Origin of the sequence: uncultured Arthrobacter sp. (genome assembly GCF_947493765.1) — a bacterium.
Taxonomy (GTDB): domain Bacteria; phylum Actinomycetota; class Actinomycetes; order Actinomycetales; family Micrococcaceae; genus Arthrobacter_D.
On the sequence record NZ_CANLSZ010000001.1, the window covers coordinates 516,198 to 572,350 of the forward strand.

56 protein-coding genes (2 of these 56 cut by a window edge) are annotated in these 56,153 nt (G+C 69.1%); 15 read left to right on the forward strand and 41 right to left on the reverse strand.

The window, feature by feature from the left end:
- Positions 1-449, forward strand: the 3' portion of a protein-coding gene (locus tag Q0747_RS02385) for a hypothetical protein (protein ID WP_298251645.1). 400 nt of this gene lie to the left of the window's left edge; only the last 449 of its 849 coding nucleotides appear in the window; the start codon falls outside the window, past its left edge; it ends in the stop codon at positions 447-449.
- Positions 450-601: 152 nt separating this feature from the next.
- On the opposite strand, the gene Q0747_RS02390 is transcribed toward Q0747_RS02385, so the two are convergent.
- Positions 602-1,216 carry a hypothetical protein gene (locus tag Q0747_RS02390; protein ID WP_298251646.1) on the reverse strand — a complete coding sequence of 205 codons (615 nt, stop codon included), beginning with the start codon at positions 1,214-1,216 and terminating at the stop codon, positions 602-604.
- 295 nt (positions 1,217-1,511) lie between these two features.
- On the opposite strand from Q0747_RS02390, the gene galE reads away from it, so the two are divergent.
- Positions 1,512-2,537 carry a UDP-glucose 4-epimerase GalE gene (gene galE / locus Q0747_RS02395; protein WP_298251647.1) on the forward strand — a complete coding sequence of 342 codons (1,026 nt, stop codon included), beginning with the start codon at positions 1,512-1,514 and terminating at the stop codon, positions 2,535-2,537.
- A gap of 91 nt (positions 2,538-2,628) precedes the next feature.
- On the opposite strand, the gene Q0747_RS02400 is transcribed toward galE, so the two are convergent.
- The 3 genes from Q0747_RS02400 to fdxA all read right to left on the reverse strand — a co-directional run bounded on the left by Q0747_RS02400 (position 2,629) and on the right by fdxA (position 5,542).
- On the reverse strand, positions 2,629-3,912 hold the full coding sequence (locus Q0747_RS02400; RefSeq protein ID WP_298251648.1) for a citrate synthase: 1,284 nt from the start codon (positions 3,910-3,912) through the stop codon (positions 2,629-2,631).
- Between the two features lie 148 nt (positions 3,913-4,060).
- Positions 4,061-5,215 carry a succinyldiaminopimelate transaminase gene (dapC, locus tag Q0747_RS02405; RefSeq protein WP_298251649.1) on the reverse strand — a complete coding sequence of 385 codons (1,155 nt, stop codon included), beginning with the start codon at positions 5,213-5,215 and terminating at the stop codon, positions 4,061-4,063.
- The gene (gene fdxA / locus Q0747_RS02410) at positions 5,216-5,542 is read right to left on the reverse strand and encodes a ferredoxin (protein WP_298251650.1); all 327 of its coding nucleotides are present in this window, start codon (positions 5,540-5,542) and stop codon (positions 5,216-5,218) included.
- A 136-nt stretch (positions 5,543-5,678) separates the two neighbouring features.
- Between fdxA and Q0747_RS02415 the strand changes: the two genes are divergently transcribed.
- Entirely contained in the window at positions 5,679-5,933 is a 255-nt protein-coding gene (locus Q0747_RS02415) for a hypothetical protein (protein ID WP_298251651.1), read from the forward strand.
- Positions 5,934-6,064: 131 nt separating this feature from the next.
- On the forward strand, positions 6,065-6,559 hold the full coding sequence (locus Q0747_RS02420; RefSeq protein ID WP_298251652.1) for a transcriptional regulator: 495 nt from the start codon (positions 6,065-6,067) through the stop codon (positions 6,557-6,559).
- Here the strand turns inward: Q0747_RS02420 and Q0747_RS02425 are convergent.
- From Q0747_RS02425 to Q0747_RS02460, 8 genes are all read right to left on the reverse strand, one after another.
- The gene (locus Q0747_RS02425; RefSeq protein WP_298251653.1) at positions 6,522-7,007 is read right to left on the reverse strand and encodes a hypothetical protein; all 486 of its coding nucleotides are present in this window, start codon (positions 7,005-7,007) and stop codon (positions 6,522-6,524) included. The two genes, Q0747_RS02420 and Q0747_RS02425, sit on opposite strands and share 38 nt — an antisense overlap.
- 14 nt (positions 7,008-7,021) lie before the next feature.
- On the reverse strand, positions 7,022-8,938 hold the full coding sequence (typA, locus tag Q0747_RS02430; protein ID WP_298251654.1) for a translational GTPase TypA: 1,917 nt from the start codon (positions 8,936-8,938) through the stop codon (positions 7,022-7,024).
- 187 nt (positions 8,939-9,125) lie between these two features.
- Complete coding sequence (locus Q0747_RS02435) at positions 9,126-10,817, reverse strand: BCCT family transporter (protein ID WP_298251759.1); 1,692 nt, start codon at positions 10,815-10,817, stop codon at positions 9,126-9,128.
- 463 nt (positions 10,818-11,280) lie between these two features.
- A complete protein-coding gene (locus tag Q0747_RS02440) occupies positions 11,281-12,990 on the reverse strand; it encodes an ABC transporter ATP-binding protein (RefSeq protein ID WP_298251760.1) in 1,710 nt (569 codons plus the stop codon).
- Positions 12,991-13,004: 14 nt separating this feature from the next.
- Positions 13,005-14,012 carry an ABC transporter permease gene (locus Q0747_RS02445; protein WP_298251655.1) on the reverse strand — a complete coding sequence of 336 codons (1,008 nt, stop codon included), beginning with the start codon at positions 14,010-14,012 and terminating at the stop codon, positions 13,005-13,007.
- Positions 14,005-14,931: an ABC transporter permease gene (locus Q0747_RS02450; protein ID WP_298251656.1), complete on the reverse strand. Its 927-nt coding sequence runs from the start codon at positions 14,929-14,931 to the stop codon at positions 14,005-14,007. The genes Q0747_RS02445 and Q0747_RS02450 overlap by 8 nt, the downstream gene beginning before the upstream one ends.
- Before the next feature lie 134 nt (positions 14,932-15,065).
- Positions 15,066-16,709: an ABC transporter substrate-binding protein gene (locus tag Q0747_RS02455; RefSeq protein WP_298251657.1), complete on the reverse strand. Its 1,644-nt coding sequence runs from the start codon at positions 16,707-16,709 to the stop codon at positions 15,066-15,068.
- 336 nt (positions 16,710-17,045) lie between these two features.
- A complete protein-coding gene (locus tag Q0747_RS02460) occupies positions 17,046-18,896 on the reverse strand; it encodes an ABC transporter ATP-binding protein (RefSeq protein ID WP_298251658.1) in 1,851 nt (616 codons plus the stop codon).
- Positions 18,897-18,985: 89 nt separating this feature from the next.
- Here Q0747_RS02460 and Q0747_RS02465 point away from each other — a divergent pair, with 89 nt between their 5' ends.
- A complete protein-coding gene (locus Q0747_RS02465) occupies positions 18,986-19,612 on the forward strand; it encodes a PH domain-containing protein (RefSeq protein WP_298251659.1) in 627 nt (208 codons plus the stop codon).
- A gap of 8 nt (positions 19,613-19,620) precedes the next feature.
- Here the strand turns inward: Q0747_RS02465 and Q0747_RS02470 are convergent, their stop codons facing one another.
- The 3 genes from Q0747_RS02470 to Q0747_RS02480 form a co-directional block, all read right to left on the reverse strand.
- Complete coding sequence (locus tag Q0747_RS02470; protein ID WP_298251660.1) at positions 19,621-20,685, reverse strand: ABC transporter permease; 1,065 nt, start codon at positions 20,683-20,685, stop codon at positions 19,621-19,623.
- Positions 20,682-22,223 (reverse strand): ABC transporter permease, encoded by a 1,542-nt coding sequence (locus tag Q0747_RS02475; protein ID WP_298251661.1) that lies wholly within the window; start codon positions 22,221-22,223, stop codon positions 20,682-20,684. Before Q0747_RS02475 ends, Q0747_RS02470 begins: the two co-directional genes overlap by 4 nt.
- 246 nt (positions 22,224-22,469) lie before the next feature.
- Positions 22,470-24,269 (reverse strand): ABC transporter family substrate-binding protein, encoded by a 1,800-nt coding sequence (locus tag Q0747_RS02480; protein WP_298251662.1) that lies wholly within the window; start codon positions 24,267-24,269, stop codon positions 22,470-22,472.
- Positions 24,270-24,607: 338 nt separating this feature from the next.
- Here Q0747_RS02480 and Q0747_RS02485 point away from each other — a divergent pair, with 338 nt between their 5' ends.
- The gene (locus Q0747_RS02485) at positions 24,608-24,922 is read left to right on the forward strand and encodes a hypothetical protein (protein WP_298251663.1); all 315 of its coding nucleotides are present in this window, start codon (positions 24,608-24,610) and stop codon (positions 24,920-24,922) included.
- A gap of 13 nt (positions 24,923-24,935) precedes the next feature.
- Here Q0747_RS02485 and Q0747_RS02490 read toward each other — a convergent pair whose 3' ends face one another.
- From Q0747_RS02490 to Q0747_RS02505, 4 genes are all read right to left on the reverse strand, one after another.
- Entirely contained in the window at positions 24,936-25,574 is a 639-nt protein-coding gene (locus Q0747_RS02490; protein WP_298251664.1) for a vitamin K epoxide reductase family protein, read from the reverse strand.
- 88 nt (positions 25,575-25,662) lie between these two features.
- Positions 25,663-26,340, reverse strand: coding sequence for a thioredoxin domain-containing protein (locus tag Q0747_RS02495; protein ID WP_298251665.1), 678 nt, complete (start codon positions 26,338-26,340; stop codon positions 25,663-25,665).
- Between the two features lie 78 nt (positions 26,341-26,418).
- Positions 26,419-27,165 carry a cation transporter gene (locus Q0747_RS02500; protein ID WP_298251666.1) on the reverse strand — a complete coding sequence of 249 codons (747 nt, stop codon included), beginning with the start codon at positions 27,163-27,165 and terminating at the stop codon, positions 26,419-26,421.
- The gene (locus Q0747_RS02505) at positions 27,165-27,506 is read right to left on the reverse strand and encodes a helix-turn-helix transcriptional regulator (protein WP_298251667.1); all 342 of its coding nucleotides are present in this window, start codon (positions 27,504-27,506) and stop codon (positions 27,165-27,167) included. Before Q0747_RS02505 ends, Q0747_RS02500 begins: the two co-directional genes overlap by 1 nt.
- A 293-nt stretch (positions 27,507-27,799) precedes the next feature.
- Between Q0747_RS02505 and Q0747_RS02510 the strand changes: the two genes are divergently transcribed.
- Positions 27,800-28,378 carry a superoxide dismutase family protein gene (locus Q0747_RS02510; RefSeq protein WP_298251668.1) on the forward strand — a complete coding sequence of 193 codons (579 nt, stop codon included), beginning with the start codon at positions 27,800-27,802 and terminating at the stop codon, positions 28,376-28,378.
- Here the strand turns inward: Q0747_RS02510 and Q0747_RS02515 are convergent.
- The 7 genes from Q0747_RS02515 to ychF all read right to left on the reverse strand — a co-directional run bounded on the left by Q0747_RS02515 (position 28,375) and on the right by ychF (position 33,489).
- Positions 28,375-28,638, reverse strand: a complete 264-nt coding sequence (locus tag Q0747_RS02515; protein WP_298251669.1) for a hypothetical protein — start codon at positions 28,636-28,638, stop codon at positions 28,375-28,377. The genes Q0747_RS02510 and Q0747_RS02515 overlap by 4 nt on opposite strands.
- Entirely contained in the window at positions 28,635-29,726 is a 1,092-nt protein-coding gene (locus tag Q0747_RS02520; RefSeq protein WP_298251670.1) for a hypothetical protein, read from the reverse strand. The genes Q0747_RS02515 and Q0747_RS02520 overlap by 4 nt, the downstream gene beginning before the upstream one ends.
- 269 nt (positions 29,727-29,995) lie before the next feature.
- Positions 29,996-30,544: a GNAT family N-acetyltransferase gene (locus Q0747_RS02525; RefSeq protein WP_298251671.1), complete on the reverse strand. Its 549-nt coding sequence runs from the start codon at positions 30,542-30,544 to the stop codon at positions 29,996-29,998.
- Between the two features lie 80 nt (positions 30,545-30,624).
- A complete protein-coding gene (locus Q0747_RS02530) occupies positions 30,625-31,035 on the reverse strand; it encodes a type II toxin-antitoxin system VapC family toxin (RefSeq protein ID WP_298251672.1) in 411 nt (136 codons plus the stop codon).
- On the reverse strand, positions 31,032-31,310 hold the full coding sequence (locus Q0747_RS02535; protein ID WP_298251673.1) for a type II toxin-antitoxin system Phd/YefM family antitoxin: 279 nt from the start codon (positions 31,308-31,310) through the stop codon (positions 31,032-31,034). The genes Q0747_RS02530 and Q0747_RS02535 overlap by 4 nt, the downstream gene beginning before the upstream one ends.
- A gap of 114 nt (positions 31,311-31,424) precedes the next feature.
- The gene (locus Q0747_RS02540; protein WP_298251674.1) at positions 31,425-32,237 is read right to left on the reverse strand and encodes an aldo/keto reductase; all 813 of its coding nucleotides are present in this window, start codon (positions 32,235-32,237) and stop codon (positions 31,425-31,427) included.
- A 166-nt stretch (positions 32,238-32,403) separates the two neighbouring features.
- Positions 32,404-33,489, reverse strand: coding sequence for a redox-regulated ATPase YchF (gene ychF / locus Q0747_RS02545; RefSeq protein ID WP_298251675.1), 1,086 nt, complete (start codon positions 33,487-33,489; stop codon positions 32,404-32,406).
- A gap of 96 nt (positions 33,490-33,585) precedes the next feature.
- Here ychF and rmuC point away from each other — a divergent pair, with 96 nt between their 5' ends.
- The gene (gene rmuC, locus Q0747_RS02550) at positions 33,586-34,932 is read left to right on the forward strand and encodes a DNA recombination protein RmuC (protein ID WP_298251676.1); all 1,347 of its coding nucleotides are present in this window, start codon (positions 33,586-33,588) and stop codon (positions 34,930-34,932) included.
- A 185-nt stretch (positions 34,933-35,117) separates the two neighbouring features.
- On the opposite strand, the gene Q0747_RS02555 is transcribed toward rmuC, so the two are convergent.
- Both Q0747_RS02555 and Q0747_RS02560 read right to left on the reverse strand, forming a co-directional pair.
- Entirely contained in the window at positions 35,118-36,215 is a 1,098-nt protein-coding gene (locus Q0747_RS02555) for a 4-hydroxy-3-methylbut-2-enyl diphosphate reductase (RefSeq protein WP_298251677.1), read from the reverse strand.
- Positions 36,216-36,349: 134 nt separating this feature from the next.
- Positions 36,350-37,198: a hypothetical protein gene (locus Q0747_RS02560; protein WP_298251678.1), complete on the reverse strand. Its 849-nt coding sequence runs from the start codon at positions 37,196-37,198 to the stop codon at positions 36,350-36,352.
- 188 nt (positions 37,199-37,386) lie between these two features.
- Between Q0747_RS02560 and xseA the strand changes: the two genes are divergently transcribed.
- Positions 37,387-38,790 (forward strand): exodeoxyribonuclease VII large subunit, encoded by a 1,404-nt coding sequence (xseA, locus tag Q0747_RS02565; RefSeq protein WP_298251679.1) that lies wholly within the window; start codon positions 37,387-37,389, stop codon positions 38,788-38,790.
- Positions 38,777-39,010, forward strand: coding sequence for an exodeoxyribonuclease VII small subunit (locus tag Q0747_RS02570; protein ID WP_298251680.1), 234 nt, complete (start codon positions 38,777-38,779; stop codon positions 39,008-39,010). Before xseA ends, Q0747_RS02570 begins: the two co-directional genes overlap by 14 nt.
- Positions 39,011-39,019: 9 nt before the next feature.
- On the opposite strand, the gene Q0747_RS02575 is transcribed toward Q0747_RS02570, so the two are convergent.
- The 8 genes from Q0747_RS02575 to Q0747_RS02610 form a co-directional block, all read right to left on the reverse strand.
- Positions 39,020-39,859, reverse strand: coding sequence for a formate/nitrite transporter family protein (locus Q0747_RS02575; protein ID WP_298251681.1), 840 nt, complete (start codon positions 39,857-39,859; stop codon positions 39,020-39,022).
- Between the two features lie 45 nt (positions 39,860-39,904).
- Positions 39,905-40,714 (reverse strand): PPK2 family polyphosphate kinase, encoded by an 810-nt coding sequence (locus Q0747_RS02580; RefSeq protein WP_298251761.1) that lies wholly within the window; start codon positions 40,712-40,714, stop codon positions 39,905-39,907.
- Positions 40,715-40,810: 96 nt separating this feature from the next.
- Positions 40,811-42,028 (reverse strand): pyridoxal phosphate-dependent aminotransferase, encoded by a 1,218-nt coding sequence (locus Q0747_RS02585; RefSeq protein WP_298251682.1) that lies wholly within the window; start codon positions 42,026-42,028, stop codon positions 40,811-40,813.
- Positions 42,029-42,124: 96 nt separating this feature from the next.
- Positions 42,125-43,081, reverse strand: a complete 957-nt coding sequence (locus Q0747_RS02590) for an ABC transporter substrate-binding protein (protein WP_298251683.1) — start codon at positions 43,079-43,081, stop codon at positions 42,125-42,127.
- Positions 43,078-43,830, reverse strand: coding sequence for an ABC transporter permease (locus Q0747_RS02595; RefSeq protein ID WP_298251684.1), 753 nt, complete (start codon positions 43,828-43,830; stop codon positions 43,078-43,080). The genes Q0747_RS02590 and Q0747_RS02595 overlap by 4 nt, the downstream gene beginning before the upstream one ends.
- Positions 43,830-44,537 carry an ABC transporter permease gene (locus Q0747_RS02600; protein WP_367277643.1) on the reverse strand — a complete coding sequence of 236 codons (708 nt, stop codon included), beginning with the start codon at positions 44,535-44,537 and terminating at the stop codon, positions 43,830-43,832. Before Q0747_RS02600 ends, Q0747_RS02595 begins: the two co-directional genes overlap by 1 nt.
- 2 nt (positions 44,538-44,539) lie before the next feature.
- Entirely contained in the window at positions 44,540-45,658 is a 1,119-nt protein-coding gene (locus Q0747_RS02605; RefSeq protein WP_298251763.1) for an ABC transporter ATP-binding protein, read from the reverse strand.
- Between the two features lie 282 nt (positions 45,659-45,940).
- Positions 45,941-47,176 carry an MFS transporter gene (locus tag Q0747_RS02610; RefSeq protein WP_298251685.1) on the reverse strand — a complete coding sequence of 412 codons (1,236 nt, stop codon included), beginning with the start codon at positions 47,174-47,176 and terminating at the stop codon, positions 45,941-45,943.
- 165 nt (positions 47,177-47,341) lie between these two features.
- Between Q0747_RS02610 and Q0747_RS02615 the strand changes: the two genes are divergently transcribed.
- Together Q0747_RS02615 and Q0747_RS02620 are read left to right on the forward strand one after the other, a co-directional pair.
- Complete coding sequence (locus Q0747_RS02615; RefSeq protein WP_298251686.1) at positions 47,342-47,845, forward strand: Lrp/AsnC family transcriptional regulator; 504 nt, start codon at positions 47,342-47,344, stop codon at positions 47,843-47,845.
- Positions 47,842-48,744: a metal-dependent hydrolase gene (locus tag Q0747_RS02620; RefSeq protein WP_298251687.1), complete on the forward strand. Its 903-nt coding sequence runs from the start codon at positions 47,842-47,844 to the stop codon at positions 48,742-48,744. Before Q0747_RS02615 ends, Q0747_RS02620 begins: the two co-directional genes overlap by 4 nt.
- Here Q0747_RS02620 and Q0747_RS02625 read toward each other — a convergent pair.
- The 4 genes from Q0747_RS02625 to galU all read right to left on the reverse strand — a co-directional run bounded on the left by Q0747_RS02625 (position 48,741) and on the right by galU (position 52,802).
- A complete protein-coding gene (locus Q0747_RS02625) occupies positions 48,741-50,078 on the reverse strand; it encodes a phosphotransferase (RefSeq protein ID WP_298251688.1) in 1,338 nt (445 codons plus the stop codon). The two genes, Q0747_RS02620 and Q0747_RS02625, sit on opposite strands and share 4 nt — an antisense overlap.
- Before the next feature lie 18 nt (positions 50,079-50,096).
- Entirely contained in the window at positions 50,097-51,179 is a 1,083-nt protein-coding gene (locus tag Q0747_RS02630; RefSeq protein ID WP_298251689.1) for a hypothetical protein, read from the reverse strand.
- Positions 51,180-51,272: 93 nt separating this feature from the next.
- Complete coding sequence (locus tag Q0747_RS02635) at positions 51,273-51,899, reverse strand: GNAT family N-acetyltransferase (RefSeq protein WP_298251690.1); 627 nt, start codon at positions 51,897-51,899, stop codon at positions 51,273-51,275.
- Positions 51,900-51,905: 6 nt separating this feature from the next.
- Positions 51,906-52,802, reverse strand: a complete 897-nt coding sequence (gene galU, locus Q0747_RS02640) for a UTP--glucose-1-phosphate uridylyltransferase GalU (protein WP_298251691.1) — start codon at positions 52,800-52,802, stop codon at positions 51,906-51,908.
- Between the two features lie 56 nt (positions 52,803-52,858).
- Here galU and Q0747_RS02645 point away from each other — a divergent pair, with 56 nt between their 5' ends.
- From Q0747_RS02645 to Q0747_RS02655, 3 genes are all read left to right on the forward strand, one after another.
- Positions 52,859-53,515 carry a 5-formyltetrahydrofolate cyclo-ligase gene (locus Q0747_RS02645; RefSeq protein WP_298251692.1) on the forward strand — a complete coding sequence of 219 codons (657 nt, stop codon included), beginning with the start codon at positions 52,859-52,861 and terminating at the stop codon, positions 53,513-53,515.
- 78 nt (positions 53,516-53,593) lie between these two features.
- Positions 53,594-53,908 carry an FmdB family zinc ribbon protein gene (locus Q0747_RS02650; RefSeq protein WP_298251693.1) on the forward strand — a complete coding sequence of 105 codons (315 nt, stop codon included), beginning with the start codon at positions 53,594-53,596 and terminating at the stop codon, positions 53,906-53,908.
- Between the two features lie 144 nt (positions 53,909-54,052).
- The gene (locus tag Q0747_RS02655) at positions 54,053-54,721 is read left to right on the forward strand and encodes an RcpC/CpaB family pilus assembly protein (RefSeq protein ID WP_298251694.1); all 669 of its coding nucleotides are present in this window, start codon (positions 54,053-54,055) and stop codon (positions 54,719-54,721) included.
- Between the two features lie 27 nt (positions 54,722-54,748).
- On the opposite strand, the gene Q0747_RS02660 is transcribed toward Q0747_RS02655, so the two are convergent.
- Positions 54,749-56,153: the final stretch of a DUF4011 domain-containing protein gene (locus tag Q0747_RS02660; protein WP_367277644.1), read on the reverse strand. The gene runs 2,603 nt beyond the window's last position; 1,405 of the gene's 4,008 nt are visible here — the last part of the coding sequence; its start codon lies beyond the right edge, outside the window — the gene reads right to left on this strand; the stop codon is at positions 54,749-54,751.

Consider the following 56,153-nt stretch of genomic DNA (forward strand, 5'->3'; position numbering starts at 1 on the left):
CCTTCTACGACGCCCTGGTGCAGGTACCCGGATACGAGTCCATGCCCATCACCGAGGCCGCGCAGCGGGTGCAGCGCTCCGCCTACCCGGAGGCCTACGCGGACCACGAGCCGGAGGGGCGCGCCTTCGCATCGGCACTGACCGGGAACTCACCGGCTGCCCTCGACTGCTCGCTCCGCACGCCGGGCGGTACCGGCGACGCCCTCTCGGTGTCCAGCTCCGCGGACGAGGTCTTCGGTCCCCTCGGCGGGACCGCCGACGGACGGCAGCTGGTCCTGGAGGCGGAGCAGACCATGGGCTGGGCCGTGGCCCAGTGGGCCGTGGCGAACGCCTCCGCCCTGCACATCACCTCGGTCAGCTACGCGGACCTGGAGTGGACGCGCACCGGGGAGGGCTGGACCATGACGACCACGGAGCCGGCCACCCTGACCATCGGCGTGGCGGACTGAGTCCCGCTGCGGGTCGGGCCGCCGCAGTCGGGGTACCCCTCGTCAGATCGATCGCCGGACGGCTCGTCGGGTACCCCTCGTCGGCCCGCTGCTCCTCGGAGTCCCCCTCGTCGGCCCGCCTCTCGTCGGGGTACCCCTCCTCGGGTGCCCCGTCAGGCGAGCATCCTGATGACCGGCTCCACATAGCTGCGGAAGGACCTCTCGTCGTCGAACAGCTCCTGTCCCAGCAGGAGCTTGTCGGGCTCCACCCACCAGGCCCGCCGGACGCCGAGCGGGAGCTCCACCAGCTCCAACGTGAACCGGCGCGCCGCACGCCCCAGCTCCAGCTCGCGTTCCTGCAGCATCGCGGCGAGCACGCCCTCCATGCTGTCGGCGCCGCGCGAACCCGCGTGCAGCGCGTAGTCGGCGCACCGTTCCTGCGCCCACTCCATGGCCGCCCCGACGTGGGCCCGCAGCAGGGCCTTGAGCGCCTCCATGCCGTCCAGGGCGTCAAAATCGGGCGGGACCGGAAGCACGGCGTCGACGATCCGGTTGCGGAGCAGTCCGTGCCACCAGGCCTCCCACTCCACCCGGAGTGCGGCGCTCCCGCCCAGCGGCTCCGAGAGGCGATGGTGGTCCGTGACGCGCACTGCCGGGACGGCCGGCGGGAGGGTGGGGTGCCCCGACGCCGTGAGTCCCGCACAATCGCGCAGGTACAGCGCCACCAGGAGCACTTCGGACGTATCGACCGTGAAATAGGCGCTGTAGCCGGCGTCGGAGTACGACATGGGCCTCCTTCGGACCAGTCAGGCTGCTCCAAGGGTAGACCCCGGACGCCCGGCGTTCCAGAGCGGGCCGGGCGTACCGCAACCGGGGACTTCGGCCACCCGACGCGCGTGTCGCAGCAAGACACGCCGCCCGATCGCCGTCCGGGCGCGCGCTGTCCCCGATCCGACACCACCGGCGACGCACCGACACCACGCAGCGACCGTCCGGCAGAGGGCAGGCGACCGTCCGGCAGCAGGCAGGTCACGCCCCGGCGCAGGCGGGCGACGGTGCCGACACCCGACCTAGGATGGAGGGATGAAGATCCTCGTCACCGGTGGCAGCGGCTACATCGGTTCCCACACGGTCCTGACCCTGCTCGAGAACAGCCACGACGTCGTCGTGGTGGACAATCTGCTGAACTCCACGGAGGCCTCCCTCGAGCGCGTGGCGTCGCTGGCGGGTCGCACCCCGGTGTTCCATCGGGCGGATCTGCTGGACGAGACGCGGCTGCGGGCCATCTTCGCCGAGGAGAAGGTGGACGCCGTGATCCACTTCGCGGGACTGAAGGCCGTGGGCGAGTCGGTCGAGAAGCCGCTGTACTACTACCACAACAACGTGGGCGGCACCCTGAACCTGCTGCGGGTCATGGACGACGCCGGAGTGCGCACCCTCGTGTTCAGTTCCTCCGCCACCGTCTACGGCACCTCCGACGAGGTGCCCCTCACGGAGAAGCTCCCCCTGGACGCCGTGAACCCGTACGGACGCACTAAGGAGCAGATCGAGGACATCCTCTCGGATCTCGGCGCGTCCGATCCGCGCTGGAACATCGCCCTCCTGCGCTACTTCAACCCGGTGGGCGCGCACGCGTCGGGCACCATCGGCGAGGACCCCACAGGCGTCCCGAACAACCTGCTGCCCTTCGTGGCCCAGGTGGCCGTCGGCCGGCGGGAGAAGGTGCGGATCTTCGGCAACGACTACCCCACGCCGGACGGCACGGGCGTGCGCGACTACATCCACGTGGTGGATCTCGCCGAGGGACACCTGGCCGCCCTGGACTACCTCGTGGCCCACGGCGGCGTGCACACCTGGAATCTCGGCACCGGGACCGGCTCCTCAGTGCTGGAGGTCCTCGACGCCTTCTCCGCCGCCGCGGGCCGGGACATCCCCTACGAGTTCGCGCCCCGCCGTCCCGGTGACGCCGCCGTCAGCTACGCGGACCCGTCGTCAGCACTCGCCGATCTGGGCTGGTCCGCGGGCCGTAGCCTGGCGCAGATGTGCGAGGACCACTGGCGCTGGCAGAAGGACAACCCGCAGGGCTACGCGTCGTCCGGGAACGACTGACCCCGGGACCCGGCCACAGCGCTCACGACGACGGCGGCCGCCCTCCCCGTGAGGGTGGGCGGCCGCCGTCGGGCAGCACCGGAAGCCGTGCTCAGCGTGCGGGGTAGTGGCGCTCCCCCTCGCCCGTGTACAGCTGGCGCGGGCGGCCGATCTTGGTCTGCGGGTCCTGCATCATCTCGCGCCACTGGGCGATCCAGCCCGGCAGTCGGCCGATGGCGAAGAGCACCGTGAACATCTTCTCCGGGAAGCCCATGGCCTTGTAGATCAGGCCGGTGTAGAAGTCCACGTTCGGGTACAGCTTGCGCTCGATGAAGTAGTCGTCGGCGAGGGCCTTCTCCTCGAGCCGCATGGCGATGTCGAGCAGTTCGTCGTTTCCCCCGAGCCTGCTGAGGATGTCGTGCGCCGTGGCCTTGACGATCTTCGCCCGCGGATCGTAGTTCTTGTACACGCGGTGTCCGAAGCCCATGAGCTTCACGCCGTCTTCCTTGTTCTTGACCTTCTCCATGAAGTCCTCGGGCCTGACGCCCTGGGACTTGATGTCGCGCAGCATGTTCAGCACGGCCTCGTTGGCACCGCCGTGGAGCGGCCCGAAGAGGGCGTTGATCCCGGCGGACACCGATGCGAACATGTTCGCGTTCGAGCTCCCCACCAGGCGCACGGTCGACGTCGAGCAGTTCTGCTCGTGGTCCGCGTGCAGGATCAGCAGCAGGTCCAGGGCCTTGACCATCATCGGGTCCACGTCGTACGGCTCGGCGGGAAGGCCGAAGGAGAGCCGCAGGAAGTTCTCCACCAGGTTCATGGAGTTGTCCGGGTACAGCATGGGCTGACCGATGGACTTCTTGTGCGCGTAGGCCGCGATGACCGGGAGCTTCGCCATGAGGCGGAAGGTGGACAGTTCCACCTGCTCGTCGTCGAAGGGGTCCAGCGAATCCTGGTAGAAGGTGGACAGCGCCGACACGGCCGAGGACAGCACGGGCATGGGATGGGCGTCGCGCGGGAAGCCGCCGAAGAACCCCTTGAGCTCCTCGTGCAGCAGCGTGTGGCGGCGGATCCGGCTGTCGAAGGCGCTCAGTTCCTCGGGCGTGGGCAGATTGCCGTAGATGAGCAGGTAGGACACCTCGAGGAAGCTCGAACCCTTCGCGAGCTCCTCGATGGGGTAGCCGCGGTACCGGAGGATCCCGGCGTCGCCGTCGATGTAGGTGATGGCCGAGGTGGTCGCGGCGGTGTTCATGAAACCCGGGTCGTACGTGACCTGACCCGTCTGCTTCAGGAGCTTCGACACGTCGTAGCCGTTGTTGCCCTCCACCGCCGGCACCAGCGGCAACTCGAGCCGACCACCGTCGTAGTGGAGGGACGCAGCATTCTGCTCTGTCATTGATTCTCCTTCAGGGGCCGGCACGAGGTCAGCACGTCATCGCTCTGCCGGAGCACAGGTGTCACTCCGGGACAAGCATCAGGCCAAACGCTACCGCCAGCCCCCCATGATCGCTAATTCCCCGCGGCCCTCGCGGCCTGCGCCGGGGTCAGGGCGAGGCGCCGGCCAGACGGGCCACGGCGGCCTCGATCCGCTCGTCGGCGCCGGTCAGGGCGAACCGGACGAAGCCCTCGCCGGCGTCCCCGTAGAAGGAGCCGGGTCCGACGAGGATCCCCAGTCCGGCGAGCCACTCGATGGTCTCCCACGTCGGCTTCCCGCTCGTGGCCCAGAGGTACAGCCCGGCGTCGGAGCCGTGGACCGTGAAGCCGGCTCCCCGGAGCGCCGGGAGGAGCCGAGCCCGACGGCGGCGGTAGCGGTCCTTCTGCTCCTCGACGTGCGCGTCGTCCCCGAGCGCCACGCGCATCGCCTCCTGCACGGGGTACGGGACGATCATGCCCGCGTGCTTGCGGGAGTTGACGAGGCTCGCGACGAGCGCCGGATCCCCCGCGGTGAAGGCGGCCCGGTACCCGGCGAGATTGGACTGCTTGCTCAGCGAGTAGACCGCCAGCAGGAGCTCGTGGGAGTCCCCGCAGACCCGCGGGTCCAGGATGCTGGGGACGGCGCTGCCCGACTCCGCCGCATCCCAGCGCCCCCACCCGAGTTCGCCGTAGCACTCGTCGGAGGCGACGACGGCGCCGAGCGCCCGGGCGTCGTCCACGATGCTGCGCAGCTGGTCGGCGTCGAGCACCTCGCCCGTCGGGTTGCCCGGGGAGTTGATCCACACCAGGCGCACCCGGTCACGGATGTCCTGCGGCAGCTCGGCGAGGGAGTCGGATGCCACGGGAGTGGCTCCTGCGAGGTGGGCGCCGATGTCGTAGGTGGGATACGCGATGGCGGGGCGCACGACGACGTCGCCCTCCCCCAGGCCGAGCAGGAGCGGGAGCCAGGCGACGAGCTCCTTGGAGCCCACGGTCGGCAGGATGTCCTGCGGGTCCAGACCGGGCACGCCCCTGCGCCGGGCGAACCAGGCACTGACGGCCTGCCGCAGCGCGAGGGTCCCGTGGGTGGTGGGGTAGCCGTGGGCATCGGCGGCAGCGCCGAGGGCCTCCTGGATCAGCGCGGGCGTCGGATCGACGGGCGTGCCGATCGACAGGTCCACCACGCCGTCCGGGTGCCGTGCCGCGATCTCCTGGAAGGGCGCCATGGAGTCCCATGGGTACCCGGGCAGCTGCAGGCCGAACGGCGTCGGCTCCCGGCCCGCCACCTACGCGGGTTGGTTCTGCGGCGGCAGGACGGCGATGATCGGGTGGTCGAAGCCCGTGTTGCCGACCTTCGCGGCTCCACCGGGTGAACCGAGTTCGTCGAAGAACTCCACATTGGCCTTGTAGTACTCGGCCCACTGCTCCGGGGTGTCGTCCTCGTAGTAGATGGCCTCGACCGGGCACACGGGCTCGCAGGCGCCGCAGTCCACGCACTCGTCGGGGTGGATGTAGAGCGATCGCTCACCCTCGTAGATGCAGTCGACCGGGCATTCCTCGATACAGGCCTTGTCCTTGACATCGACGCACGGCTGCGCGATTACGTAGGTCACTTCCCACGCCTTTCCTTGTGACTGGGTCTGCGGATGCACTCCTCGGTGCGGTCTCCAGCTTAACGCACCGGCGCCGAGCGCTCCTGCCCGCGTCCTCCGGAGCCGGCCGGCGGGGCGCTGCGGCTACCCTTGACGTGTGCAGACACCCGGTGAGTTCCTCGCCACGCTCCCCCTGGGAACCAGGGTGGTCGTCCGGCACCGCATCGGCGGGGGCGTCACGGACTCCCTCGGCGACCTGCTGGCCCTCGGTGCCTCCAGCTGCACGGTGCGTACCCGGCGCGGCGACGACGTCGTCCTGCTCGACGACGTCACCGCGGCGAAGCCCGTGCCGCCCGCCCCGCCACGACGCGCGCCGCGGCGCCGGCCCCCGGGTGACCTAACGGGCGACTGACGAACGAGGCAGGTGACCGACCGGGCGAATGACGGCCGGGGCAGGTGACGGATCGAAGACCTCGGCCCGGACCTCGGACTGCTGCGATTGGGAGACCCAATCGGTCACACCGGCTCCCGTAGAATCGTGGCATGGACGGCGACGAGGAGCTCCAGGCGCGGGCCCGCGCGCTGAGTTCGCCCGTCCGGCTCCGGATCCTGCGCCTCTGTCTCCACCGACCGAGGACGAACAAGGAGATCGCCCAGACGCTCGCGCTCAACCCGGCGACGGCCCTGCACCACGTCCGCACCCTCCTGTCCACGGGCTTCCTCGTGGCCGGTGAGGCCCGCAGCGGCAAGCGCGGCGCGCGGGAGATCCCCTACCGCGCCACCGGGTTGTCCTGGAGCAGCCGGGTGCCCGACTCCGCTCCCGTGCTCGTGGAGACCTTCCTCCAGGAGATCGAGGGACTGCAGCCGGCGGAGATCGAGGTGTGGAGACTGGGCGTCCGGCTCAACCGCGGCCATCGGGCGGAGCTGCTCGGCCGCCTGCAGGCGGTCCTCGACGAGTACGTCCGCCGGGGTCCCGACGAGGACGGCGAGGCCACGTCCATCATGCTGGCGCATCATCCTGACCGGACGGCCGACTGACCGCGGGACGAGGAGCACTCCGGCGCCGTGGGCGCAGCACCACGGAGCCCACCACCACCGCCACCAGCGTGACCACGAGGACTCCGAACAACCACAGATTCCCGGCCAGGGCCGTCCCCGGAGCCATCTCGGAGGAGCCCGTCAGGATCAGTGTCCTGGGGGACGTGGAGAGCAGGGCGACGACGCCGTACGCCACTGCGCCCGACACCGCGCTCATGATCACGTTCCGGGCCCAGAGACCGCTGAGCAGGAAGAGGCTCGACGCGAGGAGCAGCGCCCCGAGGGCCCCGACCGGCAGCTGGGCGCCGCCGACCACCAGGAGCTGGGCATGGAGCAGGGTCCCGAGGATCCCCGCCGCCCCGCCGGCCGCCACGGCGCCGGGCAGTCCCCGGAACGACGGACGCCGGTCCCGCCCCACAGGGGAGGTACCGGCGTCGTCGTCGTGCATGGGGCCGTCTCGCGCTAGGCGCGGGCGCGGGACCGCGAGGCCCGCATGCGCTCGTTGGCGTCGAGGATGACCTTGCGGATCCGGATGGACTCCGGCGTCACCTCGACGCACTCGTCCTCCCGCGCGAACTCGAGGGACTCCTCGAGGGTGAGGTTGCGCGGCGGGGTGAGGTTCTCGAAGGAGTCCGACGACGCCGCACGCATGTTGGTGAGCTTCTTCTCCTTCGTGATGTTGACCTCCATGTCGTCGGCGCGTGAGTTCTCGCCGACGATCATGCCCTCGTACACCTCGGAGGTGGGCTGCACGAAGAACGAGCCCCGCTCCTGCAGGTTGATCATCGCGAACGGTGTCACCACGCCCGCACGATCCGCGATCATGGAGCCGTTGGTGCGGTACTCGATGTCACCGGCCCAGGCCTCGTACCCCTCGGAGATCGACGCGGCGATCCCGGAGCCGCGGGTGTCGGTCAGGAAGCGCGTCCGGAAGCCGATGAGGCCGCGGGCGGGCACGGTGAACTCCATGCGGACCCAGCCCGTACCGTGGTTGGCCATGTTGGTCATGCGGCCCTTGCGCGCGGCCAGCAGCTGCGTGACGCCGCCCAGGTACTCCTCGGGGACGTCGATGGTCATGTGCTCCATGGGCTCGTGGACCTTGCCGTCCACGGTCCGGGTGACCACCTGCGGCTTGCCGACGGTCAGCTCGAAGCCCTCGCGGCGCATCTGCTCCACGAGGATGGCCAGGGCCAGCTCGCCGCGGCCCTGGACCTCCCAGGCGTCGGGGCGGGCCGTGGGGAGCACGCGGAGCGAGACGTTGCCGATCAGCTCCTTGTCGAGGCGGTCCTTGACCTGGCGGGCGGTCACCTTGGCTCCCTTGACCCTGCCGGCGAGCGGCGAGGTGTTGATGCCGATGGTGACGGAGATCGCGGGATCGTCGACGGTGATCAGCGGCAGCGGCTGCGGGTTGTCGACGTCGGTCAGGGTCTCGCCGATGGTGATGCCCTCGATCCCGGCGACGGCCACGATCTCTCCGGGGCCGGCAGAATCGGTGGGCACGCGGTCGAGCGCCTTCGTGGCGAGGAGCTCGGTGATCTTCACGGTCTTCAGCTCGCCGTTCTGGCGGGCCCAGGCAACCTGCTGGCCCTTGCGCAGCGTGCCGTTGAAGATCCGCAGCAGCGCCAGGCGGCCCAGGAAGGGTGAGGCATCCAGGTTGGTGACGTGGGCCTGCAGCACACCCTCGGGGTCGTACCGGGGCGCCGGGATGTGCTCGATGATCGTCTGGAACAGGGGCTCCAGGTTGTCGTTCGAGGGCACGCTGCCGTCGGCGGGCTGCTCGAGCGAGGCCGCCCCCGCGCGGGCCGCGGCGTACACCACGGGCACGTTCAGGATCGAGTCGAGGTCGAGATCGGGAACCTCGTCGGCCAGATCGGAGGCGAGGCCGAGCAGGAGGTCCATGGACTCGCTGACGACCTCCTCGATGCGGGAGTCGGGGCGGTCGGTCTTGTTGACCAGCAGTACCACGGGAAGCTTGGCGGCCAGCGCCTTGCGGAGCACGAAGCGGGTCTGGGGCAGGGGGCCCTCGGAGGCATCCACCAGCAGCACCACACCGTCGACCATGGAGAGGCCGCGTTCCACCTCGCCGCCGAAGTCGGCGTGGCCCGGGGTGTCGATGACGTTGATGGTGATGGTCTCACCGTTGGCGGAGGGGCCGTCGTAGAACACCGTGGTGTTCTTGGCGAGGATGGTGATGCCCTTCTCGCGCTCGAGATCGCCGGAATCCATGACGCGCTCCGCCACGTCGCCGTGGGCCGCGAAGGAGTTGGTCTGCTTGAGCATGGCGTCGACCAGGGTGGTTTTTCCGTGGTCAACGTGGGCCACGATGGCTACGTTGCGGAGATCGCTGCGGACAGCGGTGTTGCCTGCGGTTTCAGACATGCGTAAGGACTCAATTCCGTGTCTACTGCGGGGAAAGTGGTGGCGGCTGCAGTGCACGCCTCACCACATTCTAGGCGCTGGACAAAATCAGACCTAATGGACTCTGTCAATGCTCGTCCGGCAGCGGCCCCGGACACACGACGGCGGTCCTCCCCGGGGAGGACCGCCGTCGTGCCCTGCGTGTGTGTCAGCTGTGCGGGTAGCGCCGCGGCTTCCGCGGAGCACCGGGCGTCGGTGTCTCGCCACCGGCCCGCAGGGTCTCCGCGGAGTAGTCGGCGAGGTGCTCCTGCACCTGCCGCTCCACCTGCCCGGACATGGACTCGCTGACCTGGTCGCTGACGCGCTCGGCCATCGCCGTGGTGGCCACCCGCTGCAGGGCTGCCTCCTTGGCACGGTGCTCGCGGTGGAAGGCCTTCGCCGTTGCGACGGTCATGAGCAGCATCACGATGCTGAAGGGCAGGGCCGTCAGGATCGCGGCCGTCTGGATGGAACTCAGTCCGGTGTCGCCCACCAGCAGCAGGGACGTCGCGACGAGGGATGCCAGTACGGCCCAGAACACACGCACCCAGTTCCGGGGATTGGCGTCGCCGCCGGTGGAGATCATGCTCATGACGAGCGCCCCGGAGTCGGCGGAGGTGATGAAGAAGATGGCGATCAGGATGATCGCCCCGATCAGGAGCGCCGGTCCACCCGGGAGATCGGTGAGCAGTCCGAACAGGGCGTTCTCGGTGTCCACCGACCCGTCGTCGGCCACCAGGCCACCCTGCCCGAAGATCTCGCGGTAGATGGCCGATCCGCCGAGCACGGCGAACCAGAGGAACCCGAGCGTGGTGGGGACCAACAGCACACCGGCCACGAACTCGCGGACCGTGCGGCCCTTGGAGATACGGGCGATGAAGATGCCCACGAACGGGGCCCAGGACATCCACCAGCCCCAGTAGAAGGTGCTCCACGCGGCCTGCCAGGCTTCGCCCTCGGCCCCGGCGAACGCGAGGGTGTTGAAGGTCAGGCCGACGACGTTCTGCAGGTAGTTGCCGATCGACTGGACGAACTCGCGCAGCAGGAAGAGGGTGGGCCCGGCGAAGAGCACCACGAGCAGCAGGACGCCCGCGAGGACGAGGTTGATGTTGGAGAGCCACTTCATGCCCTTGCCCACCCCGGAGACCACCGAGAGGATCGTCAGTGCCGTGATGGCCAGGATCAGACCCACCTGGGTGGCCTTGGTCGCGGCGAGGATACCGGCGCTGTCGAGGCCCGAGGAGATCTGGAGGACACCGAGGCCCAGCGAGGTGGCCACACCGAACAGCGTGCCCACGAGTGCGACGACGTCGATGGCGTGGCCCCAGCCGCCCTTGACGCGATCACCGAGCAGCGGCTCGAGGGTCCAGCGGATGGAGATGGGGCGGCCGCGGCGGTGCACGGCGTAGGCGATGGACAGCCCGACGACCACGTAGATGCTCCAGGCGTGCAGCCCCCAGTGGAGGAACGTCTGCGTGATGGCCTGCTGGCCGAGCTCCACCTCCGATCCGGTGACACCGGGACGTGGGCTCGCGAAGTGGTTCAGCGGTTCTGCGACGCCCCAGAACACGAGGCCGATGCCCATACCTGCGGCGAAGAGGAGGGCGAACCAGGACATCGTGGAGAACTCGGGCTTGTCATCGTCCTTGCCCAGCCGGATATCACCGTAGCGACTGAATCCGACCCACAGGGAGAAGATGACGAAGAAGGCGACGAGGGCCACGTAGTACCAGCCGAAGGCACCGATCACGTTCTCCTGGATACCCGCGAAGAGAGCGGCGGCGGAGTCGGGGGCGATGAGCGCGTAGGCCACGAAGACCACGATCAGGACGGAGGCAGGGATGAAGACGGGCAGGGCCAGTCGTGCTCTCCGGGCGGGGCGTTCCCGCTCCTCCGCCGTCTGCTGGGGCGGACTGGCGACAGCCTCGTCCCGGGACTTGATACTCACGGATGTTCTCCTTCTGACGTGCGACGTGCCTCTGGCACAGGGCTGCGATCCGGGCTTCGGACCTGAGGTCAGCTATCCAGAGTACAGAGGAGGCCACGATCCGGGAGGTGGGGCGGGCGCTCTCCAGGCGCGGATGAGGCCCGGATACCCGCGGTCATCTCTCAGGAAACCCTACGGAGGGCTGGAAGCGTAAGGATATGGCGCCCGCGTCGGAATGGGGAGGCGCGCCGATCAGTGACAGCCCAATCGTTACACTCGGGGCCTCTTTCTCCTGCTACGGCGGCCCCTCCTCCGGACAGGGCACTGAGCGGCCCCCGGCATCGGGGGCCGCTCAGCAGCACGTGTCGACCCGTCCGGCCGGTGGACCGGACCGGAATCAGGCTGCCTCGGGTGGCAGCTCCAGACCGGCACCCGGGATGGCCGCCAGCAGGGCCTGCGTGTACGCGGTCTGCGGGTTGTCGAACACCTCGTCCGTGGTGCCCTGTTCCACGAGGCGCCCCTTCTCCATGACGGCGACGTGGTCGGCGATCTGCCGCACCACCGCCAGGTCGTGGGTGATGAAGAGATAGCTCAGCCCGAGCTCGGACTGCAGATCGGCCAGCAGATTCAGGATCTGTGCCTGCACCAGCACGTCGAGGGCGGAGACGGCCTCGTCGCAGATGACCACCTCGGGGTCCAGCGCCAGCGCGCGGGCGATCGCCACGCGCTGCCGCTGTCCGCCCGAGAGCTCGTTCGGGAACCGCTGCATCATCGAGGACGGCAGCGCCACCTGGTCGAGCAGTTCGCGGACCTTCTTCTCGCGGCTCTTCGAGTCGCCGATACCGTGGACCCGCAGGGGCTCCTCGATGGTCCGGTAGATGTTGTACATCGGGTCGAGGGACCCGTAGGGATCCTGGAAGATCGGCTGGACCCTCCGGCGGAAGTCGAACAGGTCCTTCCGGCCCAGGGTGGTGATGTCCACGCCGTCGAAGCGGATGCTGCCCGACGTCGCGTCCTCGAGTCCCAGGACCATCTTCGCGACCGTCGACTTGCCCGACCCGGACTCGCCCACCACAGCTGTGGTGGTGCCCCGCTGGACCGAGAAGGACACGTCGTCCACCGCGGTGAAGTCGGTGGACCTGCCCCAGCTGCCCCGCAGCTTGAAGACCTTGGTGAGGTCCGACACCTCGATCACGGAGTCCTTCGCCGCGTCGACGGGCACGGCGGGAGCCAGGTCGTCCCCGGTCACCACGTGCGCCTTCTTCGCCGACGCGATGCGCCGCGAGGCGATGGACGGTGCCGACGCCACGAGCTTCTGCGTGTACGGGTGGCGTGGGTTGGTCAGCAGTTCCAGGGCGGGGCCCGCCTCCACGACCTGTCCCCGGTACATCACGATCACCTTGTGCGCGCGTTCCGCGGCGAGGCCGAGATCGTGCGTGATGAGCAGGACGGCGGTGCCGAGCTGTTCGGTCATCGTGTCGAGGTGGTCGAGGATCTGGCGCTGGACGGTGACGTCCAGCGCCGACGTCGGCTCGTCGGCGATGAGCAGGCGCGGCCGGCAGGACAGGCCGATCGCGATCAGCGCACGCTGGCGCATGCCCCCCGAGAACTCGTGGGGGTACTGGTTGGCGCGGGACTCGGCATCCGGCAGACCCGCTTCCTCGAGTACCTTCGCCACGTCCTGGGGGCCGCTGGGCAGGCCGTTGGCCCGCAGCGTCTCCCGGACCTGGAAGCCGATCTTCCACACCGGGTTCAGGTTGGACATCGGGTCCTGCGGCACCATGCCGATCGAGGACCCCCGCAGCTCCACGATCCGCTTCCGGGAGGCGCGGGTGATGTCCTCGCCGTCGAAGATGATGCTGCCGTTGGAGACCCGTCCGTTGCCGGGCAGGAGGCCGATGGCCGCGAGCGCCGTCGTCGACTTGCCCGACCCCGACTCCCCCACGATGGCGACGGTCTCCCCCGGCATCACGGTCAGGTGTGCGTTGCGCACCGCCTCGACGTCGCCGTTCGAGGTGGCGAAGGTGATGGCGAGATCGCGCAGCTCGAGCAGGGGCACTGCATCATCCGCGCCGGGTCGCGGCGTGCTGCCGCGGACGTCGTCCATGCCGATACTGTGGCTCATCGTTTGCGTGCCTTCGGGTCGAGAGCGTCACGCAGGGCGTCGCCCAGCATGATGAAGCTCAGAACGGTGATCGACAGAGCCAGCCCGGGCCAGAAGATGGCCATGGGGTTGCTCCGCAGGGAGGGCTTCGCGGCGAAGATGTCGTTGCCCCAGGACATGACGTTCGGGGGCAACCCGATGCCGAGGAAGGACAGCGTCGACTCCGCCACGATGAAGGTACCCAGGGAGATCGTCGCGATGACGATCACGGGTGCCAGCGCATTGGGGATCGCGTGCTTGACGAGCGCACCCAGCGGCGACACCCCGAGCGAGCGCGCCGCCGTGATGAAGTCCGCGTTCCGCACCTCGATGACCGCCGCCCGGGTGATGCGTGCGATCTGCGGCCACCCGAAGGCCACGAGGATGACCACGAGCGTCCACACGTTGCGGTTCTGCTGGAAGACGGGCAGCTGTACCACCACGATCGCGCCGAGGATCAGCGGGAGGGCGAAGAAGATATCACCGAGTCGCGCCAGGATGGCGTCCACCCAGCCGCCGAAGAACCCCGCGAAGGCACCGATCAGTCCGCCGATGATCACCACGCCGATGGTGGCGAACAGGCCGACCGTCAGGGAGGACTGGGTGCCGTACACCACGCGCGACAGGATGTCGCAGCCCTGCACGGTGAAGCCCAGCGGATGGCCCGGAGCGGGTCCGCCGTCCGAGTTCTCGAGCAGGCAGTTCTCGTTGGGTGGTTCGTCGGTGAAGACACCCGGGAACAGTGCCACGAAGATGACCGCCAGGATCAGGATGGCGCTGAGGATGAACAGCGGCTGCCGTCGCAGGCTGCGCCAGGCCTCGCCCCACAGGCTGCGGGGGGCGTCGTCGGTCACGGTACTGTCGGTGGCCTTGATCGGCGTCTCGTCGGGATCCGCCACGAAGTGTTCGATCTCGTACGCGGAGGTCTTGGTGCGCGTCACGGGGGCGGATGGCCCGGTGGGGATGGAGGGTGTTGGTTCAGGCATATCGAATCCTTGGGTCCAGCCACGCGTAGAGGAGATCCACCAGCAGGTTGGCGAGCACGAAGATGAGGATCAGGAAGGTGACGATCGAGACGACCATCGGTCCGTCGCCGTTGAGCACGGCACGGTACAGGGTGTTGCCCACCCCGTTCACATTGAAGATGCCCTCGGTCACGATCGCGCCGCCCATGAGTGCGCCGAGATCGGCGCCGAGGAAGGTCACGACCGGGATCAGCGAGTTGCGCAGCACGTGCACGACGACGACGCGCTTGCGGCTCAGTCCCTTCGCCGTCGCGGTCCGCACGTAGTCCGCGTTGACGTTCTCGATGATGCTGGTGCGGGTGAGGCGCAGGACGTAGGCGAAGGACACGAGTCCGAGCACCACGGCGGGCAGGAGGAGTTCCGTGAAGGTCGCGTCGCCGCTGACCGTCGGGTTGGTCCACTGCAGCTTGACCCCGATCAGGAACTGCATCAGGAAGCCGAGCACGAAGATGGGGACGGCGATGACGACGAGGGAGAGCACGAGGACCGAGGAGTCGAACAGCTTCCCCTTGCGCAGACCGGCGACCAGGCCGAAGACGATCCCGAAGACGGCTTCGAGGACCAGCGCCATGAGGGCGAGCTTCGCCGTGGTCGGGAAGACCTCGGCGATGATCGTGGCGATCGGGCGCCCGGAGAAGTTGGTGCCGAGGTCGAAGGTGAGCACGCCCTTGAGATAGAGCAGGTACTGGACGAAGAAGGGCTCGTCGAGGTTGTACTGCTCACGCAGGCCGGCGACGACGGCGGGGGTGCAGCCGCGGTCCCCGCAGATGGCGGCGGTGGCGTCGCCGGGGAGGCTGAAGACGAGGAAGTACACCAGGAGGGTGGCCCCCAGGAAGACGGGGATCATCTGCAGGAAGCGTCGGACGATGTACCAGGTCATCGGTGCGCTCCTCCCGGCAGGGGACGCGTCCGGACGGGACGCGGGTGGTCATTGTTCATGGGGAAAGTGGAACCTTTGCTTCGGGGCACGGAAAGGGGCCCGCCCGGTGCGGGCGGGCCCCTGACCGCAATGGGCTACTTGCCGGTGATGGCGTAGTACAGCGGGACGCCGTTCCAGCCGAACTCCACACCGTCCACATTGTTGCTCCAGCCGCCCTGGGCAACCTGGTACCACAGCGGGATGGCCGGGAGGTCCTCCAGGATCATCTCCTGGGCCTCGTTCATCATCTCGTTGCCCTCCTCGACGGAGTCGGCCGCGAGACCCTCGGTCAGCTTCTCATCGAAGTCGGGGTTGCTGTAGCGGGCATCGTTCGAACCGGCGCCGGTGGCGTAGATCGGTCCGAGGAAGTTGTACAGCGACGGGTAGTCGGCCTGCCAACCGGAACGCAGCGCACCGGTGAGCTTCTCGTCCGTGGCGTCGGTGCGGGCTTCCTTGAAGGTCGCGTACGGCTTGCCGGATATCTCGATGTCGAGGTTGTTCTTGATGTTGTTCACCACGGCCTCGACCCACGTCTTGTGGTCACCCTTGTCGGCGTTGTAACCGATCGTCAGGGGCTCGGACTCGTCGTAGGGCTCGAGCTCCTCCGCCTGCTCCCACAGCTTCTTCGCCTCGTCGGGGTTGAACTCGAGATTCTCGCTGCCCGGCAGGTCGGGGTTGAATCCGTCGAGAACGGGCGCGGTGAACTCCTTCGCGGGCTCGCGGCCGTTGCTGAAGATCACCTCGGTGATCTCGTCGCGGTTGATCGCCATGGACAGGGCCTGCCGGCGGAGCTTGCCGGCCTCGCCGTCCCAGTTCGGGAGGTAGTACGGGATGGCGATGGTCTGGTTGCCCGCGTAGGGCGACTCGATGGAGCGCTCCCCCAGGTCGTTCTTGAAGTTCTTGATGTCGGACGTGGGGATCGTCTTGAGGACGTCGAGATTGTCCGAGACCAGGTCCTGGTAGGCCGTCGTGTCGTTCTGGTAGATCTTGAACGTGATGCCGCCGTTCTGGGCTTCCTGCGGACCCTCGTACTCGTCGTTCGGGACGAGTTCGATCTGCTGGTTGTGCTGCCAGGCGCCGTCGGAGGCGAACATGTAGGGCCCGTTGCCGATCGGGTTTTCGCCGAACGCGGCCGTGTCCTCGAAGGCGACGGCGGGCAGCGGGTAGAAGGCGCTGTAGCCCAGGCGCAGGGGCCAGTCGGACTCGGGCTGGGCCAGCTTGACGGTGAAGGTCTGATCGTCGACGACCTCGAGGCCGCTCATGGTCTCCACCGTGGAGCCCTCGGCGCTGGCCTCGTCGTAGCCTTCTATGCTCTCGAAGAAGTAGCTGGAGAGCTGTGCGTTCTTCGCGGCGGCGCCGTAGTTCCACGCGTCGACGAACGAGCTCGCGGTGACCGGATCACCGTTGGTGAAGGTCTTGCCCTCCTTCAGCGTGATCGTGTAGTTCTGGGCGTCCTCGGTCTCGATGGACTCGGCCACCTCGTTCTGGGACTTGCCGTCCGCGTCGTAGCTCACCAGACCGGCGAAGACGAGATCGAGGATGGCTCCGCCGCCCACCTCGTTGGTGCTGGTGGGGATCAGCGGGTTCTGGGGCTCCGAGCCGTCCACCACGATGACGGCCTCGGTGTCGCCGCCGCCGCCCCCGTCCGAACTGGAATCCGTGTCCGAGCCGCATGCACTCAGTGCGAGGACGGCGATGGCCGCGACGCTGAGCATTGTGGAACTGCGCGTGTAACGCATTCCGCCTCCTTGGTATTGGTTTCTCCCGGCGTCGATGCAGCCGGTCCGGTCGCCCTCCACTGGGGAGAGCCACCTCACAGGGCAAGATCATATGCCCGTTCCGTTGCCGCGCCGAACATCACGCCGCATCACGCCGAAGCGGACCCCTCGCGGGAGGCGCCAGGAGGGCCGGAGAACCTCCACCTCTCGCGTCCTTGCGCGGGACGGCTCGCGAGGATCACGCTTCGATAACGCCCGATCCCGTGAGGGATCCGCAGCGGGGCCGCACGGAGCGCAGGAGGACGGTGGACGCATCGTGTTGCGGGGAATGCAACCGAGAGGCGCCCACCGGGCCGGTCAGTCGGTCGAGGCCATGAGCTCGGCACGCAGTTCGCGGCGCACCCGCTGCTTCTCGGGATCCGGCAGGGGCACGGCGGCCAGCAGTCGCTGCGTGTAGGGATCCTTCGGGCTCCGCAGGATCTGGTCGCGTGATCCCTGCTCCACGATCCGTCCGCGCTTCATGACGCAGATGTAGTCGGCGAGCACGTCGACCACGGCGAGATCGTGGGTCACGAACAGGCACGCGAAGCCCAGTTCGCGCTGCAGGTTCTGGAACAGTTCGAGCACCTTGGCCTGGACGGAGACGTCCAGCGCCGAGGTGGGTTCGTCGGCCACCATCAGCTTCGGCCTGAGCGAGAGCGCACGGGCAATCCCGACCCGCTGCTTCTGGCCGCCCGAGAGTTCGTGCGGGTACCTGTTGCGGTAGGAGCGCGGCAGCTCCACCTGGTCCAGGAGGGTCTCGATGCGCTTCTGCAGCGCCGCGCCCTTCGCCTCCTTCGCCAGGAACATCGGTTCGCCGATGCTCTCACCGATCGGCAGGCGCGGGTTCAGGGAGGAGGACGGATCCTGGAACACCATTCCCACGTCACGCCGCACCTTCCCCAGTTCCTTCGAGGTGGGCCGGAAGCCGGTGATGTCCGTGCCGACCACCTTCAGCGACCCGGCGGCCACGGGGAGGAGACCCACGGCTGCTCGTCCGATCGTGGTCTTGCCGGACCCGGACTCCCCCACGAGACCGATCACCTGACCGGGGTACACCGTCAGATTGGCGCCCTCCACGGCGCGGAAGGCCGGCACGCGGCCCTGCTTCGGGTACTCGATGGCGACGTCGACCAGCTCGAGGATCGCCTCGCTCGTGGGCCGGGCCTCGGCGCTGGTACCGGTGGTGGTACCGGCGGTGGCCTCGGTGGTGGTGACAGTGGGCGACGCCGCATGTGCGCCGTGGCCGGTTCCCGCGGGCTCCTCCGGTTGCTGTTCTCCGTGGGTCGCGGCCGCCAGCGCCGCGGTGATGTCGACGTCGTCGGCCCCGTCCCCCTGCCCCAGGTGGGGCACCGCGGCGAGGAGCGCCTTCGTGTACTCGTGCTGCGGGTCGTTGAACACCTGGTCCGCTGTGCCGGTCTCCACGATCCGGCCCTGGCGCATGACCGCGATGCGGTCGGCGAGATCGGCCACCACGCCCATGTCGTGCGTGATCAGGACGATGGCACTGTTGAGCTGGGTCCTCAGATTGCGCATGAGGTCGAGGATCTCGGCCTGCACGGTGACGTCGAGTGCCGTGGTCGGTTCGTCGGCGATCAGGAGCTTCGGGTCGCACGAGAGCGACTGCGCGATCATGGCGCGCTGGCGCTGGCCCCCGGAGAGCTGGTGCGGGTAGGAGCGGAAGGCCTTCTCGGGGTCCGGCAACTCGACCAGCTGCAGCATGCGGATGGCACGCTCCCGGGCCTCGTCCGGCGAGATGGCGTTGTGCAGGCGGAGGGTCTCCACGATCTGGAAGCCCACGGTGTAGACGGGGTTCAGGGCCGTCATGGGTTCCTGGAAGATGACCGCGACATCGTTGCCGCGGATCTGCCGCAGCTGCGCCGGCGACATGGTCAGCACGGACTTCCCGTTCAGCATGACCTCACCGGTCACGCGGGCGTTCTCCGGGAGCAGTCCGAGCAGGGACATCGAGCTGGCGCTCTTGCCCGAGCCCGACTCCCCCACGATCGCGAGCACCTCACCGGCGTTGACCTCGTAGCTGAGATCGATGGCTGCGGGCACCCACTCCTTGTCGACGCCGAAGTCCACGCTGAGGTGACGGACCTCGAGGACGGGCCCCTGGGACGCGGGGCGACCCGCGCCGGTGCCGCCGATGACCTGAGTGCTCATGAGGGGATCTCCTTGGTGAGGGAGACGCCGCGGTGCAGCGGTGTCTCCTGGATTGCCGCGCGCCGGCGTTTCGCTGGGACTATTGAGGCATGACGAGCACGCAGGGCATGGCCGGGGCCACCGTTTTCAGACCGCGCACCAGCAGCTGGTTCACAGGTCTGGCCGTCGTCGTCGCCGTCGGCGCGCTGGCGTCCGTGGTCGCGACCGAGGGGCCGGGCGGCCTGCTCGTGGGCTGGCCCCTGCTCGGCATCGCCCTGGTGGGCTGGTGGCTGTTCTGGTACCCCACGGTGGTGGTCGCCGATGACGGCGTCACGGTGCGGAACCCCCTCGCGACGATCCATGTCCCCTGGGAGGCACTGATCGACGTCGACACCAAGTACGCGCTGAAGCTGGTGACGCCCTCGGGGGCCTTCACGGCCTGGGCAGCCCCCGCGCCCGGCGTGTGGGGTACCCACGCCGGGAAGCCGGAACACGTGACCAATCTGCCGTCGATGAGTTACGGTCCCGGGCAGTCGATCCGTCCCGGGGACCTGAAGAACACCGATTCGGGCTACGCGGCCTACCTGGTGCGCTCGCGCTGGGAGGAGCTGGTGGAGAACGGCGCCCTCGACCTCGACCGGCCCTCGCTCCCGCAGCGCTCCTGGCACTGGCGGCTCGTGGTGACGGCGGTCCTCCTGGCGGCGGCTGCCACCTGGACGCTCGCCGTCGGTCTGTAGGCTCCGTCTCACGCCGACACCGGCTTCCCGGCGTTCCTGACGCGGCTCGCCCTGAACTTCTTCTGCCGCGGATCGAACGCGTCCCGCAGGCCGTCCCCGATGAAGTTGATGCACAGGCAGATCAGCACGATGAACAGGCCCGGGAACCAGAACAGCCAGGGGCGGGTCTGGAAGGCTTCCTGGTTCTGGCTGATGATCAGCCCGAGCGAGACGTCCGGAGCCTTCACGCCGAAGCCGATGTAGCTCAGCGCGGTCTCGAGGAGGATCGCCGCGGACATGAGCAGCGTGGTGTTCACGATGATCACCCCGACGGCGTTGGGAAGGATGTGCTTGAAGATGATGCGGCTGTTGGACGCGCCAGCGATCTTCGCGGCATCGACGAACTCCCGCTCACGCAGGGTCAGGAACTCGCCGCGCACCAGCCGGGCCAGCCCGGTCCAGAGCACGAGGCCGAGGAAGAGGCCGAGCAGCCAGATCTGGCCCCCCGGACCCACGAAGCGGGTCACGGCCTCGCCGAGCGTCGCGGCCGCGAGCACCACGGGGATGATGATGATGATGTCCGTGAAGCGCATCAGGACCGCTTCCGGCCACCCGCGGAAGTAGCCGGAGCAGGCCCCGATCACCACGCCGACGAGTCCCGCGAGGGCTCCGATGAGGAACATGATGATGATGGAGTTCTGCGTACCGCGCATGGTCATGGCGAAGTAGTCACGGCCGATGGAGTCCTGGCCGAAGGGGTGCTCCCCCCAGCTGAACGGGCCGGTGACGGTGGGTGCGCCGCCGTCGAGCAGTGGGACGAACTCCGTGTGGTTGTACTTCCACCAGCCGGGGATGCCGGCGAACCCCACCGAGGTGAAGGCCAGCAGGAAGATGACGACGAAGATGACGAGGCTGATGATCGCCGCCGTGTTGTCGAAGAACTTCTTGCGAACGATCTGGCCCTGGGAGAGACCCTTCCTCTCCTGCTCCGGTTCGCCCGCGGGGGTCGACTCGGCGTCCGCATCCGGATGCACCGGCCCCGTGGCGGTCGACTGTGCGTGCAGTGGGAAGTCCGAGGGACTCTGCGTCGTCATGCTTTTACCCTTACGCGAGGATCGAGGAACGAGTACACGATGTCGGCCACGAGGTTGAAGACCAGCGCCAGGATGCCGGCGACGAGGAAGAAGCCCATGATCGGATCGGGATCGACCCGGCGGAGTGCCTGCACGAAGAGCTGTCCCATGCCCGCGAAGGCGAAGACCTGCTCCGTGATGATCGCTCCGCCGATCAGCGCACCGATGTCGAAGGCCACCAGGGTGGCGAGCGGGATGAGGGCGTTGCGGAAGGCGTGCCGCATCACCACGGTGCGCTCGCTGAGGCCCTTCGCGCGGGCCGTCCGGATGTAGTCCATGTTCATGATTTCGAGCATCGAGGCGCGCGAGTACCGGCTGTAGCTCGCCAGGGACGCGAGCAGCAGTGCCAGGGTGGGCAGGAGCAGGTGGGTGAAGGTGTCGAGCCCGTTGATCCAGAACGAGTCGTCCAGCCCCGGCGTCTGCGCCCCGACCGTGGCGATCGGCCTGCCGCGGACCCGCGGGTTGCTCACGTAGGCGGGCCACGTGACCATGAACCGGTCGACCACGATCACCAGTCCCATCAGGACGCCGGTCAGCGCCGCCGCGCGCATGCTCTGCCCGCGGTCGTAGCCGCCCATGAGGTAGCCGACGAGCAGACCCACGAGCACCATGACGAGTCCGAAGGCGATGATCATCCAGATGGTCGCGGCGGTCAGGATCGGATTGACCACGTAGTAGGCGACGAGGCCCACACCGACCATGGCCAGCGACGCGTACACCGCCTTGCGGTTCCTCAGGCCCGCGGTGAGCAGGACGACGCCCAGGGCGATCCCCACCCCGGTGATGAGGATGACGATCGGTCCGAGTCCGGGATCCGAGAACCAGTCGACGAGGTCGAGGAGGAAGAGCAGCGCCGCGGCGATGACGGCACCGAGCACGAACGCCACGCCCTTGCGCTTCCAGGACTTGCTGGCGAACAGGGCCCAGATCAGACCGCTGGCGAGTGCCACCACCAGGATGGTCAGGGGTGGTATGTCGGGATCGGCGAGGAAGTTGTTGAAGCCGATGGCTCCGAACTCCTTGAGGAGCACGGCGAGCCAGAAGATCGGCAGGGAGAAGAACAGGAAGGACATGAACGTCACGCCGTAGTCGAGGCCGCTGTACTGGCGCAGCGCCGTGATGATGCCGAGGGAGACGCCGATGATGATGGCGAGGATGGTGGCGGTGGTGACGAGCGTGATGGTGTTGCCCATGGCCCGTGAGAGCGCCGTCGTGACGGCCTCACCCTGGATGCTCGAGCCGAGGTCGCAGGTGGCGGCGAACGGGACGAGGCACTTGGCCGCTCCGGCCAGCCAGCCGAAGTACCGCAGCGGCGCCGGCGTGTTGAGATCGAGCAGCTCCGTCCGTGCCTGGATCAACTGATCCCGGTTCGGCGCATTGCTGCCGCGGAGATCCTCGAGGGGATCTCCCGAGAGGGCCGTGAGCTGATACACGACGAACGATGCGCCGAACAGGATCAGGACGGCCGTCACCAGACGCCGAACGATGTAGGTGACCATGGGTTTCGAGCCTCAATCCTGGATGCGGGTGGTGGTTCCCGAGCTGTTGCTGAAGTGTAGTTCAGGCTGTGCCGCGCGCGGCGAGGTCACCTCGGGGGATCCTCCGACGTGTCGCACGATGCCACCTGGCAGGGCGACCTCGTCGCGATGGGGCGTTGCGGTGCGTGCGCGCGAAAGGCGCCGCGACGGGCGGATGCCTGTCCCGGCGCCTTTCACGAGCTGGTGGAGCTGGGTGCTACGGATTCCCTACTGGACGACCGACCAGTCCCAGAAGTTCCACCAGATACCCATCTGGTTCGGCATGTACTCGACACCCGAGATGTTGTCGCTGTAGGCGTCGACACCGGGCACCTGGAACAGCGGGATACCGTACTTCGAGTCCCAGATCAGCTTGTCGATCTGCACCTGCAGGGCGTCCTGCTCGGCCTCGTCGGTGGTGACGATGAGCTCGTTCATCAGCTCGTCGGCCTCGGGGCTGGAGAAGCCGTTGAAGTTCGAGCCGCTGCCGGACTTGAAGATCTGCGGCACACCCGCCACGCCGACACCCGAGTTGATCCAGCCGAAGATGGTCGCGTCGTAGGTCCCGTTGCCCAGCGCTGCACCCCAGTCGGAGGCACCGAGCCCGCCGTCGACCACCTTGAAGCCGGCCTTCGCCGCGGACTCCGCGATGAGGGTGTAGGAGTTCAGGCGGTTCGGGTTGTCCCGGTTGTACATCAGGCGCACCTCGGGGGTCGCCCCGTCGAGCAGCTCCTTGGCGCCCTCGATGTCCACCTCGGCGTAGGCGTCCGAACCGTTGCTGCTGGCCGCCTCCTCGTAGGCCGCCTGGTCCGTGAGGAACAGCTGGGAATCCAGCGGCTCGGCGTCGGGGTTGATCTTCTTGATGATGGTGTCGACGAGCTGCTGGCGCGGCACCGTCTTCATGAAGGCCTCGCGCACATCGGCGTCCTTGAACACACCGTCGAAGTTCAGGTCCAGGTGGTCGTAGGAGAGCTGGTTGCCCTGCTCCACCGTGATGCCGTCGAGCGCTTCGAGCTGCTCCACCGTGTCGGCCGAGGCTTGCGGGGCGATGATGTCCACCTCGCCGTTCTGCAGCGCCTGGATCTGCGCGGGGGCCTCACCGATGTAGCGCACGGTGATCTCGTCCACCTTCGGCTCCGGGCCCCACGTGTAGTCCTCGTTGCGCACCAGTGTCATCGACTGGTCCGGTGTAATGCTGGAGGCGATGAACGGCCCGTTCGACAGATACAGGCTCTCGTCCTCGGGCAGCGACTTCGTGTCGAAGCCGGCGTTCCAGAAGTCCGCGAGGTCCTGGACCTCGGGACGCTCCTCCGGGTTCTCGGGATCCCCGGCCGGTGCGGTCTGGATGAGCTCGATCAGCGCGTCCTCGTCCGCGAGGCCGCCCTTCTCCGCCACGACGTGCGCCGGAGTGGAGATGCCCGCCTCGCCCGTCATGTCGCCGAAAGCCACCATGTAGTCGGCGTAGGGCTCCGAGTAGTTCAGGGTGATGGAGCGCCCGTCCTCGCCGATCTCGGGCAGCTCGGTCAGCGCGAGGCCGCTCGTGTCACCGGCGTAGTCGAAGTAGGTGGTCCCGGAGACCGGCTCGCCGGCGTCGTCGGTCTTGGCGTCGTCGAAGTAGCCGGAGCCGATGGCCCAGGTCAGCAGCAGATCGCCGCCGTCCACGGGTTCGCCGTCGGACCACTTCACGTCCTCGTTGACCGTGTACTTCACGCTCAGGGGATCCTCCGAGAGGACTTCCATGGTGCCGAAGTCCTCGTTCTGCACGACCTCCAGGTCGTTGTTCACGTAGACGAACCCGGCGTGGGTCGCGTAGGCGATCTTGCCGTTGATGTCGACGTTGCCCTCGGACGTGTTCGAGTTGAACGAGCTGAAGGCGTTCACCTCGACGACGCGTACATTTCCGCCCGTCGCCTCGCCGTCGTCTCCGCCGTCGGACGAATCCGTCCCCGTATCGGCAGCGCAGGCACTCAGTGCCAGGGCTGCTACTGCGGCAACTCCCACCGCTCTGGAAGTACGTGTGAAACGCATTCCGCCTCCTTCTTCGTCGTGTGGTTCCAACGTCACGCGGTGTTGCATGACAGCCGACGCGCAACCTCTTGGGTGACGCCACTCACATGAGCTAGAGCCTAGGTGCAGTGGACGGGCAAAGGGTAACCATCTGTGGCAGGCCCGGCCGTTGTTATCGACCTGTGACCAAATGGGGGTAACGCACGGCACGGATCGAGCAGACGCAGCACGCGGCGAAGGGGGCTTGATCGGTCGGGCGCACCGGTGTTTTGCTTGGTCAGTCCCGCACGCCCGCGCGGGTGGGTGCCGCCCCTCCCCGCGGGCGGCAGGGTAGGGGCAGGAACAGGACGTGGAAGCGCATGGCGTGGCTCTTCGTGGATCAGCACGCTGCCGTCTGGGACGACGACGCCGATGTGCAGGCTGCGATCGGGGCGATCAAGGCACGCCTCGACCAGCATGCGGAGGTGCACCTGTCCATCCAGAGCAGGGGCCTCAAGGGGCCGGTGTTCGTGATCACGCGGCAGACGCAGCTGAGCTCCCCGGAACTGAGCAATCGCTTCAACGCCGATCTGTTCGCCGAACTGACCACGCCCAGCGCGCGCAACAGTCCCACCATCCACTGGTTCTCGGACGGGCGCGGCTTCGTGTCGGAGACGACCAGCCGCCTGTGGTGAACGCTTCTCCCGGCTATCCGGTGAAGACGTGGAGGAACCGGAAGAACACCGAGGCTCCGACGAAGATGTAGCTCACCGCGATGAGGGGCCCCGCCCACGCCGCGACCCAGCGGGTGAGAGCGCGTGGTGCGGGAATGACGCCGTGGACCAGATTCCTGACGGTGGTGAGGATGAAGAGCGGGATCATGGCGGCCCAGACGACCATGCAGTACAGGCAGAGGATGTAGATCTCGAACAGGGCCTGGCTCCACAACCATGCGGTGAAGACCGATCCGAGGGTCACACCCAGCTGGAGGCCCAGCCAGTACCAGTCCGCCAGGCGCGCTCCGGCGAGGAGCACGACGCCGGTGGTGATGACGATACCGAAGCCCACGAGACCGATGAACGGGTTCGGGAAGCCGAACAGCTCGGACTGCCAGGTCTCCATGACCCGGCCGCAGGACACCCAGGGGTTGATGTCGCAGCTGGTCACGTGATCCGGGTTCCGAAAGAGCTCGAGCTTCTCCAGGATGAGGATGCCGGCGGCCAGCCACCCGACGAGGCCCGTGCCCACGAGCAGGACCCCGAAGGGGACACGGCGGGACAGGACGGGCAGGGACTCCTCGCCGGCCCGGCCGTCCCCCGGTGGTGCGTCCTGGGTGGTGTTCGTCATCTGTCGCCCTTCCGCCGTGCCTTCAACTACCACGCCTCCGACTGCCGTATCTCCTCCCGCCGTCGCCCCGGATCTCCGGGCGACGGCGTCAGTCGGCGATGGCGGTCTCGATCAGGCTGCGGAACTCCGCCTGGCTGGAGGGCTGGATCTTCCGCCCCTCGAGGAAGAACGTGGGGGTCCCCTCGACGTCCAGGGCGAGTCCGTCCGCCTTGTCCCTGTTGACACGCTCCAAGGTGGCCGGATCCGCGACCGCCGCGTCGTAGGCGTCCATGTCGAGATCGAGCGAGAGCGCGTACTCACGGAAGGTATCGGCCCGGGAGTCGGGGGTGTGCGCCCACTCGGGCTGCTTCTCGTACATCAGGGAGTGCATCTCGTCGAACCTGCCCTGCTGCGCCGCTGCCTCGACGGCGAGCGCCGACGTCTCGGAGTTGGGATGCCCCGGCAGGGGGAAGTACCGGGCCACCACGGTGAGATTCTCACCGTACTCGGCCGTGAGGTCCTCGACGAGCGGATACGCCTCGAGGCAGATCTCGCACTCGAAGTCGAGGAACTCCACGAGGACGGCCTTCTCCTCGGGGGCCTGGGACAACCGGTGGCTGTCCTGGCGCACCACCGGCGTCCGCGCTGCCGCCGGGTCCGCAGCCTCTGGTTCGTCCGAGCCGAGATTGCTGAGGATGATCACCACACCCGCGATCAGGGCGGCAGCGAGGAGCAGACCGATCGCTATGCGGTTCGGCAGGCTCAGGCCTTTGGCGGGGGTGGACACGGGTGGATCTCCTCTGGGTCGCGGCGATCGTGCGCCGTACGGGTCGGATGGCGTGCTTCGAGCCGTGCTCGACGTCGGTCAGTGGTCCTGGCAGCAGGCGCAGGGTGCGCTGCCGGTGCAGCACGCATCCGGCGCGGATGCTTTGCTGCCGTCCGCCTGTCCAACGGGCGCGGGAGCAGCGAAGTTTCCGGGGGCGGGAGCGCAGCAGGCGTCCCCCCGCCACGCATCCCTGCCCTCCTTCACGGCCACGGCGGCAATGACCAGGGCCGCGAGCGGATCCGCCCAGGACCAGCCGAACAGACTGTTGAGCAGGAGCCCGCCCAGTAGCACGCCGGAGAGATACGTGCACAGGAGGGTCTGCTTGGAATCGGCGACGGCGGATCGGGAGCCGAGTTCGCGGCCGGCCCTGCGCTGGGCCCAGGAGAGGAACGGCATCACCATCAGGCTGACGGCGGCCAGGACGATCCCCACGGGGGAGTGCTGGGGCTCGGCAGCCCCGAGGAGCGCGCGCACGGCGTCGAGGGTCACGAACGCGGCGAGGCCGAAGAACGAGAAGGCGATCAGCCGGAGGGCCGTCCGTTCCCGCGCCTCCGGGTCGCGGCCCGCGAACTGCCACGCCACCGCTGCCGCGGAGAGGACCTCCACGATCGAGTCCAGCCCGAAGCCGACGAGTGCGCTGGAGGAGGCGATGGTGCCGGCGCTGATCGCGACGACGGCCTCGATGACGTTGTAGGTGATGGTCGCCGCGACGAAGAGGCGGATGCGTCGGGTCAGCACTGTGCGCCGCTCGAGGGTCGGTGTCGCCTTCGCGAGGGTGGATGCCATCAGCAGCAGGCCCTTCCGGCATCATGGGCGTCGGCGGGACAGTCACAGTCAGGGCCCACCACGGCCACGACGTCGAGCAGGGCTGTCAGGGCCTCCCCCAGCTTCCGGTCCGCCAGTTCGTAGCGGACCCGGCGCCCCTCGGGCACGGCCACCACGAGCCCGCATCCGCGCAGGCAACTCAGGTGGTTCGACAGACTCTGGCGACTCACGCCGGCCAACTCGGCGAGATCGCTCGGGTACGACGGTGCGTCCCGCAGGGCCAGCAGTACCCGCGAGCGGGTCGGGTCCGAGAGGGCGTATCCGAAGCGGGCGAGGACCGACGACGACGCAAGGGTTTCCACGCCCCAATGGTACATCCGTTTCTGTACCGCGCGGTGGCTCTTCTCGGGACCCGTCGGCCCGCCTAGTGTGGAGAGCGCACGTCACCAGCTCCGCTCATCGCATACCGCCTCGATCACGGAGGCAGCCGATGGGTCCCGGCTTCCGAGGAAGGACAGCGATGAAGGCTTCCAGCAGGTATGAGGACCGGCGCACTCGTGGACAAAAGCGCGTCACATCAACCATCTCTGTCCTGGCCCTCGGCCTTGCCCTCGGCTTGTCCGCGTGCAGTGCCGACGACAGCGCTGACGCACCCGTGACGGAGAACGCCGGAGCACCCGTCACCGATGCCGCAGCCGAGGCGACCGCGGACGACGCCGCGGTCCTCGCGCGGGCCGCTCTCGCCGACGTCGACGGCCAACCACGGGGCGAGGTGGCGTTCACGGAGGCCGACGGTTCTGTCGTGGTATCCGTGTCGGCCGAGGGACTGGAGCCCGGGTTCTACGGTCTGCATGTCCACGAGATCGGCGAGTGTGCGGCCGACAGTGCGGCCCCTGACGACCCCAGTGACACCGGAGCCTTCAAGTCCTCTGGCGGCCACATTCCCGGGGACAGCGCCGATCATCCTGAGCACGCGGGCGACCTTCCCCCGCTGCTGGTGGGTCAGGACGGTACGGCAACCATGACCGTGGCCACGGATCGACTCGATGAGTCCGTGCTGATGGATGCGGACGGCGCGGCGGTGATGATCCACTCCGAGCCCGACAACTTCGCCAACATCCCGGAGCGGTATGCCGCCGACGGTCCCGACGACGACACCACTAGCGCCGGCGACGCCGGCGACCGCCTTGCCTGCGGCGTCGTGGAAGGCTCCGTCCCGCCGACCGACGGCTAGGAGATCCCCTCGGCGACGCCCTTCCCGCGGTCGGCCCTGATGTCGACACCGGAGGGTGCTGCGCCGGGCGAGGTGAAGTGGACGCCGTCGGACCTGTCCCCGCTCGCGTGGATCCCGCCGGCCACGTCCCACAGGCCCACGCTGTCCGCGAGTTCGACGGAGACGACGTCGTCGCCCTGGGTGGCGATGGCACCGCCAACGCGTATCTCGTCCACGGCGCCACCGGACTTGATGCTCAGCGCAACGGCCTTGAGGGTCATGCAACGGCCTTGAGGGTCATCTGGACGCCCTTGACCAGGCTCGTCCCCTCGCCGCCCTGGGTCGTCAGGTCCTTCCTGATGGTCAGCCGCGGCAGCGGACGGGACAGTTGCACGCCGATCGACCCGTCCGCGTAGGTCTCGATGGACTCGAAGATCGCCTCCTCGAGGGAGCCGTCGTAGAGGTTGAATCCGCGAGCGCCTTTGCCGTGGGTCCGGACCGGAGCCTTGATCTCCAGTGTCCCGATGTCGCTGAAGTTGACGAAGCCGATGCCGCTGGGGCCGTGGGAGGTGATCTGCTGCTCGGCCGTCCAGGAACGCACATCACCCCAGTTGTCGAGCACCATGTCGTTCTGGCCGAGCGTCGTCACGGGTCCGTGATTCGTCACCTGGTCGACGATGGCCCCACTGATGACGAAGACCCCGCCGCTGATCAGATCCGCTGCACCGGCGGCGATACCGCCGTCGGTGTAGACCTCCCCCGTGGTGAGCTTCGTCATCCTCAGGGTGCCGCCTGAGGCCTTGCCGTCGTCCGTCCCGTGCCCGCCGACGAAGACGCCGCTGCCGCGTACCGGGCTCTCCTCGGAGCCCACGGTCACATTCGTGATCTCGGCCGTGAGCTCGACGTCGGCGTCGGGCTGGCGGTTCCAGACCGTCAGACCGCCCTGCATCGCTTCGACGCCGAAGCCGCGCGGGCGATCGGTGCGGCCGCGGACGTCCGCCGCTGTGACGGTCAGCGCATCGATGGCGATGTGGCCGGAGCGGACGGCCTCCGTGGCGACGATCGCGACCTGCCCCACCGTGGTCACGTTGCGCAGGGTGAGCGTGCCCCAGTCGGACCGGGTGACGTCGGCATAGACGGCGATCTCGTGTTCGGGCACGGCGATCTCGATGTCCTCGAGCGTGTTGTCCTGCGTGAGCAGGACGCCCTTGGACCCGAATTCGAGGCGGCCGCCGTGCAGCCAGGCGCCGGCGGGAAGCACGACGCGCGGGATGCCGGAGATGGTGCCGGAGACCTCGATGTCCTGTGCGCCGTCCGTGAGCGCGTCCTGCAGCTCTTCCGCGGTGCTGACTGTGTGCGACTGGACCATGGTGACGACCTTTCGGTGAAGTGTCGGATCTGATGTTGCCGTGCTGTTCGCTTGCCGTGGCTGGCTGACGACCGCTGGCGGAAGCCGGTACTGGGCTTCAACAATTGGGCGCCAGAATTCTTCCATCCTCCGCGGTGGGACATCGACGGCGCTACAGGTGTCGGTGCTGCCTGGACCGCGACCATCCTGTGGCACTCGGCCTCGGCAGAAGTTAGAGCTGACCCCGTCGATCCGCCCGATGACCGCCGCCTCCGCCGAGACCGCAGAAACTACCGACCCGGAGGGGTGGGGGCGGCAATGTCTGCGGATTCGACCCGGCAGGTCCAGCGTTGCGTCGCGCCGCCGTCGGATGGATGGTCCTCGCCTGCACTCCAGCGATCGAGGATCAGCTCGTCGATCGATTCGAGCTGGAAGAAACGACGCTCATGCACCTCGTCCTTGGAAGGCCACGCGTCGTACCGTTCGACGCCGAGGTCACGCACGACGCGCGTCCGACGACCCGTCTCCTCGAGGACCTCACGCACCACTGCTTCGGCGGGCGACTCCTCCGGCTCCGCTTCACCATGATCAGAACGCCGGTTTGCCTCACCCCGCAGGTCTGTCTCCTCGAGGGGAAGGAAGCCCCATTTCTCGTAGAAGTGCCGGGTCCGCGCATATCCTTCATCCGGATGGGATGGTCCCAAAGTCTTCACCTCCGGGAGCTTCACCCCGCGACCTATCGCATCCGCCTCGATCGCAGTGAGCATTGCGCTGCCAACACCCGAGCCGTGCACGGCCCGATCGACGACGATGAGATGGATCTCGACGACGTGCGGCAAGTCGAGCTTTCACGGACTCGTCAAGCCCTCGAATGATTCTGGGTGGCATCAGATATCTCCTCCTGCACTGGTCAATTCGTTCAGCGCGTGTTCGTCGTTCCGGGGGCGATGACATCAAAACCTGCAGACCGCGCGGCCTCTCCGAGCCTGTGGTCATAGGTGAGGATCGCCGATACATCGAGCCGCATCGCCGCCTCCAGATGCAGAGCGTCAAGGGTGCGCAGATACGGCATTGGCAGGAAGCTGGCGCTGCGGTAGACGGCCCTGTCAAGCGCTGCAAGCCCGATGCCGTCGAGAAGACGAGTCACGTCGGACTGAGCGAGTCCCTCCCGCACCGCAACGCGGCGCAGCTCGGTCTCGAGCAGGTCGGTGGAGACGAGGTCGGCGCGCGTCTGGTCCAGCCAATCCAGGAGTGCCGGGCTCTCAGGCTGGTCGATCAACAGTGCAGCCAGAGCGGAGGTGTCGACGTAGATGACCGGGCGGCTGGTCACCGGTCGCCGCGCAGGTCGTCGAGGATCTCGGTGAGACTGTGCTCCGAGGTCTTGCGTTCGACAGCCAGTGCCCTCCAGCCACCCTCGCGGCGGGTCGGCCGAGCGATAGGCAAGGTGGCAGCGGGCGCATCGAGTGGCACGATCCGCCCCACAGGCACCCCGCTGTTGGTCAGGACGAAGGAGTGGCCCTCGCTGACCGCGCGGAGTACCCGGCCAGACTCGTTGCGGAGCTCGCGCTGTGACAAGCTTTCGACCTGCGGTCCGATAGTGCTCACTCCCCTATCGTAGCGCCCGTGCTACGCGCTGATGAAAAGAGGCGCTCCTTGAAGGCACTCCGCGGCACCACCCCCAAGCGGCCGGGTTGGCGGTGATCCCGAAGCCAACGGGCGTCAAAGCATTTCGAGGGGTTCTGCGCGTGCCGGCGGCGGGAAAGCGCGATCGAGGCGCTCGAGATCGGTGTCGCTGAGGTGAAGGTCGCGGGCGGTGGCGTTCTCGAGCACATGCTCGGCAGTTGAAGCCTTCGGGATTGCGAGCACGCTGCTGGTGCGCATCGTCCACGCCAGAGCGACCTGCGCGGGCGTCGCGCCAAGCTCGCAGGCGATCTGTGTCAGATCCGGGTTGCCGAGCAGTCGTCCCTGCTCCACAGGCGAATAGGCCATGACGGGCATCTTCGTCGAAGCACACCATGGCATCAGGTCGAACTCCGGACCGCGCCGGGTCAGGTTGTAGAGCACCTGATCGGTCTGGCACCCCTCAGGCAAACTCCGGAGCTCGTCGGTGTCGAGATTACTCACACCCCACGCACGGATCGAGCCCTCGGCAATAAGGGACTCGAACGCAGCGACGGTCTCCTCGAATGGGAACCTCCCCCGCCAATGCAGGAGATACAGGTCCAGGCAGTCAGTACCTAGACGGTCCAGGCTTGCATGACAGGCCTCGATCGTCCCTGCTGCGGAGGCGTTCGAGGGTAGGACCTTGCTCACCAGGAAAACCTCATCGCGCCTACCCCTGATGGCTTCTCCGACAAGGTCCTCACTGCGCCCACTACCGTACATTTCAGCGGTATCGATCACGGTCAGGCCCAGATCAATACCTGTACGCAGCGCCCTGATCTCAGCGTTCCGGCCGGCAGGAGAGTCACCCAGGTTCCATGTTCCCTGCCCCAGAGCAGGAACAACAGTGCCGTCCGGAAAGGTAATCACACGCCAACGCTACAACTAGAACCATCAGCTAGCGAGGTGTGATGGGAGCCAAACCATGGGTCAGGTCAGCGTGTCACCGATCGGTGCAGCAGACCCGGCTCATGATGAATACGATGCCGCCCTCAGGGTTACAAGGGCTGCGTTTCTAGTCATTCGGGCGAAGGTTCTAGACGTTAAATCGGAACTCCACCACGTCGCCGTCGGACATGACGTACTCCTTGCCCTCGATGCGCACCTTGCCTCGGCTCTTCGCCTCGCTCATGGAGCCGGCGTCGACCAGGTCCTCGAAGGACACCACCTCGGCCTTGATAAAACCCCGCTGGAAGTCGGAGTGGATGACGCCCGCGGCCTCGGGCGCCGTCGCACCCTTCTTCACCGTCCAGGCACGGCTCTCCTTCGGACCGGCCGTCAGATACGTCTGCAGGCCGAGGGTGTGGAAGCCCACGTGGGCCAGCTGGTCGAGCCCGGACTGCTCCTGGCCGCTCATTTCGAGCATCTCCCGGGCCTCGGCCTCGTCGAGCTCCACGAGATCCGCTTCGAGCTTGGCGTCGAGGAAGATGGCATCGGCCGGAACCACGAGCGCACGCAGCTCCTCCTGGCGCTCCGGATTTCCGAGTACCGCGTCGTCCACGTTGAACACGTAGATGAAGGGCTTGGCGGTGAGCAGACTGAGCTCGCGCAGGTGCCCCATCTCGAGCTTGTCGCTCGCGATCGAGGAGAAGATCGTGTCGCCGCGCTCCAGCACCGATTGGACGGCCTGCATCGCGGTCAGCTGCGCAGCCTCGCGCTTCTTGATCTTCACTTCCTTCTCCACGCGCGGGATGGCCTTCTCCAGCGTCTGCAGATCGGCGAGGATCAGCTCGGTGTTGATGGTCTCCATGTCGGAGCGCGGATCCACCTTGCCGTCCACGTGGATCACGTCGGGATCGTCGAACACACGGATCACCTGGGCGATCGCCTCGGCCTCGCGGATGTTGGCGAGGAACTGGTTGCCGAGCCCCTCCCCCTCTGACGCGCCCTTGACGATGCCCGCGATGTCCACGAAGGACACGGTGGCCGGCAGGATCTGCTTGGACCCGAAGACCTCGGCGAGCTGCGCGAGGCGGGGATCGGGCAGATTGACCACGCCGACGTTCGGCTCGATCGTGGCGAACGGATAATTCGCCGCCAGCACGTTGTTGCGCGTCAGCGCGTTGAAGAGGGTTGATTTGCCGACGTTGGGCAGTCCGACGATGCCGATAGTAAGAGCCACGGGAGACAAGTCTACCGGGCGAGTCGCGAGCGACCAGGCGCCACCGGGTAGGTGTCGGTACCGCTGATTGTCGGAGGTTCCTGCGACAGTGTGGGCATGAGCACCACGGCCGTCCTCCTCGTCATCCTCGCGTTCATCCTCGGCTGCGCTCTCGGGGCCGCGCTGATCTGGCGCTCTCTCCGCACACGCAGCACCGACCTGCGCTCCGAGCTCGACGACGCCGCCGCGCGCCTGGGGCGGGCGACGACGGAGCTGGCCGCGGCCTCCGCTCAGCGCGACCTGCTGCAGCAGCACAATCGCGAGCTGACCGGCAAGACCTCGACCGAGAACGACGTGCTGCGCGCCCTCGCACCGGTGGCCGAGAAGCTCACGCAGGTGCAGCGGCAGGTGGGCCTGCTCGAGCGCGACCGCGTGGAGCAGTACGGGCAGCTGGCGCAGCAGCTCGACGAGGCACGCCTGTCCGACGCGCGACTGCTCTCCACCACGCACGCCCTCGCCGGTGCCCTGCGCAGCACCAGCGCACGCGGCCAGTGGGGCGAGGTGCAGCTGCGGCGCGTGGTGGAGGCGGCGGGCATGCTCTCCCGCGTCGACTTCCTGGAGCAGGTGTCCTTCACCGCGACGGACGACGCCGACCGCGCCCGGCCCGACATGGTGGTCCAGCTCCCGGGCGACAAGCAGCTCGTCATCGACGCCAAGGTCCCCCTGAGCGCGTTCCTCGCAGCCCAGGAACTGACGCGGGCGGGAGACGGAGCGGACGCTCCGCACGGGGCCACGTCCGATCGGGGCCTGGAGGCGCAGCGCGCGGAGCTGCTGAAGCAGCACGGCAAGGCCCTGCGCGCACACGTCGACGCCCTGGCCCGCAAGAAGTACTGGGAGGGCGCCACCAACTCCCCCGAACTGGTCATCTGCTTCATCCCGGTCGAGTCCATCCTCTCGGAAGCCCTGCGTGCCGATCCCGAACTGCTCGACTACGCCTTCTCCCGCAGCGTGGCACTGGCCTCGCCGGTCTCGCTGCTGGGCATCCTCAAGGGGGCGGCGTTCAGCTGGCGGCAGGCCGTCCTGACCGACAACGCACGCGAACTCTTCGATCTCTCCAAGCAGCTGTACGAGCGTTTGGGGACCATGGGCGGGCACGTGACCAAGCTCGGGTCATCGCTGAAGACCTCGGTGGAGCGCTACAACTCCTTCGTCGGGGCCTTGGAATCGCGCGTACTGCCGACGGCGCGGCGCATCGGGGCGTTCGACTCCGCATCCCTCGACGTGGTCGACGCCGCGGCCGACGGGGCGCTGCCGGGGACCGCGGGCGCCGACGTCAGCGCGATCGGCGCGGCCCGCGCCCAGCGGGCCGGGGCTCCGCGCGCAGCTGTGGAGCCGGCGGGCTCGATCGACGCGACGCCGCGCTCGCTCACCGCGCACGAACTGCTCGACGGCACCGCGGGCTAGCTCAGGGCGCCACGGTCTCCGATACTCCGTCTCCGATGGAAGGAGACGGCATGGATCCAGGGCGCGGGCCATCCCCGATTACCGCCGAGCAGGAGGCAACAACTGCCTCGCGCCGACACCCCTGCGTTCGAGAGGCCGACATCAGGTGACGCACGCGTGGTCCTCTGCGGGCCACCTCGCGAGCCTCAGTTCAGCGAACCGCGGTCCTGCAGCTGCCCGCGGCCGCCGCGTCCCTCGGACGGATCACCCATGGCCTTCAGCGCGGCGCGGATCTCCTTGGGCAGGGAGAAGATGATGTCCTCCTGCGCCGTCACCACTTCCTCGACATCCCCGTAGCCGTACTCGGCCAGGAGCCGCAGGACGTCCTGCACCAGATTCTCCGGCACGGAGGCACCCGAGGAGATCCCGATCGTGGCGACGCCCTCGAACCAGGACTCGTCCACCTCGTTGGCGAAGTCGACGCGGTGCGCGGCCTTCGCCCCGTACTCCAGGGCCACCTCGACGAGGCGCACGGAGTTGGAGGAGTTCGCCGACCCCACCACGATCACCAGGTCCGACCCGGGGGCGATCTTCTTGATCGCGGCCTGGCGGTTGGACGTGGCGTAGCAGATGTCGTCGCTCGGCGGATCCTGCAGTGTGGGGAAGCGCTCCCTGAGCAGATTGACCGTCAGCATGGTCTCGTCGACGCTGAGCGTGGTCTGCGACAGCCAGATGAGCCGCTCCGGGTCGCGCACCTGCACCTTGTCGACGTCCTCGGGGCCGTTGACGATCTGGATGTGCTCGGGTGCCTCGCCCGCGGTCCCCTCGACCTCCTCGTGGTCCTCGTGACCGATCAGGAGGATGTCGAAGTCGTCGCGCGCGAAGCGCTGGGCCTCCTTGTGCACCTTGGTGACGAGGGGGCAGGTGGCGTCGATGGTGCGCAGGCCGCGGTCCTCGGCGGATTGCACGACGGCGGGAGAGACACCGTGCGCGGAGAAGACCACGAGCGCACCCTCGGGCACCTCGTCGGTCTCGTCGACGAAGATGGCGCCCTGGGCCTCCAGGGTGGAGACGACGTGCAGATTGTGCACGATCTGCTTGCGCACGTAGACCGGCGGCCCGTAGTGCTCCAGGGCCTTCTCGACGGCGATCACCGCACGGTCGACGCCGGCGCAGTACCCGCGGGGCGCCGCCAGCAGGACCCGCTTGTTCCCGGTGACCGGCGCGGCTGACAGCACGTCCTCGGGAGTGCGGCGGCGGCGCGGAATGGTGGGCATGGGGACCTGAACGGTGGTACTGGTCATGAGACCGATCCTACCCGGTCGGCGTCGGCGGCCCCGTGGATCCGGGCGCTCCTGAAGCTCAGAGTCGACCCCGGAGCCGACCTTCGAGTACCGGCCCGTGACCGGGCTTCAGGTGCCGAGCCCCTGGCCGGACCTCAGCGGAACCTCCTGCGCCGTCGTCCGAAGGCCAGTCGCGCGGCGACGCCGATCGCCAGTGCCATGAGTCCGGCCACGAGCACCGGCAGGCCGGCCTCGGCGATGTCCGCTCCGGCCCGTCCCGCGAGCCCGTGGACGAAGACGTCGGCGACCGCGCCCAGGCCCGGTGCCCCGCCTGCCCACTGCGGGATCAGCCGACCCGCCAGCAACGCGAGGGCGCCGATCACCGCGACGCCGAGCCCGAGGAGCGCCAGGGTGGTGCCGTGCCGGCGGGCGATCAGCAGGGCGAGCACGCCCAGCACCCCCGCGATCGTGAGGTAGAGCGGCCAGGCCGTGACGGCGTCGGCCACCCAGCTCAGCATGCCGCCGCGTTCCAAGGAGCCGACCTCGACGGTGGTGTCCTCCGGGGTGGGGATGTCCACACCGAGACCGCCGGCCAGGCTCTCGGTCACGAGTCCGATGACGGGCGCTAGATCGAGGGTGATGACGGCGGGAGCGGGTTCGGCGGGATCCGGGGCCTGGGCGAAGGTCATGGCATGCGAGATCCGCAGCGTCCGGTCCCAGGCCGCGGGGTAGCCCGAGGTCTCGGTCACCGCGGTCACGGCGTCGCGGACGAGGGGTTCGAGGAACGAGACCACCTGGTCGGGAAGATTCCCTGCGCTCGTCGCCTCCTCCACCAGCGAATCCGTGAGCGCGGCCTGGAACTCGGCGTCCTCGGACAGCGGCGAGGCGAGCGCCACGAACCCGGACTCCTCCACGAGATTTCCGTCCACCCATGCCGAGGCCAGACCTCCCGCGGCAGCGACGAGGGCGAGCAGGGCCAGGACGGCAGAGACGAGAGTCCGCATGGGTTCCTTCGGTGGTGGTTACCCGGCCGATTATGCCCCGTCCCGCTGGGCGGTACCGCCCGGACCCGCCGCTGGCAGGCACGACGCCCACATAGCCGCCGCCGGGAGGTCGCCGGGGGTGAGGAGTGGTACAGATGGAGAGTCAGCTTCACGGACGGACAGCGGGGCAGCTCCCGGGACAGGACACCATGACACGCGAGGGAACGGGGACGCCGTCGGGCGCTCCACCCGGCCCGGCCACGGGAACGACGACGGTGCCGGCGACGGCCGCCGAGACCTCTCCCGACACGCCCTGGCCGCTGCGCCTGCTGTCCGCGAAGCTCAAGGCGCACATCGAGCGGGCTCCGGCCGCGTGGGTGGAGGGTCAGGTGATCGAGCTGACGCGCCGGGCGAGCATGTCCTACATCACGCTGCGTGACGTCGATTCGGAGGTGTCTCTCTCCCTGTCCGTCTACGGCTCGGTGATGGACCGCCTGGCCTCGCCGCCCGAGCGGGGCTCGCGCGTGGTGGCACGGCTGAAGCCCGACTTCTGGGTCAAGACCGGACGCCTGTCGATGCAGACCACCGACATCCGGCCCGTCGGGATCGGTGATCTACTGGCACGCATCGAACGGCTCCGCCAGGCCCTGGCGGCGGAGGGTCTCTTCGCTGCCGCGAGCAAGAAGCCGCTGCCGCTGCTCCCCCACCGGATCGGCCTGATCACCGGCCGTGACTCCGACGCGATGAAGGACGTGATGCGCAATGCCGCCCTGCGGTGGCCGGCCGTGGAGTTCGAGGTCCGCGAGGTCGCCGTGCAGGGCGTGAACAGCGTGGCCCAGGTCCGCGCGGCGCTCGGCGAGCTCGATGCCGACGAACGGGTCGACGTCATCATCATCGCCCGTGGCGGCGGGGCCCTCGAGGACCTGCTGCCGTTCAGCGACGAATCGCTCGTGCGCGCCGTCGCCCTGGCCGCGACGCCGGTGGTCAGCGCCATTGGGCACGAGGCCGACCGTCCGCTGCTCGACGACGTCGCCGATCTGCGCGCCTCCACGCCCACGGACGCCGCGAAGCGCGTGGTCCCCGACGTCGCGGAGGAGCTCGGCAGGATAGGACAGGCGCGGGCCGCCCTCGAGCGGGCCATCCGCAATCTGGTCCATCGGGAGGCTGAGAGCCTGGCAGTGCTGCGCTCACGCCCCTCCCTGGCGAAACCGGAAGGGATGATCGAGGTGCGCGAGGCCGATCTGGAGCGGCTTCGCTCACGCACCCACCGGAGCACGACGACGACGGTGGAGCGGGAGGCGGACGCGATCGGGCACCTGCGGGACCGGGTGCGCTCCCTCTCGCCGCAGAAGACGCTGGATCGCGGGTACGCCGTGGTGCAGCAGACCGATGGGCACGTGGTGAGGAGCCCGACCGAGGTGGCTCCCGGGGAGACCCTCCGGGTCCGGGTGGCCGATGGTCAGTTCGACGCCGTCACAGGTGCGGGTACCGCCTCGGTGACAGGCGAGGGCACCGGCGCGGTCCCCGCCCCGATCAACACCTCGATCACGGCCTCGGTTACCGGGCACCCGGCGGAGCAGACGACACAGGGAGAACAGCATGACGGACAGTAGCGATCAGCAGCAGGCCTCGGACGTGGGCGGGCTGTCGTACGAGCGGGCGCGGGAGGAACTCGTCCTCGTGGTCTCGCGGCTCGAGGCCGGGGGCGTGGGTCTGGAGGAGTCCCTGGCCCTCTGGGAGCGGGGTGAGGCCCTCGCGGACCGCTGCGAGGCCTGGCTCGAGGGCGCCAAGGTCAGACTGGCCGCCGCGCGCGAGAAAGCCGAGAACGCGTAGCCCCGGCCGCTAGCCCTCGTCGCGTACGGCCTCGGCGTCCTCGGGCGCGTCGTCACGGCGCTCCTCGATGAGCTCCTTGGTCCGCACGAGCCTCAGGAGCGTCACGAGGACGAGCCCGCCGAGCATGTTGAAGAGCAGCGTGTACCCGAACCATCCGATCCACTGCCCGTAGTCGATGTCGGCTCCGGACTGGATGGCCGCGAAGATGAGCAGCGAGTCCAGGATGGAGTGGAAGAGCTGCAGGCCGGCGAGCAGGAATCCGCCGATCATGGTGGCGACGATCTTGGCGACGTCGTTCTCCGTACCCTGCTGCATGCGGCTCATGAGCGTGATGGTGCTGCCACCCAGGACGGCCAGCGCCACCGTCTGCAGGGAGAACGGTGCATCGACGTAATGGTGGGCGCTCTCGCCCACCGTGGCCGACCACTGCGGGAACGCCTGCATGATGATCCAGACGAAGACCCAGCCACCGGCCAGATTCGCCACCAGGGTGCCGATCCACAGCTTTGCCAGCTGCGCGAGGCTGCCCTCCCTGGCGATGACGGCGCCCACCGGCATCAGGAAGTTCTCCGTGAACAGCTCACTGTGGGCGAGCAGGAGGGCCACGAGCCCGACGCCGAAGGCCAGCCCGGCCAGCAGTTCGTTCCCCGTCTCGTGCAGGACGGCGAGATAGGCCATGATCCCGAGGCCTATCTCGAAGCCACCGAAGACGCCGGTCACCAGGATGGTCCTCAAGGTCCGGTGGAGGCGTTCGGCCCCCTCGTCAATGGTCTTGTCGAAGGACTCCTTCAGCTCGTCCTCGACGGGCGCGTCGGAGTCTCCGAGCTGCCTCCTGCGTGCGTCGCTCATCCTGTCCTCTCAGCTCATGGCGCGGGGGGCGCACTCAGGCGAGGATCAACCTGCCTGGAGGCGCTTCTTCTCGGCCTCGACGTCGAAGGACGCCGTCGGCCAGCTCAGGTCCATCTCCTCGAGGGTCGCCGTGAGCAGGTGCTGCACGGCGAGTCGGGCATACCACTTGCGGTCCGCGGGAACCACGAACCAGGGTGCATCGGCCGTGCTCGTCCGCTGCACGGCGATCTGGTACGCCGCCTGGTACTCGTCCCAGTATGCGCGCTCGTCGACGTCGCCCGGGTTGTACTTCCAGTACTTGTCCTTACGGTCCAGCCGCTCCGCGAGCCGTTCCTTCTGCTCGTCCTTGCTGATGTGCAGCATGACCTTCAGTACCCTGGTCCCCGAGGACACCACGGTGTCCTCGAACTTGAGGATCTCCCCATAGCGCTTCTCCACCGCTTCGCCGGAGGACAGGCCCCGGACCCGGTGGATGAGCACGTCCTCGTAGTGGGAGCGGTCGAAGACGCCGATCATGCCCGGAGCCGGCAGCTCCCGCCGGATGCGCCACAGGAAGTTGTGCTTCTGTTCCTCGGGGGTGGGCGCCTTGAACGCATGGTGCGAGACGCCCTGCGGCTCCACCGAGCCCACCACGTGCCGCACGATCCCGCCCTTGCCGGAGGTGTCCATGCCCTGCAGGACGAGCAGGACGGCGGCCTCGCCCCCGGCACGGCTCTCGGCGAAGAGCTTCTCCTGGAGGGACGACAGCCGCTCCGCTCCGGCGGCCAGCGCCGCCTTGCCCTTCTTCTTGCCGCCGTCGAAGCCCGGGGTGGAACGTAAATCCACCGCCGCGAGGGAGAAGTCCGGTCCCGCCATGAGGAGTTGGCGCGTGGCGGCTGTCGTGTCTGCGGATTTCTTCACGGGTCCTCCTGGAGTGGGCCGAGCGGGCTGGGACGGGAAGGGCCGGGACGGTCAGGGCTTGTAGGTGGAGAGGAAGTCGCCCAGGCGCCCGATGGCGTCCTCGATGACCTCGACGCTGGGCAGGGTCACCATGCGGAAGTGATCCGGTGCCACCCAGTTGAAGGCGGTGCCGTGCGAGATCAGGATCTTCTGCTGCTTGAGCAGATCGAGGGCGAACTTCTCGTCGTCCCGGATGGGATAGACCTCGGGGTCGAGTCTCGGGAACAGGTACAGGGCCCCCTGGGCCACCTCGCAGCTCACGCCGTCGATGCCGTTGAGGAGCTCGGCCGCCCGGTTCCGCTGCTGCAGCAGGCGCCCGCCGGGCAGGATCAGGTCCTCGATGCTCTGGTAGCCGCCGAGCGCCGTCTGGATGGCGTGCTGTGCCGGCACATTGGCGCAGAGCCGCATGTTGGCCAGCAGATTGATGCCCTCGAGATAATTGGCGGCGTCCTGCTTCGGTCCGGTGATCGCCATCCAGCCGCTGCGGAAGCCTGCGATCCGGTAGGCCTTCGACAGGCCGCTGAAGGTCAGGCACAGGACGTCGTCACCGGCGACGGACGCCGCGTTGACGTGCACGGCGTCGTCGTACAGGATCTTCTCGTAGATCTCGTCCGCGAACAGGATGAGCCCGTGCTCGCGCGCTAGGCGGACGATCCCCTCCAGGACCGGGCGGGGGTAGACCGCCCCGGTGGGGTTGTTCGGATTGATCAGGACGATACCCCTGGTGTTCGGGGTGATCTTCGCGGCCATGTCCTCGAGGTCCGGCCACCAGTGGTCGTCCTCGTCGCATAGGTAGTGCACCGGGGTGCCCCCGGCGAGCGCCACGGACGCCGTCCAGAGCGGATAGTCGGGCGTGGGGATCAGGATCTCGTCGCCGACGTCGAGGAGTGCCTGCATGGCGAGGGTGATCAGCTCGCTCACCCCGTTGCCCAGGTAGACGTCGTCGACGTCCATCGAGGTGATGCCCCGGCCCTGGTAGTACTGGACGACGGCGGTCCGCGCCGAGTAGATGCCGCGGGAATCGCTGTACCCCTGGGCCTTGGGCAGATTGCGGATCATGTCCACGAGGATCGCGTCGGGTGCCTCGAAGCCGAACGGCGCGGGATTGCCGATGTTGAGCTTCAGGATCCGGTGTCCCTGGGCCTCCATGGCCATCGCGTGTTCCAGCAGCGGGCCCCGGATGTCGTAGAGGACATTGCGAAGCTTCTCCGACTGTTTGTACAAGACCATTGGATCAGGATGTCACAGCTCGGGCCCGGTCCGCGGGAACCCGTCGGGGTGCCGCGGGCCGGGCCCGAGGTGGTGGTGCAGGTACTACCGGGTGGATCAGCCGGCGAGGTCGTGCTCCTCGAGCCAGTCGGCTGCCGCCTCGGCCGGATCGCGCTTCTCCTCGCCGCTGACCTCGCGGTTCAGCGACAGGAGATCCTCGGTGGTCAGCTCGTCCGAGACCCTGTTGAGGATCTCCCGGGCGTCGTCACCCACCGTGTCCAGATTCACGAGCGGGAGGACCTGCTGCGCGATGAAGTTGTTCTCCGGGTCCTCGAGGACCACGAGGTCGTTGTCCTCGATCGACGGCGTCGTGGTGTAGATGTCGGCCATCTGCACGGTGTCGTCGAGCAGCGCCTTGAGCGTCAGCTCGCCGCCGCCGTCGTTGATCGCCTCCACCGTGGGCTCGCAGTCGTAATTCTCGATCAGGCCCTTCAGCCCCTGGGGGCGCTCCAGGTAGGTGCTCGGTGCACCCATGGTGAACTCCGAGCAGTAGGGGGTCAGATCAGCGATCGACTCGAGGTCGTACTCCTCCGCCGTCGCGGCGGTGACGACGACGGCGTCCTTGTCCTCCGCCTCGCTCGGCTCCAGCACCCCGAGATTGGCGTCCGGGGACTTCGCGTCCAGCGCATCGGGCAGGGCGTCCATGATCTCCTCGGCGGAGGCCGCCGTGGCGTCGGGATCGGCGAGCAGCAGCAGGTTGCCGCTGTATTCGGGGATCAGGTCGATGGAGCCGTCCTCGATGGCCTGGTAGTAGATCTCACGCGACCCGATGTTGGGCTTCGTGGTGGCCTCGACGCCTTCGGCGTTGAGGGCACCCGCGTAGATCTCGGCGATGATCTGGCTCTCCGGGAAATCAGCTGAACCGACAACGAGCGACCCTCCGGGGGCGTCGCTCTCCGCTTCCCCCTGGGGGTCGCTGTTGGCACCGCAGGCAGTCAACGCCAGAGCGGCCGTGAGACCGCCTGCCAGTCCCATCATGGCGCGTCGGGCGACGCGCGGGGCCAGGTTTGTCATGTTGTTCCTCCTTGTGCACTGGCAACGGCCTCTTGCCGGCCAGATTCCTGCTGGGATCCCGCGGCCGGCCGCGCGGTGCGCAGACCGGGAGAGATCGCAAATCGTTGGAGCAGCGCCATGACGCCGTCGACGGCGATGGCGACGGCGGCGATCACCACGGCGCCGCCGAAGAGTCGTCCGTTGTCGTTGATCTGGGTTCCCTCCACGAGGAAGACCCCCAGCCCGTCCGCCTTGGCGTAGGCGACCACGGTGGCGGTCGCCACCACCTGGAGTACCCCTGCACGCACACCGCCGAGCATGACCTGCAGGCCGTTGGGGATCTCCACACGGGTGAGGATCTGCCATTCGGTCAGGCCCATGCTGCGGGCGGCGTCCACCACGGTGCGGTTCACCGAGGAGACTCCCGCGTAGACGCCGCTGAGGACCGGCGGGACCGCCAGCAGGACGAGCGCCCAGACGGCGGGTAGCACGCCCCGGGAGAAGAGCAGGGCGAAGAGGAAGACCATGCCGAGGGTGGGCAGCGCGCGCAGGATGCCCACGCCCGAGACGATGAGGATGCGCCCCTTGCCGGTGTGACCCACGTAGAGGCCCAGCGGCACGGCGATCACCAGGGCGAGGAGCATGGTCAGGCCCACGTAGCCCAGGTGCTCCGCGATCCGCATGGGGATCCCGCGGGACCCCGACCAGTTCTCCGGATCCGAGAGCCACTCCCCCATCTGGACGAACAGATTGCTGCTCGAGTAGTCCATCAGGAAGCCACCGTCCGTGCGTCGAGGGCCGCGGCTCTGGTCCGGCGCGCCGTCGTGGCACGGGACCAGGGCGTGAGGACGCGCTCGAGGAGCACCAGGAGCAGATCCAGCAACAGTGCCAGCAGGAGCGTGATGATGATGCCCACGGCGATCTGCACCGGGTAGTTGCGTGTCAGCCCGTCCGTGAACAGTCGCCCGAGACTCGGCACCCCGATCAGTGCGCCGACGCTCACCATCGAGATGTTCGTGACGGAGATGACCCGGACGCCCGCGATGAGGACGGGGATGGACAGCGGAAGATCCACGGTGAGGAAGCGCCGCAGCGGCGTGTAGCCCATGGCGACGGCCGCCTGCCGGACGCCGTCGTCGATCGAGGTGAGCGCATCCACCGTGGAGCGCATGAGCAGGGCCACGGCGTAGATGGTCAGCGCCACGACGACGTTGACCATGCTGAGGATGCTCGTCCCGAGGACGAGGGGGAGGAAGACGAACATGGCCAGCGAGGGGATGGTGTAGAGCAGGGAGGAGCCGGTGAGCATGATCCCGGCGAGGGTGCGGTTCTGGCGTGCCAGCTGTGCGAGGGGCACGGCGAGGAGCACGCCGAAGACGATCGGCAGGACCGACTGCAGGAGGTGGTTGCCGGTGAGCTGGCGGAGCTGGCCGATGTTGGCCGGCACGTAGTCGACGATGCCGTTGATCCAGTCCACCCCTACACCGCCGTGTTGTAGTTGGCGCGTCCGCGATCGAGGCGTCCGGCCTCGATGAGTTCGAACACCTCCGCGGCCCGGACCACGCCGACCACCCGCCCGTCGTCGTCGACCGTCACGCCCAGACCCGACGGCGAGGACAGCGAGGCATCGAGGGCACGCCGCAGGGAGTCCCCCCGCGTGTACAGGGAGCCGCCCGGCACCGCGTCGGCCTGCGAGGTGACGGACTCGCGGGTGGCCTCGGGCACCCAGCCGTGCGGACGACCCTCCGCGTCGACGAGGAGCGTCCACGGCGAGTTCACGGTCACCGACGGATCGGCCAGCCGGCCGGTCTCGATGGTCTCGATGGGATGGATGGTGACGTCCTCGCCCTCCTGGAAGGAGAGGTGGCGGAAGCCGCGGTCCCGGCCCACGAAGCCGGCCACGAAGTCGTCGACCGGTGCGCGGAGGATCTCCTCGGGGTCCGCGAACTGCGCGAGCCGCCCGCCGACGGCGAAGACCGCCACCCGGTCCCCCAGGATGGTCGCCTCGTCGATGTCGTGCGTGACGAACACGATGGTCTTGGCCAGGTCGCGCTGCAGGCGGACCAGTTCGCTCTGCAGCTCCGCGCGGACCACGGGGTCCACGGCGCTGAAGGGCTCGTCCATCAGGAGCACGGGCGGATCCGCCGCCAGCGCCCGGGCCACCCCCACGCGCTGCTGCTGGCCCCCGGAGAGCTGCCCGGGGTAGCGGCGGCCCAGCTCCGGGGCGAGACCCACGACGTCGAGCAGTTCCTTCGCGCGGGCACGGGCCGTGGACCTCGCCACGCCGTTGAGGCGGGGGACGGTGGCGATGTTGTCGAGCACCGTGCGATGCGGCATGAGGCCCGAGGACTGCATGACATAACCCATGGAGCGGCGCAGCTCGGCCGCCTTCTGCTCCGCCACGTCCTGCCCGTCGAGGAGGATCCGCCCGGACGTGGGTTCCACCATCCGGTTGATCATGCGCAGCGACGTGGTCTTGCCGCAGCCCGAGGGACCGACGAACACGGTGATCTTCCCGCGCTCTATATCCATGGTGAGACCGTCCACCGCCGGTCGGCCGCGGTCGTAGGTCTTGGTGACGTCGCGGAACTCGATCATGGGGCGGGTGGTGGAGCCCTGCTCGGTGGATGTCATCTCAGCTGTGCCTTTCGTGGCAGGAGCTACTCGGCCGGGCTGCGCCCACGGACCACACACGCGTGGTTCCGGCTTGCCGTCTGGAGGGTTTGCTGGGCGGAACGCGCAGCAGTCAGTTCAAGCTGTCGGAGAATCCGAGTGTAACCATGACTGCGGAACCATGACGAACGAGGTGCGGTCCGACCGACCTCGCGCCGCGGCGCGCAGCCATGGTAGCGGCCCGGGTCGTGGCGTCGGGCGCGGGTCCTAGCGTCGGAGGCGAGTGACCAGCGAGGCCACGGCGAGGACGGCACAGGCCGCGCAGATGACGAGTGCGAACACCGTCACGGACGTGTCGAGGCCCCAGCGGCCCGCGGCAGCGCCGAGTCCGAGCACCGGGACCGCACTGCCCAGGTACGTGATGACGTACACGGCGCTCACGGTCTGGGCGTGCAGCGCGGGATCGACCTTCACGGACACCTCGTTGAAGACCACCCGGAAGGCCATGCCCTGACCGAAGCCGGCGACGACGCACGCCCCGACGAGCAGCGCCGCACTGCCCGTGGACGCGGCGACGGGCAGGAGCCCCGTTCCCAGCGCCATGGCGGCCAGTCCCACCGGCGCCACGAGACGGCCGCGCGGCGACAGGAGCTGGCTGAGGGCGGACGAGGCCAGGACGAGGGCGGCGAGGACGCCGATGACCGGCCGGGAGGTGGTGCCGGTGATCGAGGCGAACCAGGTGGGGGCGAGGCTGAGGGAGAAGCCGAACACCGCGAAGCTGAGGAAGCCCACGGAGGCCGCCGTCCAGAACGCGCGGCGGGCGTCCCTCGACACTCCGGGCCGGCGGGGCCGCAGGGCTGCCAGCGGCCGGACGGCATCCGCCGGCTTGATGGCGGGGCGGGCGTCGAGCAGCACCAGGGGCACCAGCAGGCTCGCCAGCACCACGAGGTAGACGATGAACGGTGTCCGCGTCGGGGCGGGCAGGAGGGACAGCAGGCCGCCGATCACGGGACCGGCCGCGACGCCGCCGGCCGAGGCCAGGAGCGTGAAGCGCGAGGCCCAGTCGGGGCGGGTGGGCAGCAGATCGCGCAGCGCCGCCGCGCTCGCACCCGTGGCGAGGGCCACCGCGCCACCCTGCAGGACGCGGCCCGCCGCGAGCATCGGCAGCGTCGTGGCCGCAGCGAACAGGCAGGCGCCGAGCAGACCGAGGACGACGGCGAGGACCAGCGCGGCGCGACGGCCGAGGTGGTCCGACCAGTGGCCCGCGAGCACGAGCCCGCCCACCAGGGCGAGCACGTAGGAGGAGAACGCGACCGCGACCGCGAAGGAGGTCAGCCCGAGATCGGCCTGGATGAGCGGGTAGAGCGGCGTGGCGAGATTGGCACCGATGAGCAGGGTGGAGATCACCGTGATGGCCAGCGCCAGGCGCACGGCGAGGGAGGCGTCCCATGCGCGGCGCTGCACGGTGGCCGGTCTCATGCGCAGTTCGTTGATGACGCTCATGTCCACCTCTTTCCCTCGATCTGCCGTGCCCGTCGGAGCAGTCCGACGCACTTGCGCCCGGACCTGTATAGAATGAGCTCTCCTGATCGCCGTGCAGTGTCCCTGCGCGGACATTTGAGCTCCGTGCGCAACACGGGCGGAACCGGCTGACGGAAAGTGAGCTTCATGAGCAAGCTGGACAACCTCGACCTGCGGCTGCTGCTCGAACTGGTGCGTGATCCCCGGGCCCAGGTCAGCGAACTGAGCGACACCTTGGGCGTGGCCCGGAACACGGCGCAGAGCAGGATCCGCCGTCTGCTGCGCACCGGTGCGGTGCGCGGGAGCGGACGCGAGATCGATCTCGAGGCGCTCGGCTACGATGTGATCGCCTTCATCACCATCGAGGTCTCCCACCGGGAACTCGACGGTGTGATCGCGGGCCTGCGCACCCTGAGCCAGGTCCTCGAGGTGCACGAGATCTCCGGCCGCGGTGATGTCTGGTGCCGGGTCACCGCGACCGACACGCACAATCTGCAGTCCGCACTGCGCTCGGTGCTGAGGATCAGGGGTGTGATCCGGACGGAGACGGTGCTGGCCCTGCACGAACACATCCCCTACCGGACGGAACCGCTGCTCGAGCGCCTGGCGCAGCACCCCACCGACACCACGAGGAGCACCGACAAGTCATGACCCTGCCGACCACCGACACCCGTGTCACGTACCCGCGCGGGGACACCGAGGCCACAGCGCGCGTGCTCCACGTGGCACCCCGACCGGACGGGCTCCTCGCCGTGGTGCTCGACACCACCGCCTTCCACCCCGTGGACCACGCCTGGCCCGATCAGAGCCCGGACCACGGGTTCCTGCAGCGCGGTGTCGAAACCTGGCCGGTGCAGGACTGCGTGGTCGGGGCCACCGACGGCACAGCCCTGCATCTCGGCAGCGAGGCCCCCGTCCGGAAGGGCACCGAGGGCTGGGCGTTCGTCGTCGTGCATCTCCTCGACGCTGGCAGCGCGGGTGGGCCCTCGGAGGGTGACGACGTGGTGGTGCGCGCGGACGCGTCCTACCGGGCGGCGGTCTCCGCCGGGCACACGGGCTGCCACCTGGCCTCGCTGGCGCTGAACCGGGCCCTGACGGACCGCTGGCGGAAGGACGTCGCTGCGGACGCCCTCGGCGCCCCGAACTTCGACGCCCTCGCCATCGACACGACGACCATCGGGGAGGCCTCCTCCGTGGACAGGTACCGCCTCGGCAAGTCGCTCCGCCGCAAGGGCTTCACGGTGGAGGGCATCGACACCGCGGCCGTGGCGGACGCGGTCAACGCCACGCTCGCACACTGGACCGCGACGGGGGCCACGATCGGCGTGGAGACCGAGGGACCGGGGCTCACCGACCGGCGCCGCTGGGTCTGCGAGCTGCCCGGGGAACGCGCGGAGATCCCCTGCGGCGGGACGCACCTCACCTCCCTGGAGGGCCTCGGTGTCACGGTCGCCCTGGCCCTCTCCGAGGTGGAGGGCACGCAGGTGCTCACCATGGACACCCGCGTGACCGGGTCCTTCGCCGACCGGGACGCCGCGGACCTCCCCTAGGCCCGGAATCCTCCGGGAGGGTGGCCTGCGCCGATCGACAGCGCCTCGGCCAGCAACCGCTCGGCGACGGCCAGCCGGGAGAGTGCCTCCGCCTCTCCCCCTCCGACCCGACGCCGTGCACCGGCCACCAGGGTGAGCACCACGGCCGCGGCCCTGGACCGGAGCGCCACGGGGTCGACGGACTCGTCGAAGACCCGCAGGAAACGCTGGACCGCCTGAGCCACGCGGACATGGCCCGCGTCCTGGCCGGGCAGCACGGCCAGGTGTCCCACACAGCATGCGAGATCGTCCACCAGGTGCCCGGGTCCGAGCGTGTCGAGATCCAGCAGTGCCGAGACCGCGGTGCCGCTGATGAACACATTCCCCCCGTGGAAGTCACCGTGGGTCGGCACGAGCGGGCCCGCGTCGCTCGCACGGACGACGTCGTCGATCCTTTGCGCGAGCAGTCGGATCCGGTGCGCCTCCGCCGGGAGCGCCGCCACGGCAGCCTCTCCGTAGTCGCGGACGCGGTCCGCCCAGGAGGGACGGGCCGGCAGCCCGAGCACCGACGCCGGCAGCGAGGCCAGCGTGCGCACCAGGATCCCCGGATCGATCCCCGCCGCCCCGTCCCGCAGCAGCAGCACGGCCAGGCGGTGGCCCGCAACAGGATGCATGGCGACGACGTCGAGCAGCGGGTCCGCGGCCAGGACGGGCGCCGGCACGCCTGCCTCGTGCAGCAGCGCGTGGCGGTGCGCCAGGGGCGCAGCCCTCCCCGCCCGCAGCACCTTCAGGTACCGGTGCTGGTCCCCGTTCCGGGCGAGTACCACGGCACGGCGCAGGGGCCGATAGGCGCGCAGCCGGAGCACGGTCTCCGCGGGCCGGGCTCCCCCGCCGAAGGCGAACGCCGTGGCGCGCCGGGGATCGAGGGCCGACGGCAGTCCCGGCAGCAGCGGGTCGGCCGGGTGCAGCCAGAGCGCCAGCGGGCTCCCGCCGACGGCGGGGAAGCTGGTGACGCCGCTCGGGTCACCCGGCAAGTGGCAGGAGGTGATGCAGGCCGTGGTCGGAGCGGGGGACGGCGGAGCGGCGGAGGGGCCGCCGCACACCACCGGCGAGGGCCTCGTGGCGATCGAGAAGACCCGGGTGACCCCGGCGCCGGGGCGGTGGTGGAGCGATCCCGGGGCCCAGGAGGTGAGCTCCCAGCCCGCCGCGGCGAGCGCCGACCGCAGCAGGCCCTCGGGGGCCCTGGACCCGAGGAGACCGATCGTGTCCTGCTCGCGCAGGATCCGCCGCCGTCCGGGACCCGCCGCGTCCCGTCCCCGGGGGATCTCAGGGTCGACGAGCCGCTCCGCAGCCACGGAACAGCGAGGACCGGGTCAGGCGCGTCGGCGCTGCAGGACGCCGTCGAGGTCGAGGCCGGTGGAGCCGTGCTTCGCGGCTGCCTCTCCGGCACCCCGGACGGCGGCGCCGGTCGCCTCCTCGTGGGCCGTGGCCGTTCCCCGCCCCGCGTCCCCGTCCGCCGCGGCGGCCCTGCGCACGGCGGCTTCGGCGGCCTTGATCGGCACGGTCGTGGACGCCTTCGGGGCCTTCGGGAGATCGAGTGGGAGCGGGGCCACCCGCTCGGCCTTGGCGGCATCGACGTAGGTGGGGCGCGGGACCTCGACGGGCACCCACGCCGTGGCGCCCGCTCGTTCCCCCGCGTACGGGGTCGACCGGACCGGGGAGGCGTCCTCGGGAGCCGGGTCCTCCGGGTCGGCCGCGTCGACGTCCGGCCGGACGTCGACGGCCGAGGAGCCCTGCGCAACGGCGAGGGCCGCGGTCCTCAGCTCCATGGGCGTCAACGGCCGCGCGTCGGCCTCCTCGGCGTCGAAGAGGGCGGTGGCACGGACCGGTCCGGGCCGCGTGCTCGGGGCGGCGACCGGCTCGGGGTCCTCGGCGTAGGCCGGTCCCATGGCATCGGCGAAGGCGCGATCGACGCGGGCGCGGCGGGCGCGGACGGCCAGGACCCTCAGGAGTGCGATCGACGCCGCGCCCAGCGCGAAGCAGAGCAGCGGCACCAGGAGGGAGACGACCCCGAAGACTCCGAGCAGGAGCGTGACGAGGCCGACGGCGAGGGCGACCAAGCCGACGACCGCGATCGCGAGGCGGCCCGGACGGAGGACGAGGGAGGGTGTGCGCCGCGATGCTCCGGCCGGGGCCGCGTGGCCCGTACCGGAGTCGGCCGGCGCGGTAGCAACTGCGCTGTCGGCGGGACGGTCGGCCCCGTCCGGTGTCGTCATGTCCTGTGGTGTGGTCATCAGCATGATCCCCCTCGCGCGATCCGCGCCGGCCCCCGCGGCCGGCTGTCCGGTGGTGGCCATGTCGGGGAGACTCCGGCGGAGCGCCGAGGGCGCCACCCAGACCAGCCAGAGGCCGACGACCGCCACGAGCACCAGGGAGCTATCCAGAGAGAAGACCACACCTAGAACGGTAGGAGTCCAGGGCTCCGCGAGGGCGTATTGGCCCCGGTGTGTCGGGCGCGGATGTGGTCCGGGGGCAGCAAACCGGCCCGATCAGTCGCGTCGGGGCCGGTTCTCCGACCAGGACGCGAGCAGACCGCGCGGCACGTCCTCGGCCGTGAGTGCGAAGCTGCGGTGATCCGCCCACTGCCCGGCGATGTGCAGGTACCGCCGGCGCAGCCCCTCGTCGCGGAAGCGGAGCTTCTCCACGACGCGCAGACTGGGCCGGTTCTCCGGCCGGATGTTGATCTCCATGCGGTGCAGGCCGAGCTCGTCGAAGCAGTAGTCCGTGGCGAGCGCGACGGCGGTCGGCGCGATGCCCCGACCGGCGCGGTCGGCGTCCACCCAGTACCCCAGGGTGGCACTGAGTGCCGACCCCCAGGTGATGCTCGAGACGGTCAGCTGCCCGACCAGCCGCGCGTCCCGCGATCCGGGCTGCTGCTCCGTGATCAGGAAGGGCAGGGCGAGACCGGCGCGTGCCTGGGCCGTGAGCGTCCGTACCATCTGGTGGTAGGTGGGCAGGTAGCCGTCCGGGTCGGGATTGGACGCCTCCCAGGGTGCGAGCCATTCGACGTTGCGGTTCCGCAGCGCCGTCCAGGTCCCCTTGTCACGGTGGCGGATGGGTCTCAGGACCACGGAGCCGGACCTGAGATTCACAGGCCAGCTTGCCGCCGACCACACGACGGGTCAGAGATCCTTGCTGAAGTTCTTGATCCAGTCCCGCAGGTCCGGGCCCAGATCCTCCCGCTCCGAGGCGAGCGTGACGACGGCCTTGAGATAGCTCAGCTTGTCGCCGGTGTCGTAGCGTCGCCCGCGGAAGACCACGCCGTACACCCCGGAGCCCTCGCCCTCGGCGGCGGCGAGGGTCTGCAGGGCGTCCGTCAGCTGGATCTCGTCACCCCGGCCGGGTTCGGTGGTCTCCAGCACCTCGAACACCCGCGGGTGGAGCACGTAGCGGCCGATCAGGGCAAGATTCGACGGCGCGTCCTCCACCGAGGGCTTCTCCACGAGCTCGTTGACGCGGACGTGGCTCTCGCCGTCGATCTCCGTGATGTCGGCGCAGCCGTAGGCGCTGATCTGCTGGGGGTCGACCTCGATGAGGGCGATCACGGATCCGCCCGTCCTGGCCTGCACCTCGATCATCGTCTCGAGCAGCGGGTCGCGCTCGTCGATGAGGTCGTCGCCGAGCAGGACGGCGAACGGTTCGTCACCGACGTGCAGCTTGGCGCGCAGCACCGCGTGGCCGAGGCCCTTCGGGTCACCCTGGCGGAGGTAGTGGATGTCGCCGAGCTCGGACGGACGGCGGACGGCCGCCAGCTTGTCGTGATCACCCTTCTCCTCGAGGGTCTGCTCGATGAAGGGGACGCGGTCGAAATGGTCCTCGAGTGCGCGCTTGTTGCGGCCGGTGATCATCAGGACGTCCGACAGCCCCGCATCCACCGCTTCCTGGACCACGTACTGGATGGCCGGCTTGTCCACCACCGGGAGCATCTCCTTCGGCATGGCCTTCGTGGCGGGGAGGAAGCGGGTTCCCAGGCCTGCCGCGGGGATAACGGCCTTCGTCACGCGTGATCGCAAAGTCATGGGGACCACACTACATAAAGAGGACGGGATCCCCCGGGCACGGGCACAATGGGGGCATGACACGCTCCGCGAGTGGGCCCGACGGCCACGATGACAAGGTCCGGCTGCGTTCGTGGCTCCGCGAGAGGCGCGACGCACTGGAGCCCGCGGACCGGGCCGCCCAGTCCCGGGACCTGGCACGCCATGTCCTGGACCATGTCGGCAGCACTGTCCCGCCATCCGGCGACGGCGCCCGGTCGACCATCGCGGCCTACCTCGGCGTGGCGCCGGAACCCGACACCATCGCGCTGCTCACCGCGTTGGCTCCCGACCACGACATCGTGGTTCCCATCTGCGAGCCCCGCTACCAGCTCTCCTGGGCGGCCTGGACACCGGGGACACCCCTGGAACGATCGGTCCGGGCACCGGTGGGAGAGCCCGGGGGCCGGAGGTTCGCCTTCACGGAGCTGACCGGGGTGCACCTCATCCTCGTGCCCGCGCTGGGGATCGACGAGGACGGTCAGCGGGTGGGTCAGGGCGGCGGCTACTACGATCGCTTCCTTGCCGACCACCCGCATGATGCCCCGGACGCCGTACCGCGTCTGGGCATCGTCTACCGGAGCGAGCTCCTGCCGGCGGGCCGAGTACCCGCCCGGCCCTACGACCAGCCGCTCCACGGTGCGTTCACCGCCGACGGCCTCCGCCTCTTCGGGGAGCGCGCCACACCCGTGTAGACTGGCACTCGACCCCGGAGAGTGCCAAGTGCAGTACCGAGCGCCCCGAGTCCTCGAAGTCCGTCCAGGAGGATCTCCATGCCCATGTATGCCTACGCCTGCAAGGATTGCGGCCACGCTTTCGACATCCAGCAGTCGTTCTCCGAGGACTCCCTCGCGGTGTGCCCGGAATGCAGCGGCGCCCTGCGCAAGAAGTTCAACAGCGTGGGCGTGGTCTTCAAGGGCTCCGGTTTCTACCGGAACGATTCCAGGTCCGGTCCGGTGAGCGCGGAGGCCGGCTCCGCCCCGGGCACCCCGGCGACCACCGCATCAGGCGGCAGCGCTGAGGGCACCAGGACCCCGACCTCGGACAGCTCGTCCACGACGCCCACGACGGCACCCGCCGCACCCTGATGCGTCGGCTCCTCCGCGGGCCCGCCGATGTCCTGCGGCGCCCGTCGGCACGGCGCGAGCCCACCGTGTGCCGGTCGACCGAGCGCCTGTCCACATAGCACCGTCCCGCCTCCGGCGCCGACGGGCCGGGGCTAGGTTCCAGGCATGAATCCGATGCGCCACCAGACCAGCACCCTGCGCCGCCGTGCCCGCCGTGGCCTCCACCGCCACCGGCGGCTCCTGGCCAGCCTCCTCCTCTGCGTGGCCGCGGGCGTGGCCGTGGAAGCCGCCGTGGGCGACGGACCGGCGTCGACCCCGGTGGTCAGCGCGGTCCGCGACCTCGCGGTGGGCACGGTGATCACGGCGGCCGATGTGACCGTCGTCGAGGTTGCGGGAGGAGCCGCTATCGGCAGCGCCCTCACGGACGTCCACCGGGTGACGGGCCAGCGACTGGCTACTCCCCTCGGCAGGGGCTCCCCCGTGTACACCACGTCACTCGTGGGTGACGGGCTGTTGACGGGCACCGCTCCGGGCACCGTCGCCGTCCCCCTGCGCCCGGCCGATCCGGCCACCGTGCAGCTCCTGGCTCCCGGGCACCTCGTGGACGTGGTCCTCAGTACCGGCGACGGTTACGACGCAACGGCCGATTCCATCGTCCTGGCACGGTCGGTCGCCGTCCTCTGGACGGACCCGGGAGGAGCGGGAGGCGGGTGGCCGGGCGCGGGTCAGGACGGCGGACTCGTCGTGGTCGCCGCCGGAGCCGACGAGGCCGCGGCCCTGGCAGGATCGTCGAGTTCGGGGGACGTGCACCTGGTCCTGACGTCGGGCCCCTGACCTGGGCCTGGCCCCGGTGCGCCGCGCCTAGCCCCAGTGCGGCGGGCGCTGCTCCCGGAGCCAGGCATCGTGATCGCCCTCGGTGTCGCCCCAGGACCGGGCGTCGTCCTCCGACGCCGTCACCGGCAGAACGGGAGCTGCATCGGCGGATCCCGCCGCGTCGGTCTTCCCGGGCTCGTCGTCCGGTCGTGATGGCCTCTGGTGCACGTGGTCGCCGTCCTTCGCCTCGGGGCGGCCGTGGCCGCCGCTGCGTGGTGGGAGGCCGATGAGGGCCGAGGCGTGCTCGGCGCATCCGTCGGGGTCGGCGAACACCTCGATGGTCCACAGCGGCAGATACCGCCATCCCATGCGTTCGAGCACCTGGGGCCGGAGCCTGCTGCGTTCACGGACGGACATCGCGCCGTACCTGGCGGTGCCGTCCGATTCGATGGCCACGGCCGCCGGACGCTCGTCCCGGACCGCTGCCGCACTCCCGTCGGCGCGGAGATCGGCGGGACGTACCGCCACGATGTCCAGTACACCGGCGTAGTGGTCCCTGACCTCGGCGCCCCGGAGCCGCAACCGGTCCACGAGGTCCGCGACCAGCGGATCCTCGTTGCCGACGGAGGCCGAGTCCGCATCCACCGGACCACCGACCTCGCGCTGCAGGAGCCCGTAGAAGTCGAGGGCCCCGGCGGTCAACCGGTCCGGATCCAGGTCCGAGGGCTGGAAACAGGTCAGGACGTGCAGGTGCCGCCGCGCGCGCGTCATGGCCATGACGAAGTTCCGCCGGCCGTTCGGACCGGACAGGGAGCCGAAGGAGTGCAGCGTGCGGCCGTGCGGCGTCCTGCCGTAACCGAGGGAGAAGATGATGGTGTCGCGGATCAGTCCGCCCGCGCGCTCCACGGGCACCACACGGAACGCCTCCCGGCCCGGGACGAAGAACTCGGTGGCCCACGGGAACTCGACCAGTTGGCGCCGCACGGCCTCGCCCACGCGCACCGCATGCCGCGCACTCGCCGTGACGACCGCCAGCGACGAGTCCGAGCGATGGCGGACGTGGTCGAAGACGAGGTCGAGCACGCGGTCGACCTCGGCGTCCACGCTCTCCACGCCGTCGTGCTCCGAGCTCGGCATGCCCGTCCCGTGCGGCAGGTACTCCACGGCCAGCCCGCGGGGCTCCCCCGTGACCTCCGAGGCCTGCGGCAGGCGCGAGAGCTTGCCGTCGTAGAAGGACTCGCTCAGCAGCGCGGTGAGCGAACGATCCACCCCGCGGTACACCTCCGTGAGTCCGCGCACCGGCAGCACCCCCCGCAGCGCCTCGAAGGCACTGGGGAGCGGCTCGAACACCGGCGCCTGATCGGCGCCCTGCGCCTCGACGCCGAAGCGCGTGGGCCCCGCGAGGCGATCGTCGCCGAAGACCACCACCTGCCCGGACCGTGCCACGCAGGGC

Excerpts from the sequence above, each read along its gene's own strand:
- Q0747_RS02390 (WP_298251646.1), bottom strand. The coding sequence starts at position 1,216 with ATGTCGTACTCCGACGCCGGCTACAGCGCCTATTTCACGGTCGATACG.
- galE (WP_298251647.1), top strand. The coding sequence starts at position 1,512 with ATGAAGATCCTCGTCACCGGTGGCAGCGGCTACATCGGTTCCCACACG.
- Q0747_RS02400 (WP_298251648.1), bottom strand. The coding sequence starts at position 3,912 with ATGACAGAGCAGAATGCTGCGTCCCTCCACTACGACGGTGGTCGGCTC.
- Q0747_RS02420 (WP_298251652.1), top strand. The coding sequence starts at position 6,065 with ATGGACGGCGACGAGGAGCTCCAGGCGCGGGCCCGCGCGCTGAGTTCG.
- Q0747_RS02425 (WP_298251653.1), bottom strand. The coding sequence starts at position 7,007 with ATGCACGACGACGACGCCGGTACCTCCCCTGTGGGGCGGGACCGGCGT.
- typA (WP_298251654.1), bottom strand. The coding sequence starts at position 8,938 with ATGTCTGAAACCGCAGGCAACACCGCTGTCCGCAGCGATCTCCGCAAC.
- Q0747_RS02440 (WP_298251760.1), bottom strand. The coding sequence starts at position 12,990 with ATGGACGACGTCCGCGGCAGCACGCCGCGACCCGGCGCGGATGATGCA.
- Q0747_RS02445 (WP_298251655.1), bottom strand. The coding sequence starts at position 14,012 with ATGCCTGAACCAACACCCTCCATCCCCACCGGGCCATCCGCCCCCGTG.
- Q0747_RS02450 (WP_298251656.1), bottom strand. The coding sequence starts at position 14,931 with ATGACCTGGTACATCGTCCGACGCTTCCTGCAGATGATCCCCGTCTTC.
- Q0747_RS02455 (WP_298251657.1), bottom strand. The coding sequence starts at position 16,709 with ATGCGTTACACGCGCAGTTCCACAATGCTCAGCGTCGCGGCCATCGCC.
- Q0747_RS02460 (WP_298251658.1), bottom strand. The coding sequence starts at position 18,896 with ATGAGCACTCAGGTCATCGGCGGCACCGGCGCGGGTCGCCCCGCGTCC.
- Q0747_RS02465 (WP_298251659.1), top strand. The coding sequence starts at position 18,986 with ATGACGAGCACGCAGGGCATGGCCGGGGCCACCGTTTTCAGACCGCGC.
- Q0747_RS02470 (WP_298251660.1), bottom strand. The coding sequence starts at position 20,685 with ATGACGACGCAGAGTCCCTCGGACTTCCCACTGCACGCACAGTCGACC.
- Q0747_RS02475 (WP_298251661.1), bottom strand. The coding sequence starts at position 22,223 with ATGGTCACCTACATCGTTCGGCGTCTGGTGACGGCCGTCCTGATCCTG.
- Q0747_RS02480 (WP_298251662.1), bottom strand. The coding sequence starts at position 24,269 with ATGCGTTTCACACGTACTTCCAGAGCGGTGGGAGTTGCCGCAGTAGCA.
- Q0747_RS02485 (WP_298251663.1), top strand. The coding sequence starts at position 24,608 with ATGGCGTGGCTCTTCGTGGATCAGCACGCTGCCGTCTGGGACGACGAC.
- Q0747_RS02490 (WP_298251664.1), bottom strand. The coding sequence starts at position 25,574 with ATGACGAACACCACCCAGGACGCACCACCGGGGGACGGCCGGGCCGGC.
- Q0747_RS02500 (WP_298251666.1), bottom strand. The coding sequence starts at position 27,165 with ATGGCATCCACCCTCGCGAAGGCGACACCGACCCTCGAGCGGCGCACA.
- Q0747_RS02515 (WP_298251669.1), bottom strand. The coding sequence starts at position 28,638 with ATGACCCTCAAGGCCGTTGCGCTGAGCATCAAGTCCGGTGGCGCCGTG.
- Q0747_RS02520 (WP_298251670.1), bottom strand. The coding sequence starts at position 29,726 with ATGGTCCAGTCGCACACAGTCAGCACCGCGGAAGAGCTGCAGGACGCG.
- rmuC (WP_298251676.1), top strand. The coding sequence starts at position 33,586 with ATGAGCACCACGGCCGTCCTCCTCGTCATCCTCGCGTTCATCCTCGGC.
- Q0747_RS02555 (WP_298251677.1), bottom strand. The coding sequence starts at position 36,215 with ATGACCAGTACCACCGTTCAGGTCCCCATGCCCACCATTCCGCGCCGC.
- Q0747_RS02560 (WP_298251678.1), bottom strand. The coding sequence starts at position 37,198 with ATGCGGACTCTCGTCTCTGCCGTCCTGGCCCTGCTCGCCCTCGTCGCT.
- xseA (WP_298251679.1), top strand. The coding sequence starts at position 37,387 with ATGACACGCGAGGGAACGGGGACGCCGTCGGGCGCTCCACCCGGCCCG.
- Q0747_RS02570 (WP_298251680.1), top strand. The coding sequence starts at position 38,777 with ATGACGGACAGTAGCGATCAGCAGCAGGCCTCGGACGTGGGCGGGCTG.
- Q0747_RS02575 (WP_298251681.1), bottom strand. The coding sequence starts at position 39,859 with ATGAGCGACGCACGCAGGAGGCAGCTCGGAGACTCCGACGCGCCCGTC.
- Q0747_RS02580 (WP_298251761.1), bottom strand. The coding sequence starts at position 40,714 with ATGGCGGGACCGGACTTCTCCCTCGCGGCGGTGGATTTACGTTCCACC.
- Q0747_RS02585 (WP_298251682.1), bottom strand. The coding sequence starts at position 42,028 with ATGGTCTTGTACAAACAGTCGGAGAAGCTTCGCAATGTCCTCTACGAC.
- Q0747_RS02590 (WP_298251683.1), bottom strand. The coding sequence starts at position 43,081 with ATGACAAACCTGGCCCCGCGCGTCGCCCGACGCGCCATGATGGGACTG.
- Q0747_RS02595 (WP_298251684.1), bottom strand. The coding sequence starts at position 43,830 with ATGGACTACTCGAGCAGCAATCTGTTCGTCCAGATGGGGGAGTGGCTC.
- Q0747_RS02605 (WP_298251763.1), bottom strand. The coding sequence starts at position 45,658 with ATGATCGAGTTCCGCGACGTCACCAAGACCTACGACCGCGGCCGACCG.
- Q0747_RS02610 (WP_298251685.1), bottom strand. The coding sequence starts at position 47,176 with ATGAGCGTCATCAACGAACTGCGCATGAGACCGGCCACCGTGCAGCGC.
- Q0747_RS02615 (WP_298251686.1), top strand. The coding sequence starts at position 47,342 with ATGAGCAAGCTGGACAACCTCGACCTGCGGCTGCTGCTCGAACTGGTG.
- Q0747_RS02620 (WP_298251687.1), top strand. The coding sequence starts at position 47,842 with ATGACCCTGCCGACCACCGACACCCGTGTCACGTACCCGCGCGGGGAC.
- galU (WP_298251691.1), bottom strand. The coding sequence starts at position 52,802 with ATGACTTTGCGATCACGCGTGACGAAGGCCGTTATCCCCGCGGCAGGC.
- Q0747_RS02645 (WP_298251692.1), top strand. The coding sequence starts at position 52,859 with ATGACACGCTCCGCGAGTGGGCCCGACGGCCACGATGACAAGGTCCGG.
- Q0747_RS02650 (WP_298251693.1), top strand. The coding sequence starts at position 53,594 with ATGCCCATGTATGCCTACGCCTGCAAGGATTGCGGCCACGCTTTCGAC.
- Q0747_RS02655 (WP_298251694.1), top strand. The coding sequence starts at position 54,053 with ATGAATCCGATGCGCCACCAGACCAGCACCCTGCGCCGCCGTGCCCGC.